Source organism: Treponema sp. Marseille-Q4130 (genome assembly GCF_014334325.1).
Lineage (GTDB): Bacteria > Spirochaetota > Spirochaetia > Treponematales > Treponemataceae > Treponema_D.
This window is the reverse complement of the sequence record NZ_JACSET010000011.1, coordinates 1-57,671: the sequence shown is the minus strand read 5'-3', so window position 1 is coordinate 57,671 and position 57,671 is coordinate 1. Positions and strand designations below refer to the sequence as shown.

Here is a 57,671-nt window from a genome sequence, read left to right as displayed (position 1 = left end):
CACGCGACTAAAAACTTTTTCGGATGTCGAAACATCCTGCAAAAATTTTATGGGAGCAGCGACAGCATGAAAATCACACGCCTTATATTCGACCTCGACAGTACGCTGTATGCTCCAACTGCGGACATCACGGCGGGATTTCTAAATCGTACGACTGCGTTCGTTTCGGATTTTTTTAACATAAGCCGCGAAGAAGCGCGCGAAAAACGCCTTCGCAATCTGCCGAATTTTTCCACGACACTCGAATGGCTGCAAAGCGAAGGTCTCACCGATGTCGAAGGTTATTTGGCGTATATGCATCCCGAAAGCGAAGCGGACGAACTGGAAGCCGATGCAAACCTGCGCCCGCTTCTCGAATCGATCGGCATACCGAAATCGATTTTAACAAATTCGCCGCTCGAACACGCCGAGCGCGTCCTCAAAAAATTAAACGTCGCCGACGAGTTCGAATCGATTTGCGACATACGCGATTGCAATTTCAAAGGCAAACCCTATGAAGCCGCTTACCGCGCCGCCCTTAAAAAATGCGGCGGTACGACGGACGACACGCTCTTTTTCGACGACCAATTCAAATACGTCGACGGATATGCGGCACTCGGAGGAGTCGCCGTCCTCGTCGGTACTCACAACGGCACGCCTCTGGGGGCGGGAGCATCTCCCGCGCTGAGCGCCGTTTCCGCGCCTCCTTTGCACCCCGGACGTGTGCTCCGCATGGCCGATATGTATGCACTGCCTGCCCTCTTGAAACAAATCGTCGATTTATAGTATAATAGTGAAATACGGGGATATAGCTCAGTTGGTAGAGCGATAGGTTCGCAATCTATAGGTCACCGGTTCGATCCCGGCTATCTCCAAAATAATCACAAAAGCACCGCTGTTCTGTTTGACACTCCTCCGAGCCGCCGTTATAATAAAATACAAATGAAAATATTTCTCGGCATTCCGGCAGCTGACGGAATCGGACTCGGAAAAGCGTTCGTCATTCCCGAAGCGACAAAAAAAAACATCCCTCAAAAAACCGTCCGAGAAGAAGAAAAGGATGCAGGCTGGAAGCATTTTTTATCGTCGGTACGCGCCGTCACCGAAAGGCTCGATGCCGAACTTGAACACTTGCCGAAAAACACGGCGAACAAAACGCAGCGCGATTTGCTCGAAGCCTATACGCTCATGCTCGGCGATCCGATTTTCGCCGCCGAACTCAAAGATTCTTATGAAAAATCGAACGTAAATATCGAACACGTCGTCGATGTAAAAGCGTCCGAATATGCCGAAAAACTGCGCAACGCGGGCGACGACTATTTGGCGGAGCGGGCAAGAGACATCACCGACGTATTCGCCCTCGTGCTCGACGATATGCTGTGCGTCCGCGAATTCGATGCAAACGATGTACCTGAAGGAGCGGTCATCGTCGCGTCATCTCTTTCACCGACGAATACGATCGCCCTTGCAAAACGAAATATCACAGCTCTCGCGCTCACCGAAGGCGGTCTTTCGAGCCATGTCGTCATATTGGCGCGTAACTACGGCATTCCCGCCGTCGTCGGCATCAACAATATCACACATCAAATTCAAACGGGAGAAACCGTCGTCGTAAACGGCAAAACGGCGGAAGTCATCGCCTGTCCCGACGACGCAACTCTCTCCGAATATCAAAAAAAAATCGAAGAGGAAAAAGCGCACGAAGAAAAGCTTAAAATATTTTTAACAAAATCCGCCGAAACGAAGGACGGCACGAAATTTCAATTGTACGCAAACATCGGTACGCCGGAAGAAGCGGACTTCGCGGTAAAAGAGGGGGCTGACGGCATCGGTCTCTTCCGTACGGAATTTTTATACATGAGCTGTATGCGCGAAACGGCAAACTACGCGTACCGTCCCTTCGACGAAGAAGTGCAGTTCAACGCGTATAAGCACGCGCTCGGCGCTATGAACGGAAAGCCCGTAACGATCCGCACACTCGACGCGGGCGGCGACAAGCTCATTCATTCGGCGGACATTCCGGCTGCGGAAGAAAAAAATCCGCTCATGGGACTGCGCGCCGTACGCCTTTCTCTCGCCTATCCGCAGCTTTTAAAAACACAGCTGCGCGCTTTATACCGCGCAAGCATCTACGGAAACCTGCGCATCATGCTGCCGCTCATCACGACCGTCGATCAGGTCAAGCAGTGCAAATCGATCGCGAAAACGGTGCAGAGCGAACTGCGCGCCGAAAATATTCCGTTCAACGATAAGGTCCCGATCGGCATCATGGTGGAAACGGCCGCCGCCGCCCTACTTTCCGATTCGCTTGCAAAGCACAGCGATTTTTTTTCGATCGGCACGAACGATTTAACGCAGTACACGCTCGGCATCGACAGGGAAAATCCCGCCGTGTCGGGACTCTACGACGAATTCAATTTGGCCGTCCTGCGCCTTATCGCGATGACGGTCGATGCCGCCGGAAAAGCGGGCATACCCGTTTCCGTGTGCGGCGAAATGGCGGGAAAAAACGACAGCGTTCTCGTGCTTGCAGGCATGGGACTTCGCAGTTTGAGTATGAGCGCAAAATCGATTTCCGGCATCAAAGAGCTTTTATCGCGCTTTACGATCGATGAATTGAATGCGATTTCGGCAAAGCATCTCAATAATTTATATTAATTAATAATTACGGCGAACGGGATTATCGATTATGCAGAAAAAACGCAAACCTGATTTTTCAAAACCGCTCGAAAAAAAGCGCTCGGAATCGCTCGCGCAAAAAGCAACGGATGAAAAGCGCGACAAGCTGTTTGCAAACTGCCCCGTCGTTGTCATCGCAGGACGTCCGAACGTCGGCAAGTCTACGCTCTTCAACCGCTTTATGAAAAAAAATATCGCGATCACCGATCCGACTCCGGGCGTTACTCGCGATCCCGTCGAAGGTACGGCGCTCATCGCCGGAAAACCCGTTCGCCTCATCGACACGGGCGGTTATAAGCTCGAACGAAAAACGGGTACGCAGGAAGCCGCCCTCGACGAACTCGTCGTAAACCGTTCGCTCGATGCGATACGGAAGGCCGATTTGATTTTGCTCGTCTTCGATGCCGAAGAACTTACCGCCGAAGACGAAGAGCTCATCGGAGAAATGCGTCCGTATCGGGACAAAGTCATCGCTGTCGTCAATAAAACGGAAGGCGGACGCAACAGAGAACAGGCTTACGATTACGCAAGATTCGGCTTCGGCGATTTGATTTTCATTTCGGCCGAACACGGCGATCACATTCCCGAACTTTCGGATGCAATCGTTTCGCGCCTCGATTTTTCGTCCGTCGTCGAAACCGACAAAACACCGGTCATACGCATCGCGATCATGGGAAAACCGAACACCGGAAAATCGACGCTCGCAAACCGCTTGACGCATTCCGACGCGTCGATCGTCAGCGATTACGCCGGCACGACGCGCGATGTCGTCGAAGGAGCTTTTTCGTACGGAGGAGCCGATTTTCAAGTGCTCGATACCGCCGGCATCCGAAGAAAGACGAAGGTAAAAGAAAACGTCGAATACTATTCCGTAAACCGCGCGATCAAAACGCTCGACGAATGCGACGTCGTCATATTGATGATCGATGCGCAGGACGGATTGGACGAGCAGGTAAAAAAATTGTGCGCGCTCGCACACGAACGCGGACGCGGCATCGTCTTCGCGCTCAATAAATGGGACACGCAGGAAAAGGGGCGCACGGCTTTTCGCAAAGCGGCGGAAAACATCCGCATCATGTTCGGTCACATGGAATACGCGCCGACCGTCGCGCTTTCCGCCCTCGAAGGCAAGGGCATCAAGGATTTGCTGAATACGGTGCTTGAACTCTACGCTCAGCTTACGCGAAAAGTCGAAACGTCGGTGCTGAACGCGGCGCTCAAAGATTGGCTCTTTCAATACCCGCCGCCCGCAGCGAAAACCGCGCATTTTAAAGTACGTTATATGACGCAGACCGGCGTCAATCCCGTGTCGTTTTTGATCTTTGCGACAAAGCCCGAATCGGTACCGCAGACGTATATCGCCTATCTCAAAAACAGAATCCGCGAAGATTTGGGATTTAATAAAATTCCCGTGCAGCTCGAACTGAAAGCGAGCCGGCAAAAATGGGAAGACCGCGTCAATCAACAACCCCGCCCCAAGCGTCGGGGCACAGTGCTCAGTGTTTCGCACTGTGTGTTCTCATAAGGTGGTTGCAGTCGGATTTAATACCCTTTATTACGACGCAAGCGTCGGGGTATTAAATCCTCCGCACGAATAAAAACTGACGGAGAGACAAGTGGCATCGTATTCGATCGGCGACGTAGAAGAGATCACGGGCGTAAAAGCCCACGTGCTTCGCTATTGGGAAAGCGTGATACCCGGATTCGCCCCGCAAAAAAATATGGCGGGACACCGCGTGTATTCGCAGCGCGAAATCGATATCATCCTTCGGCTGAAATACCTTATCAATATTAAAAAATTTACGATCGAAGGTGCGCGGAGTCAAATCATCGAAGATGCGAATCGCCTCGAAGACGACGCGGATACGCTGCACGCGATCCACGACTTGCGCACCGATTTGACCGACATCTACCTTACGATGAGGAAATACCGAAAGCATGAATCGAACTGACGGCACAAAGCGCTACGGAAAATTTATTAAAAAAAATACCGCGGCAAAAAATGCCGAAACGCGCGCGATGATCGACGGCGCTTCCGCGGTAAAACGGAAAGTTCCGCGGATATATGATGCGCCTGCCCAAGCGAAACCGAAGTCTACTCCCGCGTGGCAAAACTCCGGTATTTCGCAATCGATACAACGCACATCGCCGAAAACCAAAGCGGCGTACCGCACGGCCGGCGCGGCAATTTTGAAACGGCGCAGCATGTTTTCCGCCGATGCGATCCCGCCCGACGCACGAAATGTCATCGACGAATTCGACAAGATATTGCAAAGCGTATTTCCCGCAAACGGCAGGCAGCTCGCCTCTCTTCCGAAACATATAAACGCGCTTTCGCACGCGCTCACCGACGAACGGGGCGAACGGAGAAAAGGCTATATGAATGCGCCCGAAACGCTTTCCGCATACGTTCGCTATTTTTCGTGGTGGAACATAGTCCGCTTTACGCGCCTCTTTGCAAACTTTGAAAAAGACGCGTTCGCGCTTTCTGACGGGGACGCCTGCCTCGATGTCGGAAGCGGCCCGCTCACCGCCGTCATCTCGCTGTGGCTTTCCCGCCCCAAACTGCGGAACAAAAAACTTACGTGGTACTGCATGGACATATCGCAGGCATCCCTCGCGCTCGGAGAAAACCTCTACCTTTCGATCGCAGCCCGCGTCCCTCCTTCCGATAAAAACGCGGCCCCTCATTGGAATATCGTGCGCGTAAAAGGAGAACTCGGAGAACCGCTACGGCAAAAAGCCTCTCTCATCGTCTGTGCCGACATGCTGAACGAACTGCGCGAAACCGATGCGCGGAGCGACGAAATACGCGCAAAACAGTACGCCTCATCGCTCCTCTCCTATGCGGCAAAAAAATGCGCCCTGCTCGTCATCGAACCGGGAGTGCCGTCCGCCGCACGCATTATCAGCTTGATGCGCGATACGCTGCTTAAAAAAAATATGACGATCGTTTCGCCCTGTCCGCACGCGGGCGCATGCCCGATGAACGGATACCGCGCGCATACGGGAAGCGCGTCGAAGTGGTGCAACTTCGCCTTTTCGACGGAGGACGCGCCTCCCTCGCTTTTGAAACTTTCGAAAGACGCAAAGCTTCCGAAAACGAGAGCCGTCGTAAGTTTTCTCTTTGCCCGAAACGCTTTCGAAAAAGGAAATGCAAAAGCGGCAAGCGCCGAATTTCCGATCCGCATCGTAAGCGACACCATCACTCTTCCCGGCCGCGCTTCGGGACACTACGCGTGCAGTCCGCTCGGATTGACGCTCGCAGTTCCCGCATCCGGTATCACCCTTTTTTCGGGCGATCGTATTGCAGCCGGCAAGATCGGCGATCCGGCACGACTTTCGAAAGACGAAAAAACCGGCGCCGCCGTCATCACCGTGTGAGAACCTCACACGAAAATCGATTTTTATCCAAAAGACCGATATCGGATTTTCAAAAAATAATATCGTCTAATAGCAAATAATTAAAAGTGATAAATTCCCCGTACAATCCCGCATCGAAGAGCGGACAAGCAACGCGCGTCCTTTACTCCACTTCGCTCAATTCCGCACCGAAGCGGATGCTCCGCTCGGTTTGCATCGAATCGAACGCGATGCCGTAACAGCCGGCTTTTTTGTTTACCGAAATGACGGTGCCGTCACCGAAGATCGGATGGCGTACGCGTGTGCCTTCTTCGTACGGAGTGCCGATCCGTTTGAGCTGCGCTTCACTGTAATCGATGAGCGTTTTCGTCTGCACGACAAGCGATTCGTCGAGTTCTTTTTCAAGCGTGAGGTTTTCAAGTCCCGCATCGAAAATAAAACGCGACGGCTGTTTAAAAAGGTTGTCGTTCGCCGTCCCTTCCGCATCCGACAAAAAGAGCGTATCTTTCGCACGTGTCATCGCAACATACGCGATCCTCCGTTCCTCTTCCATATCGTCGAGCGAGAGCGTTTTACGCGACGGGAACACGCCTTCATTCAGACCGCAGACAAACACATACGGGAACTCCATGCCCTTTGCCGCGTGGATCGTCATGAGTTTGACGTTGCTTCGATTTTCTTCTCTGTCCAAATCGGTAAAGAGCGCAATGTGCGCGAGAAAGTCTTCCAGGTTCGCGTCGTCGTCCTGTCCCGCTTTTTCCACCGCACGGCGAAATTCGGCAACGTTGTCGAGCCTGTCCTGATCGTTTTGCAGACGCAAGTACGCTTCGTAGCCCGACCTGTCCATAACCGCCTGCAGCAGCGTACCGAGCGGAAGGGCGGTATACGATGCGCGAAGCGTTTCTATCGCTTCGACGTATGCGCGCGCTCCGGTGCCTGCAAAAAGCGGCGTATCGATATTTTTTTTAAGTTCGTCGTAGAACGCCGTACCGTTTTGTTCGGCAAGAGTCCGCAGCGCATCTATTTTCGCTTTGCCGATTTTCCTCGACGGCATATTGACCGTGCGCAAAAACGCGACGTCGTCACCGGACGTGATCATGCGAAGGTAGCACACGATATCTTTGATTTCCCTGCGGCTGTAAAATTCTATACCGCTGTAAAATTTATAGGGTACGCGCTTATCGATAAACGTTTCTTCGATCGCACGGGAAAGATAGTGCGCGCGATATAAGACCGCGATGTCGCCGTAGGCTGCGCCGCGTTTTGCAAGCTCATCGATTTTATTAAAAATCCAAAGCGCTTCTTCGCCTTCGCTCTTGCAATGGCAAAAAATCGGTTTGGTGCCCGCCGCCTTTTCCGCCCTAAGCGTCTTTTGATAACGCACGGTATTTTTTGCGATCAGCGTATCGGCCGTCTTGATGATTTCCGGCGTCGAGCGGTAATTTTTCGAAAGCAAAAACGTTTTCGCATCGGGATAAGTTTTATCGAAATCGAAAAAGAGTTTTACGTGCGAGCCGCGCCACGAATAAATCGTTTGATCGGGATCGCCGACGATGTAGAGGTTTCCGTGCTTTGCGGAAAGTATCTGTGCGATTTTGTACTGCTTTTTGCTCACGTCCTGAAATTCGTCGACCATGACGTACTGCATGCGTGTCTGCCATTTTTCACGCACGGCGGAAAAATGTTCGAGGATATACGTCGTAAAATTTATTAAATCGTTGAAGTCGAGACCGAAGATTTTTTTCTGCTCGTAGATATAGCGTGCAAAAATTTCATCGCGGCGGTCTTTGATAAAATTGAAACGTTCGCGGAGCTGTTCGTTGTTCATGCGGTAGATATCGTCGATATACGTATCGGCGCGCATTTTTTTCGCTTCGAGCACTTCGTCGATCGCACTTTGCACCGTCATCTCCCGCATCGTAATGTGCATATCGGAAAAGATGCGCAGCAGAATATCGCGCTCGTCTTCCGTATCCATGATGACGAAATTTTTCGGGTAGTTTAAAACGCTGATATCCTCTTTGAGCAGCTGAACGCAAAACGCGTGGAACGTGCAGATATATCCCAAATCGATGTCGCCGAGCCGCTTACGCACGCGCTGTTTCATTTCGTTCGCGGCGCGGTTCGTAAAAGTCGCGCACAAAATATTGCCCGGAGCGATGCCCGCTTCGTCGACGAGGTAGCAGTAGCGCGACGTCAGCGCTCTCGTTTTGCCCGTACCCGCTCCCGCGATGACGCGCACGCGCCCTTCCGTCTGCATGACGGATGCCTTCTGTTCGTCGTTGAGCGATAAAAGAATCGATTCCATACTGTCGGTATGCAGTCTAAATCAAAAGCGCTCACGTGACAACAGGATGACCTCGTCTTTCCATAGCAGATGATATTTTCTATAGGCATCAAAGCGTACGGGGCGTTGCGGGGTGTCCCCGCAGAGGGGGCAGCGAACGACCGTATGAACGGAGCAAACGGAAAACGGCGGGTTTTACGTTTGCGGAGAGATACGGGCGGGAGCGAGGGGGAGACTTCCCCCCCTCTTAATAAAAATTTACTCCGGATAATTTCTCCGCAAAGAGCCCTCTCACCCTGCAATCGCGCGCACGTGCGTGACGTTTTCCATTGCGGAAAGTTTTGCAAGCGTATCGTCGCTCACATTGCCTTCGACGTCGATGATATTGTAGGCGATGTTGCCGCTGTTTTGGTTTATCATACCCGCGATGTTGAGTTCGGCTTCACCCAAAATCGTCGAAAACTTCGATACCATGCCGGGAATGTTTTTGTTCGAAATACAAAGTCGCGTACCGCCTGAGGGAATTTCGTTTTCGGTGACGATTTTCGGAAAGTTTACCGAATTGGAGATGGTGCCCCGCTCGAGAAATTCGCGGAGTTCCGCGACTGCCATGACGGCGCAGTTTTCTTCGGCTTCGGGCGTCGATGCGCCGAGGTGCGGAAAACAGATGACTCTCGGATCGGCAAGCAGTTCTTCCGCGGCAAAATCGGTGACGAACATGGAAACCTTTCCGTTTGCAATCGCCTGAAGCATATCGGCATTGTTGACAAGTCCTCCGCGTGCAAAGTTTACGATGCGCACGCCGGTTTTCATCGCGTTCAATCTGTCGGCGTTGATAAAGCCTTTCGTATCGTTTGTCTGCGGCATGTGGATCGTGATGTAGTCCGATTTTGAAAGCAGCGCGTCGAGGGTTTCCGCCTGTCTGATGTGCGTGTCGAGCTGCCACGCGTGTTTGACGGAGATAAACGGATCGTACCCGATAACGGTCATCCCCAAACCGACGGCCGCGTTTGCAACGATGGCTCCGACGGCGCCGAGACCGATGACGCCGAGCGTTTTGCCCTGCAGTTCGGGCCCGACGAATTGGGATTTGCCTTTTTCCGCAAGGTCGGGGATCGCATCGCCTTTGCCTGCAAGACTTTTTACCCACTCGGCGGCGGCGATCGCGGGGCGGTTTGCGATGAGCATACCGAGTATGACGAGTTCTTTTACCGCGTTCGCGTTCGCACCGGGCGTATTGAACACGACGATGCCGCGCTCGGTCAACTCCTGCACGGGAATATTGTTGACGCCCGCTCCCGCTCGTGCGACGGCTTTTACCGTATCGGGAATCGTCATACCGTGCATGTCTTGAGAGCGCACGAGGATGGCGTCGGGATCGTTGATCGAAGATGCGATTTCGTAATCGTCGCGGGGAAATCGTTCAAGCCCCGCAGAGGATATTTTGTTGAGCGTTTGAATTTTAAACATATTGGCTCCCGTAAATTATTAATTATTAATATGGATGCCGTGTTTCGAAAGCCGTATCAAAACGATATGCTTTCGGCGGGCATTCGTCCGCTTAAAAATTTTCAGCGGCAAACTTATCCATAAATTCGATAAGACGTTCGACGCCTTCGAGCGGCATGGCGTTGTATATGGACGCGCGCATACCGCCGACGGTACGGTGCCCCGCAAGGTTTACGAGCCCCGCTTTCGCCGCTTCGGCTGTGAATTTTTTGTTGATCGCGTCGGCCTTCGCTTCGTCTTCCTCTTTTGTCAAAAACGGCACGTTCATGATCGAGCGGCTGTCTTTGTCGGCGGTTGCACGGTAGACGGTGTTCGAATCGAGGTAGTCGTATAGGCGCTCGGCCTTTGCATAATTGCGCGCTTTCATGCCTTCCGCTCCGCCGTTTTTTTCTATCCAATGAAGCACTTTACCGACGACGTAGATCGCATAGCACGGCGGCGTATTGTACAGCGAATCTTCGTCGGTGTGCGTTTTATACGTGAGCATCGTCGGCGTACCTTTTTGCGGAGAATCGGTGATGAGGTCGTCCCTGATGATGACGAGCGTAACGCCCGCAGGCCCGAGATTTTTTTGCGCGCCTGCAAAAACGAGACCGAAAGCGCTCACGTCGAGCGGCTCGGACAGGATGCACGAAGAGATATCGGCGACGAGCGGAATGCTGCCCGTATCGGGAATATAATTCCAGTGCGTGCCCTTGATCGTATTGTTGAGGCAGATATACGCGTAATCGTAATCGCCCGTGATTTTATCGATTTTCGGGATATAGCAAAAATTGCGGTCTTTCGACGACGCGGCGACATCGACTGAAACGTATTTTTTCGCTTCTTTGATCGCTTTACCCGACCACACGCCGGTATCGACGTAGACCGCTTTGCCCGAACGTATGCCGAGGTTCTGCGGCACCATTGCAAACTGAGTCGAACCGCCGCCCTGCAAAAACACGATTTTGTAGTTGTCGGGCACGCGCATGAGTTTTCGCACCATAGCTTCCGCGTCCTCAATGATCGGCTTAAATGCCGACGAACGATGGCTCATCTCCATAACCGACTGCCCCGTGCCTTTGTAATCGAGCATTTCATCGGCACAGTCTTTCAACACTTCTTCCGGCAAACACGAGGGTCCCGCCGAAAAATTGTACACACGTCCCATAGTTGGCTCCCTATAAAAACTTTTGCAGGAAGTTAGAGCCTGCGGCTCGTTCTGCAAAGAACCGATTCTATATGTCCGCTTTCACGGACTTCGAATCAACTTCCGAAAAAGTTCTTAGCCGTGCGCACAAGCGCACACGCTAGATAGTCGAGTTTGCAAAATAGGTATATCAATATTCATATGATTGTTATCGAAACAATACGCATACACGTCTTTTGCAAACATCCAATCAAACTCGAGATAAGAACGCTGCGATTTCGAGCAATGCGCAGAAATCGCGAGTGTCTCACATAAAAGAAAAACGCTTTGCGTTTTTCGGCTTCAGACCTTAGCGACGGCGACATTTCAGACGGCGCTTTTTATCGTACCTCCTATATTTTCGATAATTCGCGTTATTGATCCGCGAACATTGTAAGCAGCTCTGAGAGCCGGTTGCCAACATTATTTTAAACCGCAAACCGGCTCGACCGGTTTGTCGGTAATCTGAAATGCATATTATACGATTCTATAAAATAGATTTTAATTTATTTGATAATAATTCCTTACGCTTAATATAGAACTCATCAAAATTTTTTTGCGTTAAATCAACATCAGGTATTAAATGAGCCTCATAGAATTGTTTTCTATTATTTGTTTGTTTTAATTCTTCCTCGACCCATTTATCTAATGCTTTTTTTCCTTTAGATTCATTTTCATTTGCATCAAGCATTTGCAGATTAACTATTGAATTATACATCCGATAAGGATATTTTTCTTGTAATTCTTGTGATAATTCGTCATATCGGTCATCAGGGTGCATATGGTCTTTATGGAAATTATTATTTTTGTAATCCAAGTTAGGATATAACATTGCAAGAATTGAAAAACAATATTTGTTATCCTTTTGGGTAGACAGAAGCTCATCAATAAAATCATCATCTAGTGTTGTAAGATGACGTTTAATTTTCTCCAATATTTCATCTGCAGGGAATAATGTAATTGTATCTTCAATGAAATTCTCCTCTATATTTTCTGTAAATGCTTTTCTTGCAGAAGATAAAGTTGAATCTGAATGACTACCAAACCCTTGTCTAAGTAAAACTGAAAACAACCATTTTTTTATTATTTTTCGATTATCTTCATACATTTTTGCGGTCGTAAAGTTGCCATAAATATTTTTATGATATGTATAATATAAAATTGGTAATGTAGCATTGTTAGAAGTTAATGTATAGCTATCCAACCCATAGCTACGTAGTAAATCAAACAAAGAATCCACAGAATCTCTTATTCCTTTCCAATTGTCTTCCAATAATTTACAGAAACTTTTTGAAAAACTATTTATTGAAGATTTTATCATTTTATGATAAAGAAATAAGAAAGCTTTTAATACATAATCAATATTAATAGAAAAGCCTTTGTTATTAACTCTATCAACAAGTTCTATAATTTCAGTTCTTGCATCAGTTTTCCAATTTGCAACCATTAAAGAGAACATAATATCAGAAAATGAAAGATAAGTTCCTCCAGAGTTAATTCTGGTAAAGATATTTACCGCTTTATCGGGATTCTGTTCATCTTCTTCATAGTAATTTATATTAAACTCATTAAATATTGATTTTTCTAATACGCGTAACATTTTTTTGCTGTCTTTTGAAATGTTATTATCTTCACAGAAATCATCTAAATCATATTGCCCAAGGTGTAAATCAAGAATCTTTCCTACTCTGAACCATATATTGTTATTTATGTCAACATATAAATCTTTACTTTCAGTGATAGCAACTTTTTCAAAACAAAACAAATATTTCCTGTCAGCTTCTTCATCTGTATTTGTTTTTGTAATACACAGATAAAGTTTTCTTTCAGGAAATGAATTTGGATTATTTTCCCATGATTTATGATATTCATGATAAGCATAACTACCACACAATCCTAGGTATAATGATGTAAGTCTTTGTTGCCCATCAAGAATAGCATAAAAATCTTTAGAAATTTGTTTCTTCAATTCATTATGTGTATTGTAAACTTCTATATATCTATTTAAAAAATTATAGAAATTAAAATCTGTGACAGTATTTCCTTTTACTTTCCAAAAAAGCATGGAATTAATTGGATAACCTTGCATTAAAGAATCAAAAAATCTCTCAATTTGTTCTGTTGTCCAAACAAATTCTCGTTGAAAGGCTGGCAGTAAGTAATCTTTATTTTCAATATTAGTTATTGCCTGATAAATTGTTATGGGAGATTGAAATCCAGCCATTTTTTATTTCCTCCTTTTTTCAGTCTAGGGGCTGTCCGCCTATCATTATTTTAAACCTCAAGCAGTTTGACTGCCTGTCGGCCTTGAAAACTGCGTTATACATTCTTTTGCAAATTTTTTTTCATAATTTTGTAAATACACAAACCTACAAACTTTTTGTGTAATCATAAAGATTTCCAATATCGCCGGTAATTTTTTGTTTTATCAGTTCGAAAGGATAAATTAATTTGCCGTTTTTTACGAGTTGCGGAATTAAATCTTTTGTGAAATTCCATTTATAGTGCTTTTTGTTACATAAAATTTCACCATAAAAACTTCCCAGTTTCATAAGTAAATCATTATCAGCAAGTATATCTTCGGTTCTATATATACCCCTTTTTTTCTCAATATAATCGTCAAGTGTTGTGATAGAATTTAGCGTGCCTAATCTCCACTCTTCACCGGTTTGCATAAACTCAACCATTAATTCGGCAGCTTTATCTAAGGCTTGTTGTCTCGGTTTGGATTTTCCGCTTCGTTTTTTAGCTTTCATAATTTGTCCAAAAATAATCAAATAAAAGAAAATCGCTATAATTGTAAGCGCACTTATTATTATTACGTCATTAAAAAAATCATTCATTTCTTAACCACACAAAATCTATTTAACCGTATTAACAAGCATCGAACGTCGCGTTTCTTTTTACTTCCTCCGCTTCCAGCGCGATTCCCGAACCCCGGGCGGAAAGCGTTCGGAGCAACGTCACGGGCGATGCATTTTCCACCGCAGCCGATACGGTCGATCTCAGCACGGCATCGGTGTAATTGACGATGCCGCGTATGCCGCACGCTACAAGACGCCCAGCCAAAGGGGCGGCGTCTTCGTTTTTCGCCGCGAGAATCGCATATTCGATGCGTTCCGAAGCGACGACCGTTTCGATCCGCGATGCCGGATAGAGCGGAAACGCCGATCGGAGGATTTCCGTCCGGTTTACGTTCGGATCGAAGCCCGCGACGATTTTATAACCCGTGCCGTCGAATATCGCTTCGTCGAGGAGGGCGGCGCCGAGCCTGCCCAAACCGACAATGCAGCACTTCTTTTCGCTCGATGCGGGAGCGATTTCGAAAAAACGCAAAATCGCATCGCAGAGGCGGCGCACGTCGTAGCCGTTTGAAACGCCGCCGCAAAAACCGATCGACGCTATGTCGTGCCTGATGAGCGCCGTGCTCCAATGCGTGAGATAAGCGAGCTCGACCGACGTGATGCGCGCGGTATCCGTGCGCGAAAGCAGTTCGGCCAAGAGCACGAGCCGCCGCTTCGACGGTTCGGAAACGCGCTTTTGCGGCGCGGACAGCATTTCGTTCATCGCAATCCTCCCGATAGTAGCGGATGTACGGTTTTCCGGTCAACGGAAAATTCGGCATTTTCCATCGATTCGAAGCCGAAAAATCGAAAAAAATCGGAAAATCCGCATTTACTGTGAAATTTTTAACAGTAATTAAGAAAAAAGTAAAGGTGAGCGCGGTAGAGGTAAAGGAAGGCGTTTCGGAAACGACAAAATATGTGACGGTGTAAAAGGCAAAAAAGGATAGCGGATATGATGTATGAAAACAAAAAAGCGGGAGCGTACAGAATGCCGCCCCCGCTTTACAGAATATTGTCCGAGCGATGCTTTTTAAGCTTGCGTTTAATTCAGATTGCTGCCTTCAAACTTCAATGTGTAAGATTGAGCCGCGCCGCTGTCTATGCTTATGTCCGCAGTCATCGTACCGCCGAAGGAAACGGTTATATTCGGTATAACAACGGAAATAAAATCTTCTGAACCGGTGAGCGTTATCGGTGTTCCTTCAGCGAATGATCACAGTATTTCGCTTCCAGTGCTTCATCAGCTAAAAGTCGCTTAATGATGCCGTCAGTTGCTTCAATCTCTTGTTTATTCAATTTTTTATAATCGGACTTAAAACTCTTCGTGATCCGTAATTCGTATGTCATTCCGTCATTGCCGCCTTAAACGCTTCAAACGAATCATACGTTTCATACTCTCCCTGCTCAAGTTCCGCAATGGCCGTATCAAGCCCGTTCTTTTGTGATTTGTATTCCAGAAATTCCATAAAGTCGTATAATTCCTGAAAACACGTTTCCGGCAATGTCTTTAATTTTTCTTCCAGCTTTGTTAACGGCATAGCACTGTCTCCTACGTATTAAATCTATCCCGTTTCTTCGTCTTTTTCAAGCAATATCGGCAACTCTATTCCGGTATCAAATGATACCAAAATAGAGTGAATACAAAAGTGTAATCAATAAAAAATGGTATCATTTGATACCGATTTTCAAGCAGCACCAAAGGATATAGCCCGAGATCGTCATGCCGTTTTTCTTCGCAAGCTTTTTAATTTTTTCCCGTTCCGCGACACTGCACGACACGCTGAATATGGCTCTCTGTTCATCGTTGTTAACTCTTTTATCGTTTGCCTTTTTCATATTTTACAGTATACACCTAATTTATAGATAAATCAATAAAATATTGCAAAAATATATAAAAATATATAAATAATAATCCCCTGCAATCTGTTCGTTTTCGCTGTTTTATCCGATATGTAATAATAAGAGTATTGTGAGGAAACAGTATGAAAATAGCATTAACCTAAGGACAAAAGCTAAAAAAACAAATTTATGCAAAGTGTATCGCAAAAAATATGAAAACACTCCAAGCGGCTATCATGCTCGGTGTTACTCAACGGACAGTACAACTAAACATCAATCGGTATAAAGCTCTCGGAGATAAAATCTTCATACACGGCAACACCGGAAAAATTCATCACGATGAGAACATCGAACAGCGGAAAAAGATCGTTACCGATATTTTTTTGAACACGCGGATCGACGGTGAAAACCCGTTTGAAAATATAACCTATCCGCTGTTTACCCGTCTCTTGCATGAAATCTATAACATCGCTTGCAGTAAAGGATGGGTAGGTAAACTTTTACGTGCCATCGGTTATACCTCTCCAAAACTCCGGAAACCGGCAAAAATATGCGAACATCTGTATCGAGAGAGAAAAAAGTATGCCGGTGAACTCGTTCAATATCGTATAATTGCATCTTCATTTTTCTTGTCAAGCTCCATCCTTTTCCGCACAATGCACCCTGTCTTCAAACAGTAGCAAAAATTATTAATCGGTCGAAAGCCGAGTTTGACCTAATTATTAATTTTATTCGTGCGGAGGGTTTAATACCCCGACGCTGGCGTCGTAACAAAGGGTATTAAAGGCGATTGCAACCACCTTATGAGAACACACAGTGCGAAACATTGAGCACTGTGCCCCGACGCTTGCGTCAGGATTGTTGATTTCGAGCGGCGAGACCTGCGGCTTTCGTAAATATTTTTTCCATGTATTGCGCTTCGCCTTCCGAAAGCGCTGCGCGCGACAGTAGCGCCCGCCAGAACTTTTCCATATCGCGCCTGCCCGTCACGCTGAAAAATCCGATTTTTTGCAAATTGTCCGCGATGACCGAAACGGTTTCATCGATGCGTGAAAGCGGTAGCGGCGTATAGCCCGTTATGCCGCTTCTCTTTTCCCGAAACAGGGCATAGCAGATCATCTGAACGGCGTGGGAAAGATTGAGAGAAGCGAAGTGTTCGCTTGACGGTATAGCAACACCGAGCGTGCATTCGGAAAGTTCTTCATCGGTAAGTCCCGTGCGCTCGTTTCCGAACACCGCCGCAACGGTGCCCTGTGCGTCTGAGATATCGGCCGCTTTTACGGCGAATTCTTCCGGCAGTAAAAGTTTACCTTTTCTGTTTTTGCCGCGCCGTCGCGTCGTACCTGCCGAAAGCGTACAATCAGATGTCGCCTCGGTGATCGAATGAAAAAAGCGTGCGCCATCCCAAATATCCGCCGCATGGAGCGCAAGCGTGCGTACCGCCGCATCATCATAATCGCTTTTTTTGCCGACGATGCGGAGATCGGCGATATCGTTGTTTGCCAACGCTCTGCACGCGCTCCCGATATTGCGGCTTTCTTCGGGACGCACAAGAACGATACATATTTTCCGTAAATCCATAAAATATCCTATTTCATATAAAGGCGAAGGACAAGGAAACGCTGTCGGCGAAACCTCAGTCAGCTTCGCGCGTCAGCGTAAACGTGCGGCCTTCGGCCGAATAGCACGCGTCGGGTGCAATCCGCACGGGCGCGAGTTCTAGCGTATGGTAGTCGGTTTGAACTTCGGCGGCACGGCGGGAAGCAGCGGGGATCGTTACGCTTTTAAAACGCATTTCATACGCGCTTGAAAGCAGCGGAGAGTTCAGAGACGATCGAAATTGTACGACGTGTTTGCCCGCGACGGCGCCGGTCACATAGATGCCTTCATCGTATGCATTGTCGCCGGAAACGGTATACGTCGTTTTTCCGAATTTGATAACGAGACCGTTGTCGGTTTTCCATTCGGGCCATTTTGCGAAGATTGTTTCGTATTCGTCTTGCTGCCGGCTTTCGGACGCAAAGGACGCGAACGCCGTCATTTTGCGGTAACTGCCGTCCCACAAATTATTTTCTTTAATAATCATGCGCACGTCGTCGATAATGTGAATACGCACTTCATCGATGCCCGCAAGCGAAATATCGCAGCGGCGCTGCATATTCGTAATCGATTTGTTCGTCGTCGTAATGTAAATACCGCTTCTGCGCAGGTTGCTGTCTTCCCACGCGTACACTTCTTCGGTATCGTCGTAGAGGAAAATCACTTCTTTTTGCGCGTGATCGAAAAAGAGATAGCGTATGCCGTCCTGCGAAGACGACGTCTTGTACCACAGTCCGTCGAGAAAATCGGCAAAGGTTTCAACGGTACCGTCCTGAATGCGCGCGAGTTCGCGTGCGGCGACCCTGCTTCCCGTGACGCGTACTTGCCGCGTTTCGACGTACTTTTGTTCCCTTTCGTTCCAGCGATATTCGGTTTGGATTTGGCTCAAATTCGCATTTTCACCATCGCCGGAATCCTTTGCGGAACTGTATACCCACACCGGAAAGCTCTCTCCGCGCGATTGCGAAAGCTCGTACGACATCGAACGGTCGTCCTGCTGAATAAAAATCGTGCCGTCGGATTCGAAATCACCGATCTGTACGAGTTCGATTTTATTGCGCTCTTTGCGCATCATATAGATCGCCAAAACGCTCGTACCGTCGTCTTTGACGCCTTGATACACGAGAGCGTTTTGATGTTCGCCGAGCATGTCGATACCGGTATAGGAAAAGGTACGCGTGCGGGAAATCTCCGTCGCGATTTCCGCCGTGCGAAGGTATGCGTTCCGTTCGGTATCGTAGATGCCGACAATGAGCACGAGACCGGGTACGCCTTCTTTGCGGACGGCGACGACCTGATCTTCTTTCATATCGTTATTCAAATCGATGGACAAGGTGCTGGTGAGCGTTTCATTGAGCGAAAGCGGTACGAACGAAGTCATAGCTTCGTTGTTGGACGAAACGGCATCGGTCGACGATTGATTTTCGGCTTCACCCGGAGCGACAGGCGTTACGATGCGCGCACGCGGAAGACGCTCGGACGATTCTCCGATAAAGACGCGGGCGACGAAAATCAGCGCAATGACGAAAGCCGCGATCATAAAAATCACGGGGATCGCTTTGTTGAGTTTTCCGTTTTTCGATTTTGTACCGCGTCGGGCGGACGGAGCGGGTTTTGATGCCATAAGGCTACTATACAAAAAAAGGGGTTGTCGCAAAAGTCGGTTACTTTTTCGACAGCCTGTCGAGTTTAAAATTAAGTCTTTATGTTGTAATGACTTAATTTTAAACATCGCATAGTACATTAAAGAAACTGTCCAAAAAACTGAAGTTTTTGGACAGCCCATTCGAAAAAATTTGAAAGCACCGCATCGTTCGCGGCACTTTCATGTTATCAATACATACCGCCCATGTCGGGAGACGGAGCTGCCGGCGGCGCTTTCGGCTCGGGGATATCGGTGATCGCGCATTCGGTCGTCAAAAGCGTACCCGCAATCGACGCCGCATTCGTGAGTGCGGAACAGGTAACCTTTGCCGGATCGATGATGCCCGCTTCGACGAGATTTTTCCATTCGTTTTTCGATGCATCGTAGCCGACGCCTTTCTTTTCGACTTTCGCTTTTTCCGCGACAACCGCACCGTCGACGCCGGCGTTGTCGGCAATTTGGCGGATCGGTTCTTCGCACGAGCGCTTTACGATCTTAAAGCCGACTTTTTCATCTTCGCTGATTTCGGAAGGAATCGCTTCGAGCACTTTCGACGCTTCGAGCAACGCAAGTCCGCCGCCTGCAACGACGCCGCTTTCGAGAGCCGCGCGGGTGGCAGCGATCGTGTCTTCGACGCGGAATTTCTTTTCTTTCATTTCCGTTTCCGTCGTTGCGCCGACGTTGATGACCGCAACTCCGCCGGAAAGTTTTGCGAGGCGTTTTTGCAGCTGTTCTTTATCGTAGCTCGACGTCGTCTTTTCGATCTGCATTTTGATCTCTTCGATGCGTTCGTTGATGGCGCTCTTTTTACCCGCGCCGCCGACGATCGTCGTATTGTCTTTATCGATTTTGACGGTCTTCGCTTTGCCGAGCATATTGATTTCGGCGCTTTCGAGTTTGAGACCGACTTCTTCGGTGATCACTTGTCCGCCGGTCAAAATCGCGATGTCCTGCAGCATATCCTTTCGTCTGTCGCCGAAGCCGGGCGCTTTTACCGCGCAGCATTTGATCGTGCCGCGGATCGTGTTGAGTACGAGCGTCGTGAGCGCTTCTCCGTCGACATCTTCAGCGATGATGATGAGCGCCTTTCCTTCGTTCGCGACTTTTTCGAGGATGGGGAGCAAGTCTTTCATCGTGGAGATTTTTTTGTCGTGGATCAAAACGTATGCATCGTCATAAGAGGCTTCCATGCGTTCGCGGTCGGTGACGAAATACGATGAAATATAACCGCGGTCGAATTCCATACCTTCTACGGTGTCGACCGTCGTGTCCATGTTTTTCGATTCTTCGACGGTGATGACACCGTCTTTGCCGACTTTCGCGATCGCGTCGGCGAGCATTTTACCGATTTCGGTGTCGTTGTTTGCGGAAATCGTCGCGACGTGCGTGATGTCTTCCGCGCCTTTTACCTGCTTTGCATTTTTATTGACTTCATCGACAACGAGCTTAACGGCTTTGTCCATACCGCGCTTTACTTCGATAGGGGTCATGCCGGCCGCAACGGCTTTTACGCCTTCGCGGACCATCGCATAAGCGAGAACGGTCGCCGTCGTCGTACCGTCGCCCGCATCGTCGTTCGTCTTCGATGCGACTTCGCGCACGAACTGAGCGCCCATGTTTTCATAGGGATCCTGCAGTTCGATCTCTTTTGCAACGGTAACGCCGTCTTTCGTGATAACAGGCGAACCGTATTTTTTGTCATACATAACCATACGGCCGCAGGGTCCGAGCGTTACTTTTACCGCTTTCGAAATCTGCTCAACTCCCGCAAGCAATTTTTTGCGGGCATCTTCATTGAATAACAACTGTTTAGCCATTTTAATGCAACTCCTTACTAAATCGTCTTTAATGCATCTTTTTTTCGCAATTAAAGTTTATGCTGACTTATAGTTAAAGATATAAAAAATTTCTCAATATGGCAACAGGTTTTACGAAAAATCGATAAAAAAACCGCGTAAAACGATAAGATTCAGGCGATTTATATAGCGTGAAAAAGATATCGATATTATTCGCCCTTATCCTGCTCGGAGCGGGGATGGCGTCGTGCAAAAATCCGCTCGACAAAACGGAAGAAATTACGTTTTCGCTTCCTTCATGGCCGCCGGACGAGTGCGCCGAATTTCCGCCGCTCGCCTATTGGGAAATACGGTACGCGGGCGGCACACAAGCCGGGCGCGTCATTCGCCTTGAAACGGGAGCGAAAACCGTAATGCTCGAAGCCGCAGCCGACCGTCCGCTCGCAGTGATCGCTCAGCCCGTAAGCCGTCACGGAGAAACGAACGCCTTATTTTTTAAGCCCGCGGGCTGCATCTGGCCGCATGAAAGAAAACTCAGCTGGGAAAGCGGTTTTGCAGCTTTTGTGTGTATGCGGCTCTACTCGCCGAGAGGCCGAACAAGCGGCGGCACGGAATCGGCGAATAACGGAAATACATCGGTAAAGAGCCGTGCAAACGAAACGGGGAACGGCGCATACCTTGCAACATTCAATTGGAAAAAATTGTGTGACGCCCTTGCCGAAAAATCTGCCGACACGGAACGCCCTTACGATCCGTGGAAAGCGGATACGGAAGCCGTCTGCACGGCGATTGCGGAACATTCGTTCGGCGTATCGCTCCTTTCGATGAAAAAAACGGCGCTTATCCCGGTAGCCGAACTCGAACAAAAAGCGAAAGAAATCGGCGCGCCGCAATCAGACGGTACGGAAACATCTCATGCGCTTTTTATTCCGCAGTATATCCCGCTTTACCGCACGCAGCGCAAAACGGGAAAAACGCTTCTCAAAAAAACCGGCGTTACGAGCTACTTGTACACGATCCAAAGTATCGCCGCAGTGCAGTACCGCGCGGACGGCGTTCCGGCACTTGCAATATCGGCCGTACCGCTATACACTGGGGAACAATGAAATGCAGATACATAGCCGTACTGTGCGCCCTCCTCTCGCTCGCTTCGTGCAGCGGAAAAGATCGGCAAGCCCCGCTCTCTTTTTCGGATGCCGCTCCGGAGAAAAAAGCTCACACGTGGTATTGTTTTGACGGCGGAGCAATAAAAGAAATCGACGACGTAAGGCGCGCGCCGATGCAGGCGGAAAAACCGTGGACGGAAGCCGTACGCATTTCATCGGCATCGAGCGCGCTCGGAAACGGAAACGAAATGCCCTGTGCATACGCCGTCGTCAACAGGCTCGGCATGATCGTCTTTACCGGCAGCACCTTCCGCTTGTATACGGACGCCGCAGTCTTTGCCGACAGAACGGCCGGCAATCTCGTATTCCAAAACGATACGCCGATTTTTTCTCTGTATAAAAGCACCTTTTTCAATGCATCGCTTGCAAATAACGCTACAGACGGCGTACACCACTTTCTTGTTCTCTTCGATACGGCGTCGAGCGTCTTTTACCCGCTCATCACGTGCACGGCTCTCGCCCTTCCCGCCGAGTCTGAGATAACTGATTTCGTGTGGGACGGAAACGTTTTTGTATGTTCGGTAAAAAAATCGGAAGACGAAAAAAACGATTTTTCATATCTGTCCGTACAGCCGAAAATCCCGCTCCTTTCGATTTCGCCTGCTTCGGCAAAAAACGATCTCCTCATCTCCCAAACGGACGCCGATGCATACCGATCGCAGGCGACTCCGGTAGATATCGCATTCGCACCGAAACGTTTGCAAGAGCTCGCATCGCTCGTCGATGAAAATACGGCATTTTTCGTAGAATGCCGGACGGCAGGCGGACACTCGCCGAGGCGCTACACGAATCAAAAGCAAAACGACGATGCCTCACCGCTTTCGGCGAACGCGCTCATCGCCGACACTTACGCGTGTCTCATGTTCCGCGACGGTACGACGTACGCAAGCGGCGCGCTTTACGGAAGACATATCGTAAACGGCGGAAAACCCGTCGCATTCAGGCTGCCGAAACTGCCCGAAGGCTATGCATACACGACCTTCGCCGTTTCAGGGGCGACAATGTACGCCGCGTGGGAAGAAAGCTCCTTTTACAAAACGGGCAAAAGCGGTTTTCTCTCCGTCGATTTGGGAACGATCCTCTACGGAAGCGTTTCCGACGCGGCGCGGTAAGAAATTGTGCAGCGTATACATCTCGAATTATATAGCAGCTTATCGTATTTATCCTAAAACGGCTTTGCGTAAAATTGCATTGATGCGGGACTGATATTCCGTACTTTCCGCTTTGAGTGCAGCCAAAATATCGTTATCCAGGGTAATCTGTACAGTAGTCTTTGTATCGTCGAACCATTCGGGATGAACATCGTATGCGGATTTTAAACGTTTAAGCTGCACATCGGTAAGTTCCGGACAATCGGAAAAATCGGTGTTTTTAAAACTATCAATTTCTTTGATGCGTTCTTTCATAAGCGGCGGAAGCTTCTTAATTTCTTCAAAGGTCATCGTTTTTATAGCCATATATTTCTCTTTTGGTTGCTTTGCGCGCAGAGATAATACGCAAAGCGTTTTTTCCGCGTTCCGTAAAAACCACAAACAGCATTTTGTCGGCAAAGCCGACGGCATTCCAGCGGATCTCCGATTCTTCCGAATCCGGTACTATCTTCAAATTCGGATCGGCGAAAACACGGACAGCCTCTTCAAATGCAATTCCGTGCTTGCGTTTATTTTCTCTGTTTTTATGTTCATCCCATTCAAACAGCATTATCCGAACCTTGGTAAAATTATACATCACGCCGCAAGGTAAAGCAAGCAATACTTATATGTTTATATGTTCGCAAATTTGCTGTACGTTGACCTCGCTTTTTTTCGGTGGATTTTTCGCAAAAAAGTTACGATAATAGAAGTATGAGCGATAATCAAACTTTTTTCGGCGCGCTCGAAACGGCGATCGCGGAAAAAACGGAAAACTTAAATACAAAAGTGCTGCCCGGCGTACTTTCGAATTTTCAGCTGCTCCACACCTGCGTCAAAAACATGTATACCATGCTCGTCCAGCGCGCGCTTATCAAGCCGGATCCGTACAAGCTTGAAAAAAAAATCACGGAGATCACACTGCCCGATGAATCGGCTTATATGGAAAACGAGCGCTCCATCGTCATGGGAACGCGCTTTTCCGACTACGAAAGCATGCTCGAATTCGTGTGCACGTATTATAAATTTTCGACCGACCGGCTCGATTTGGCGCAAACGAAACGCCTGCTCGATTTGGCGACCTGCATCGATTGGAGAGCATTTTCGGTCAACAGTTCGAAGGTGAACACGCGCGGGTTGGCGACTCTCGTAAACGAAGCGCACGTCCACGCCCCGCAAATGGTGCTAAGCCTCATAAGCGATTCGCTCAACAAAAGCAGTACGGCCGTTTCGGCGATTTATTCGGGCTTGACCGATTTGGTAAATTTCCAGCGCGAAGCGTATAAGTTTGAAGTCCGCAAAAAGGTACTCGAAAATCCCGCCTTCGATAAAACGACGCTCTCTTCGTTCAGTGCGGAGATTGCGGAAATCAAGCGACTCTTTCCGAAGCTGCTTCCCAAAAAACAATACTACAGCGAACTCATTCAAGAAATCGTCAAGGAAGATTGCGCACAGGAACGCGAACAGCTGAAGATGCAGGCTCTCGCCCGTCTGCGTGTAGCGGAAACCGCCGTCCGCGAAGTAAAGCAAAAAGTCGACACGAGAGCCATGCTGCTCGACACTGTGCTTTCCCTTTCGGCGCTTGCGCCCCAGTACGAACAGGTCGCCGCAAAGGTCGATGCGAATCACGCCGTTCTCAGCTCCGAACACAACGGCTTTTTCGACAAATTAAAACGCGCACTCAGGCAGGCGTTCAATCTCAAAGCCCCTCCGGAAGAATACGAACTCGTTATCGTAAATCAAAAAAATGAAGCGCGCACGACGAAAAAAATCGAATACCATACTTTTTTTGCGCTTCTCGTACGGAAGCAGCAGTTTTTGCAATCCTTCGCCGATACGCAAAGCGACGAGTTCCGAAAAATCGCGGCGGCGCCGGAAGAAACCGTGCTCGGTTTCGTCAATCGGCAGCTCACCGACAACAGGGAAATTCTTTTGCAGCTGAACGCGCTCGACGAATATTTCAAATCGCAAACGTCCTCTGCGAATAAAGACAAAATCAAAGGGATGAAGATAGAACTCGTCACGATGAAAAACACGCTCGTCAAAACGAACCAAAAACGCGCCGAATACGTAGCCGTCGCCGAAGAAAAGATGCAGATGGAAAAATTGGGAATCGATGAAGATGCGCTTTGATTTTAATAATCCGAATATCGCGTCTCGAAAATATCATCAAAATAAAATCGGCTTTGCAAAGAAATGCATCGCTGCGCTTTTTGCCGCAATGCTCTGTACCGCAGCTCTCTTTCCGCAAACCCGCGACGACCCCGACACGAACCTTCCCGAAATCGACGGCGATTTTTTCGAAGCGGAAACGATCGACCCCGCGCTCCAGCATAATTTTACGATCATCGTTCCCGTGCACGAATACGATTTGAACCCGCACACGGCTTCCTACAGTTCCGAATCGCAGATACTCTCATCGCTCTACGAAGGGCTTTTTTCCTACGACCCCGTAACACTCGAACCGAAGAACGCTCTTGCAGTGCATTACCGCATTTCGAGAAGCAAAAAGCGCTGGACTTTTACGCTCCGCAAAAACGCGAAATTCAGCGACGGCTCGCCGATCACTGCGCAGGATGTATGCGATGCATGGCTCGATTTACTTGCGGAACCGCGCGCACCCTATTCGTCTATGTTCGACATCATCGAGGGAGCGGCCGCATATCGAAACGGAAAAGGTAAACGGGATGCGGTCGGCATACGCGCGCTTTCGGACACGACGCTCGTCGTAGAACTCGCCTCCCCTGCAGGATATTTGCCGCGTGTTTTGTGCCACAGCGCGTTCGTCGTCTGCAAAAAAGACAAAAGCGTTTCAAGCGGCGCATTTTCCCTGCAGCGGAACGCGAACGAAGAGATGATTTTAATAAAAAATAATAATCATTGGGACGCCGACCATACGCACATTGAGCGGATTGCAATCGTACAAAGCGACAATGCGGATGAAAACGCATTTTTATTTAACACGGGAAGTGCCGACTGGATAGCGGGAAACGTCACCGTTCAAAAGCTGCTCGACAAAGACAGCGTGCAGATCAACGCGGAGTTCGCAACGGAATATTTATTTTTCAAGGCACGGAAAAAAAGCGTGTGGAACAATCCCGATCTGCGAGCCGCCCTCCTCGAAGCCGTGCCGTGGGATGAGCTGCGCTCGCAAGCCTTCGTCAAAGCACCGACCCTCGTCTATCCGATAAACGGCTATCCGCAGGTTGAGGGCTTTACGTACACCGACCCCGACGAAGCGGCATCGCTTATGGCCGATGCGAAAAAAAAGGCGGGCATTCCGCAGGATAAAAAACTTCCGCTCGTGATCGCGATCCCCGATACCGATTATATGAAAAAGCAGGCGAAGATTTTATCCGGCGCATGGAAAGCGCTCGGTGTCGACGTCGAAGTACAAACTTCTCCGATAAACCGCTATCTTGAAAGCATTCCCTCGTGGAACGCCGACCTCTTTTCATATACGTGGATCGGCGATTTTGCAGACCCGCTCGCATTCCTCGAACTCTTCCGATCGGCATCGACCCTCAACGTCGCCCGGTGGAAAAACGCCGAATACGACAAACTGCTCGGAGAAGCCGCGCTTTATACGGGTGACGAGCGTACAAAACTGCTTGCTCGGGCGGAACAGCTTTTGCTCGATTCGGGTGAAGTTCTCCCCATATCGCATCCGGTGAGCCTCAACGTCATCGATTTGGAAACGACGGGCGGCTGGTCGTCGAATGCGTTCGACATCCACCCGTTTAAGTATCTGTATAAAAAGCGAAAGACAGCTCCGCTCCCGAACATCGTCGCACGGTAAAAATCCGCTCGCTTCGTTCCGCACATCGGGTTTTAAAATATCCTTTGTACGGACGAAACGGTCGGAAGAATCCCGTCTTTCGCGGCTTGCTCACGCGCGGCCGCCTCACTCGCTGCTCTCGCTTCGGCGGCTGCCTTCGGCACCGCTCCACGCGGGCGTAGGCTTTTTCCCTGAGGCTCGCACATCCTGTGCGCTTTTCGCTCCGCGCGACAGCTCCGGTTCAAAACCTGACGTATCGGCGATGTACCGTTTTTTGTTAAATAAAAAACAGCTGTCGGTTTGTGACAGCTGTCCGCCCCCTGCAGGTTTTGAACCTGCGACACATGGATTAACAGTCCATTGCTCTACCAACTGAGCTAAGGGAGCACGTTTTTTCAAACGTAAAAATAATACTAGTGAAAGCGTAAAAAAAAGTCAATATGTGCATCGAATATACGGCACTGAATAAGGATAACGGATAATTGCCGATTTACCCAATCGGTTACCTCTAAAAACTGCCATTTTTAGAGGTAACTTTGAAAATGCGAATTATCCGTTATGACCTGTTACAAATTATTTATAGTGCCTCTTGACAATTGTTCTTGTTTAGTTTATATGGCTTCCAGTTTTTATTTTTGATTACTTGCAGTTCGTCCGGGGTAAAGTCCCTATAGTTTCCCTCGATAATACCATTTCCTTCGGTATAAAGAACGCAATATGCGTTATCGCTGCTATACCTCGTAGGTAAATCGTTAAAGAGTTTTGTAAAAGCATCTCGGTTAAGCTTATTGACGTTGCACCACAGCGTTTTTAAGTTATTTAACCCCTGCACATTCAGGCTTGTAAGCTGATTTTCGGAGCACCCCAGCCAGTTCAAGTTATTTAACCCCTGCACATTCAGGCTTGTAAGCTGATTTTCGGAGCACCCCAGCCAGTTCAAGTTATTCAAGCCCTGCACATCAAGGCTTGTAAGCTGATTGTCGCTGCAGTCCAGCCAGTTCAAGTTATTCAAACCCTGCACATCAAGGCTTGTAAGCTGATTTTCATAGCACCACAGATATTGCAATCTATTCAAACTATGCACATCAAGACTTGTAAGCCTATTTCTGCCGCACTCCAACCATCTCAAGTTGTTCAAATCCTGCACATCAAGGCTTGTAAGCTGATTGGTGTTGCAGTTCAGCTTTTCCAAGTTCCTCAAACCCCACGTATCAAGGCTTGTAAGCTGATTGCTGTTGCAGTCCAGCTCTTCCAACTTCCTCAAACCCCACGTATCAAGGCTTGTAAGCTGATTGCCGTGGCAGTCCAGCCATTTCAACTTATACAAACTCCGCGCATCAAGGTTTGTAAGCCTATTTTTGTGGCACTCCAGCCGCTCCAAGTTATACAAACCATGCATATTCAGGCTTGTAAGCTGATTTTCATAGCAGTACAGCGATTCCAAGTCATTTAAACCCTGTACATAGAGATTTGTAAGCTGATTGCCGTGGCAGTCTAGGATTCTGATATTTCCTTTTAAGATAACCCTATCGCTTGTTGCATTTAAGGTGGTTTCCGTTCCGCTTGTAAGTTCCGTTTGGGTACAGCCTATAACAGTTATATTACCGCTTGAACTTTCGGCTTTAATATAAATGTCTTTTTTATCGGGGCTTGGAATAAGGATCACTACTTCTTCTAACTTTACGGTGCAAGTTGCGGTTTTGCCTCCGTCTTCCGTAGTTGCTGTAATTACAGCGGTACCTTCGGCCTTACCCCTTACATTCCCGTCTTGGTCTACTTCCGCAATTGCAGGCTTGTCCGAAACCCACGTTATTTTTTTGTTGCTTGCATTTGCAGGATCGATTGTTGCAGTCAGCTTATAGCTTTCTCCTATCCCAAGGTCGAGCTCATTTTTATCAAAACTTATACCATCTATGTGTATAAACTTTACCTTTACGGTGCAAGTTGCGGTTTTGCCTCCGTCTTCTGTGGTTACGGTAATTAGGGCAGTACCATCGGCCTTACCCCTTACATTCCCGTTTTGGTCCACTTTTGCAATTCCGGAGTTGTCCGAAGCCCACGTTATTTTTTTGTTGTTTGCATTCGCAGGGGTAATTGCTGCACTTAACTTATAGCTTTCTTCTACCCCGAGATCCAGTTCCGTTTTATCGAGCCTTACACTCTCTACGGAAACTGCTTTGTCCTCAATGTTTTGCGGACAGCCTGTAAACAAACCGGTAAACAGCATAAAGAGTGCCGCTCCCGTTAAAATTTTTCTTGCATAGTTCGATGTTTTCATAAAAACCCCCATTAATTTATTTTAGCTGTGAATATATCTTTTCCGTATTCAAAAAGGCTTATAAATGTACCTATGCCAAAGCCGTTTTGTGCTTGTATGATTTTTAATACACCTAAAGCCATTTCTTTTACATTCTTATTCTTATCAATAAATTGCTTGATCAGTTTTGTGCTTTTTTCATCGCTTTTTACAATGTCAAGAAGTTTTTTATTGTTTAAAAACCCCTTATTTTTGGCAAAGCACAAAAAGCTTGAAAGTTTTACCTTTATAAGCTCATTATTAAAACTTGAATCGGTGTAAAAGCCCTCATCTTTTAAACTTTGAACAAAGTCGGCTTTTATAACAGGGTCTTCTTCAAGGAATACCAAATAATCGCCGTCTATTGAGACCTTAGTGCCGTCTCCCATCTTCTGCAATAATTTAACAAGATTTTTCGCCTTTTCATCCTTACCGTACTTTGCATTTGCATCAAGAATGTAGGATTTTAACCTTGTTTCGTTTATTTGAAGATTTTGAGCCTTTTCTCTGTTGTTTTTTCCTTCTAAAAGGCCGTGCTTTTCAAAAAGAAAAAAGAGCAAACAGTCCAAGTCCCTTTTAGGCATACTGCCGAAAGGATGTTTTTGCAATTCTTCAAATAAGTCCTTAGAAAAGTGTTCAAATGGCTTTTCATCCGACTTTTCGCCGTAATCTGTGTTTAATTTCATATTAAACCTCCTCCGTAAATGCTTAATACATACAAAAAAATGCTTAATGTATACAAAAAACCGTACAGCCGGAATAAATCGACTATGCGGTTTGGATTTGAGATGATGCCGATATAAGAAAAATAATTTTTAAAAAAACTATCTGTTAGAGATATTATAACTAACAGAGAAAATGGGGGGGGTAAGCTATAGCTGACATTTTTATTCCCTTCCTGTCATACAAGTATGGAACATTAAAAAGAATAAATTGTCCGTCAAAAACAGCTTTTTTATTCATGATTTTACTTTAGTCCAAAAAAATAAAAGATGTCAATAGCTTGACACCTACAATATCGGGGACACCTACAACACGCTCTGCAAGCGCATTTACAAAACTCGTCGTTCAAGCTATGATGTACGCATACGTTATGGCAAAAGCAAAATCATCAGGCGGAAATTTCATTCAAAAAATACTCGCGTCCATTTTAGGTTCCGACGATCCTGAATACGAAAAAAAACGGCAGTTGAAAGCGATCGCAAAACGCCTTTCGAAATCGCACTATCGTTTTTATAAAGCGGGAAGCGGCGAAGTGTTGCCCGGCTTTGCAAAGCTCTTGTACGAAATTTATAAAGCCGTATCGCCCGCGCAGCTTTTATTTCAAAACATAAAAAATCAAAATGCGATGAAAGTCGCGATCATCGAATATTTCCTTTCCGACAATCAGCGCAAAATCGAAGAAGAGCTGACGCAGGAAGCGATCGCGGAAAAAAGCAAAACCATGCCGCTCCGGCAATTTACCGAGTACGTCCAGCAACAGCTCCAAACGTTTATCGACGAATTCACCCTTGAGCGAACGACGATGATCGAACAGCGGTACAAAGAGTTGCTGTGCTTTAAAGATTTTTGTTCCTACGATTATTATTTTACCTTAAAAAAATTCAATTCGTCGTTTGCCGAACGCGATTTTTCCGTGACTCCGCAATTCGAAAAGACGGACGGCAAATACATCGCCGACGATATCAAAGATTTTACGACGCTCATGTGGAACATAACGGGAAATATCGATTGGGCGCCCATGATAAAAATGCTCAAAGACATACGCGGAGTCGAACCCGTTCCGATCGGCGTATGGAAAAAGATCGTAACGAAGATGCAGCATATACAGGCGACCGGCGTATTCGATATGACTGTCCAACTCATCACTCAGGATCCGGACTATGCTCCAGTTTTAAATAACGTCACAACGAATATCGTCGAACCCTTTATCAATAAATTCAAACTCGAAACGACGGCTGCTATCAAAAAACTGGAATCGGCTGCGACGAGCGGCAAAGTAAACGAATTGCTTGTAAAGCTTTTCAATACGACATCCGTCTCTTACCTGAAAAATTATATCGCCGAAAACAGCGCTCCGCTCGAAAAGAAAAAACTCAACGGCTATCTCTACTGCGACCCGCTCAATTACGTCAAAGGCTTTCTCATCGAATTTGTTAAAAAAGACGTACGCGAATACTGCGATCTCGTCCTCGTCCGCGGCGCGTGGGTATCCACTCCCGTATCTATGCCCATGTCGAACGCATACAACGATCTGCTCTCCTCATCCGAAGCGATCACGGCTTTCGACGACAGCCTCGCCGAAGACGGAGAAATCGGTATAAAAATCAAAACGCTGCTGCCTCGCACGCAGCATGCCCCCGATTCGGCGGCGATTATCAACCGGCTCGTCAACGAATCGAACGAAGAGGCAAAGACGTACATCATAAAGTCGACGCGCAATCTCATCGCAATCGGCAAAATGATAAAATGGCTCATCGAAGATGAAAAGAAAAAATCGCCGGAAGTGATCACGAACTGGAGAGAAATCGAACGCGCTTCCGACAAGCCGCCGTATGAAATCGGAGCGGCCGTCTATCAAAAAATCTACGTATTTGCGACGCTCATGCAAACCTGCATGGGAGGTGCGGCGCAGTAAGGATCGTCGTTACGCACTCATTCGACCCCACAAACGCGTACCATCCGCCGCTTGAAAAAACTGCCGCACGGCAGCTTTTTGCGAAAGCGTTTTATCGCGTCGCAGCCACTTTATGTGAAAGCGCCGTGCCGAGCATTTGAATCAATTCGACCATCAGCAAAATCACGATGACGGCGATCGCCATGATTTCCGAACGGAAGCGCTGGTAGCCGTAACGGATCGCCAAATCTCCGAGTCCGCCGCCGCCGATAGCGCCCGCCATCGCCGAATAACCGATCACGTTGATGACCGTCAGCGTCACGCCGTCGATGAGAGAAGGCAGCGCTTCGGGGATGAGCACTTTAAAGATGATCTGCATCGTCGTCGAACCCATCGCACGGGCGGCCTGTACGACGCCCTTGTCCACTTCTTTGAGCGCCGACTCGATGATGCGCGCGACGAAGGGAGCGGCCGCGATCGACAGGGGAACGATCGTCGCCTTTGTTCCGATACTCGTCCCGACGATGACGCGCGAGAGCGGAAAGAGAACGATCATCAAAATGATAAACGGAAAGGATCGGAGCGCGTTGACGATCCTCGTTAAAATCTGATACAGCGCCGGACGCGGCCGGATTCCCGACTGCGGATCGCTCGTGCACAAAAGGATGCCGAGCGGAAGGCCGAGCAAAAGACTGAACAACGTCGAAAAGACGACCATGACCACGGTCTGCGCCGCAGCATCGCGCACAAGAATTATTATTTTATCGATATTCATCCGTCATTCTCCTTCGACCGAAACGCCTTCGCTTTTCAAATACGCGATCGCTTTTGCGACCTCATCGGCATCGCCTGCGATATCGGTTATCAAAGTCCCGACGCGGCTCTCCGAAAGTTTTTGTATGCCGCCCGCGCGTATATTGAATTCGACGTTGAATTTTTGCGCCATGCGGCTCAGCACCGGTTCATCGGTAAGCGTGTCGATAAAACGCAAAACGTATTTACCTCCGCATTCCGACCAGCGCACAATGCCGCCGTCGACACCCGCTTCTTTCGTCGGAGTCAAGTTCAGCAAAAAATCCTTCGTCACATCGCTCTTCGGATGCAAAAAAATATCGTTTACCCTGCCCTCTTCGACGACGCTTCCCTTATCGATGACCGCAACATAACTGCACGCGTCGCGCACGACTTCCATCTGATGCGTGATCATCACGACGGTGAGATTCATTTGATTTTGTATTTTTCTTATTAAATTTAAAATCGATTCGGTCGTCTGCGGATCGAGCGCGCTCGTCGCTTCATCGCAAAAGAGGATATCCGGTTTTGCCGCAAGCGCGCGTGCAATCGCAATGCGCTGCTTTTGTCCGCCGGAAAGCGTACTGATCGGAGCGTTTCGGCGGTCGGCCAAATCGACGATGGAAAGCATTTCCTCCACTCGGGAAGCGATTTCCGTTTTCGGCGTGCCGCATATTTCAAGCGGATAGGCGATATTCTGCCCCGCAGTGCGCGAGCTGAATAAATTGAAATTTTGAAATATCATGCCGATCCGCCGGCGCCGTGCAATGAGATCCGAAGTCGAAAGATCGTCCACACGATCCCCGTCGTAAAACACTTCGCCCGAGTCCGGCTTTTCGAGCAGGCTTATCAAGCGCACGAGAGTCGATTTTCCCGCACCGCTTTTTCCGATAATGCCGAAAATCGTATTCGACGGAATCGAAAGGCTTATGTCGCGCACCGCATTGATTTCGGATCCGTGCACACCGCCTTCATAAGTTTTAACAAGATTTTTTAAACGGATATCCATCAGCGCACCGCCTTTTGTTTTCGCGCGTCTCCGTCCGGGTACAAGCCATCGACCATGTATTTTTCGGGGATCTTCGCAGGCTTACCGTTTTTGACGCTCGCCCACGTGACATCGGCTTCAACGCAGACGGTCCCGTCTTTTTTGCGCACGATTTGATGAAAGGTTCCCTGAATGACGCCGAGCTTTACCGGCTCGACATCGACAAACAATTCATCGTCGAGAAAGGCCGACGCTTTATAATAGATGTCGATATGCGTAATGTACAGATAGTATCCGTCCGCAACGAGATTTTTATAATCGAAATCGATTTGATGCAGGTATTCCATTCTTCCGTATTCGAGAAAGTTCAAATAAACCGCATTGTTTACGTGACCGTACGCATCGCATTCATAGGTGCGCACGACAAGGGGTGCCGAATATTTCATGCCGACAGTATAAATAAAAACGACGCGCGCGACAACACATAGCAATACAATTGGTAATTGGTAATGTGTAATCGGTAATTAAGTCGGGCACAGGAGAATTACCCATTATCAATTAATAACGGAATCGACTAAGCGTTTGAACGATTCGTCTTGGGAAACGCCGTCAAGTGCGATATCGGGCGCGATCGAAAATACGCCGTCCTTTCCTTCGATGATGACGTCATCGGAAACGGGCGAGAGGTTTTGTATCTTCGCTTCGTTCGAAGCAAACGATGTAAACGAAAAGGGAACGGCGCTTTTTTCGTTTTCAAACGGCAGAATATCCACCGCATCGGCAGCAGCATCACTGTCGCCCGCCGCATCCGTACGATCTGCCGCGTTTTCCCCGTCGACGAACGACACCTCATGCGGGGTATCGGCTTTCGCCGCAGCGGAATTATATCCCTGCTTTTCTCCGCTTCGATTTTCATCGAGAAATAAAAAGTTCGGCGCGGAAACGACATCAAAATCGATCGGTTTGATTTCTTCATGAGCGACCGTATCGGTTTTCGGCTCGCCCAACTGCAGCGGTTCGGCAAAGATATCGGCATCCGGAGAAGGAACATCGCCCGCCGTTTCCATAAACGAATCGATATCGACCTCTTCCATCTCAAATGAGGGCTTCGCATCGGCTTTTGCAATCACGGCGGAATTTGTACTTTCTGCCGGAGTGTCGGTTTTCGTTTCTGCGCCGTCGCCCATAAAAAAGTCGACATCTTCCGTTTGGTCTTTTTTGTCCGCACCGATTTCGGCGCTTTCATCCCGATGTATATCACGCGCGTTTTCGACGGGAGCAGCCGAAGCTTCACTTTCCGCAGCGATCTCAGGCGCCGTATTTTCGGAAGCCGTATCTTTTTCCGCAGCGGACATATTTTCAAAAAAGACTTCTTCAGCTTCCGTCGCCGCGTTGACGATTTCTATATCCGCATCGGACAAACCGTTCGCGTTTTCTTTCGCCATGGGTATTTCACCGAAGAGATCGATCTTTTGCGCGGTATCGCTGTCGGCGTCTTCCGCAGCAGACATTTGTCCGCCTTCAAAGGGTTCTGCAGAATGACCGGACATATTTTCTGCAGGCGTATTTGCAGGCGATGCATGTACGGAAGACACATCCTTTTCGGCGGACTCGGTCGCGATCATATTATTAAAAAAGGATTCTTCGGCTTCGGTCGCCGCGTTGACCGCATCCGTGTTTGTTTCAAACGTTATGCCTTTTTCCGTGCTTTCCTGCGCAAGCGATATCTCTTTCGGCACCGCTTCCGTTGCAGGCGGTACGGCGCTTTGCACATGTATCGTACCGCTGCGCAAAATCTCTTCGAGCATTCTGCGGATCTCTTTTGAGTCCTGCAATGCGCTCGCAGCGTCCGCATTGGTTTTGACGTTCAGCGCGCCGATGATCTCGTTCCAGCTTTTATCGATGAGCGCATTGGTTTCTTTGCGATGCCGCCTTGCCCGCTTTCCGAGACTCTCTTTGATCGCTTCGGAAACTTCGGTTTTCCGCCCTGCGATTTTTTTGGAAACGTCCGCCCAATTTATATTTTCTTTATTTTCAAAATATTCGTTGATGAGGGCAAGCTGAAAGCGCTTCACTCTGTCACGTATGACGACCATATCGTCGCGGCGCAGATTGAAGAGCATAAAGATCGTGAGAAACAGCGTAATAAAAACGCACGCGAGCAAAAGAAACTGTACGGCTGGCGGCATGAGAAATATCGAATCTCGGTAAACGCCCGCAGCTTTCATAAAGCGGCTGCGGTTGCTTGAAATCAAAATCCAATACGATTCCTTTGCAGAGCCGCCGCTCGCGGGTATCGAAGCTATCTTATCGGGACCTGCGGAATTGTCGCGCCAGCGTGCAATCGTCTCCCGCTCGATATCGTCGTGTCCGACAGACGGCATACCGAACACGAATCCTCCGATCGCTCCGGTGGTATCGGAAATAAGATCGCTCGTATTCGCGACCGTCGTGAGATTCCGTTCGATAAGCGTACGGTTGAAATCCTGCGCGTTTACGTAAAAGATCATCGTACCGCGGTATACGTCGTAGGGATCGTAAAAGGGAAACGCAAGCAATATTCGATTGTCTTCCCCGTCGAATACGATGCGGTACCGCTCTCCTTCTTCGCTATCGGGTACCGACACTTTGAAAAACGCGAATTCGTCGTTGCCGAGCGGCGTGCGCAGTTCATCGTAATTTTTATATATGCGCATATTGTCGGTTTGTTTGAGTAAGTCCGACGAATAGGTACTGAAATGAACGCTGCGACCGTTTGCGTCGATGAAGCGAATGCCGTTCAGTCCGCTCGCTTCGGAAAAAAGAGCGGCTGTCCTGCGTGCGCGCTGCTGCACGTCGCTGTCCGACGGAGAAGTCAATGCATACGAAGAGACGGATCTGTCGGAGAGATATGCATTTTCTCCGCTATCGATTTGTTCGAGGAGCGTATTGATGTACGTATCGCCGTATTCCGCGACCGAATCGAGCTGCTTTCGAATATCGGCTATCTTAGCCGGTTCGTAAAACCGCGCTTCGATTTTGGAAAAAAGCCCCGCAAATGCCGCAACGACAAAGCAGGCAAATATGACGGCTGTCGTTAAAATACTTACGGCAATTTTCTGTCCTGAAGTCACTTCGTCCTGTCTCCTCTTACAGTATCGGCATAAAACGGATAAAAATACAGTGCCGTCCCCCCTCGCACGCAAAGTATCGCTTTTCGATTCGCTTTCAAAACCGACGATTCGATCGGAAGTCAAGGACGGCAACAAGCGATCGTGTTTTGAGACACCGCCCGTTTTCCTCAGATATATGCACGCTTTTAAAATACTTTCAAAACGGCGCGTTTATCCGTATAATGGCGCGATGGAAGAACTGCAAAAAGAAGCGGAGCGGAAAATCCGCTGCGTGCTCGTCGGAGAGCCGGGCAACGATCTTCGAGAACTCAAAAGCCTTATCGACACGCTCGGCATGGAAACCGTTTCGGCGATTACGCTTTCGCGGCTTGAAGTGCAGCCGGCATACGGCATGGGCAAAGGCAAAGCCGAAGAAATCGCAGCGGGTGCGAAAGAGTGCGAAGCGGACTGCATCGTCTTCGACTTTACGCTCGAACCGACGAAGCAGCGCAACTGGGAAAAGCTTTCGGGCTTGCCTTGTTTCGACAGGGAAGAAGTGATTTTGCGCATCTTCGCGTCGCGCGCGCAAACGCATGAAGCGGTTTTGCAAGTCGAACTCGCCCGCCTCGAATATTCGCTGCCGCGTCTCGCGCACATGTACGGCGATTTGGCAAGGCAGAGAGGCGGCAATTACGGTGCAAAGGGTTCGGGAGAAACGCAGCTCGAACTCGATCAGCGCCAAGTGCGCGAAAAAATTTTTCGCGTCAAACAGGAACTCAAAAGCGTCGCCGCAGGGCGCGTTACGCAGCGCAAGCGGAGGAACAAGGTTTCCGTTCCGTCGTGCGCGCTTGTCGGCTACACGAATGCCGGAAAATCAAGCCTCTTGAACGCGCTTACGGGAGCGGACGTATTCGTCGAAAACAAACTGTTTGCAACGCTCGACCCGACGACACGGCGCATGCGGATAAAAGACGGAAGCGCGGTTTTGCTTACCGACACCGTCGGCTTTATCTCAAACCTTCCGCACACGCTCGTCAATGCGTTCAAATCGACGCTCGAAGAAGCGGTGCGCGCCGATCTTTTGCTCATCGTCATAGACGCTTCGGATGCGAATGCGGAAAAGCAATACGAAACCGTATGCCGCGTACTCGGCGAAATAGGAGCGGTCGAAAATGAACGCCTCGTATTATTAAATAAAATCGACGCGCTCAAAAAAGACGGCGGAAGACTTGCCGAACTGCGCGCACAATTTCCCGACTCTCTGTCCGTAAGCGCAAAAGAAAAGACGGGCTTCGACGAACTCGGCGATAAAATTGCGGGCGCACTGTTCGGAAAACGCTGTAAATGCGTACTGCCTCCGGACAAAAGCCCGCTCCTCGCCGACATACGCAAAGGCGGCCGCATCCTAAGCGAACAATGGCTCGAAGACGGCGTACACGTAACGGTATACGCGCGAGGAAAATCACTTGCGCTCATCACGCCGTATCTGGTAGAGTAACGTATGCAATCGATTTTAAATCGCGTGCTCGTCCTCATCGCTTCCTTTTTGGCGGCGGCGATCGTCATCGGAACGCTCGTGTCGTTCGCGTTGAAAAAAGCGCAGCCCGGAAAAAATATCCGCACTCCCGATCCGTCCCCGCTTGCCGTTTCATCGATGAGCACACCCGACAACACAAAGCTCGACGCCTTTACGGGTCTCGGAAGACTGCGCGCGGCGACAAAGCCCGATCCGAAAAAAGCGGCCGGCGGAACTCCCGTCGTCATCACGCCGTGGTTTTCCTATCCCGCAGGCGACAGGGCTTTTTACGAAGAGCTTTCGCAAAAAAGCACGATCATGAGAGCCGTCATCACGGAATATTTTTCAAAGTACACGGAAGACGAACTGCTCTCACGGGGTGAAGAAAAAATCAAAGCCGACTTGCTTACGGCGCTCAACGAACGCCTTTCGCTCAACAAAATTCAAGCGATCTATTTTTCAGACTATCTTTTTATCGAATAGATAAAATAGATGAAACTTTTTTTGCACGACGCACACCTTGCCGACACGAACGAAACACGTAAATCGCGTATCCCGTTCGATGTGCAGTGCAGTGCGCCATGCGCGCGATTTTTCAATACTCCCAAGTATACACGGTACCGCCCGCGACCTCTTTCGGTAAATCGCTTGATGTGAGCGTAAGCGTGTCACCGTCTCTCACGTATGCAATCTTCCACACTTCGTTCATGCTTTCACGCGTTTCCTTTTTTTTGCCGTTCGTCCACGTTTCCGTTTCTTTGCTCTTCACGGTAAACGTGATTTCCGAATCGGTCGCAGTCCAATAGCCTTTCCATTCGACTTCCGATGCAAAACCCTGTTTCCACGTGATTTCCATCGTTCCGTCGCGATCGAATTCCACTTTGACGATTTTATCGGTATCACGGACGATCCAATCGCCCATGACGGAATTTTGCATAGGACCTGCCGCTCTGACGCGCTTCACGGGTTTTTCCCCGTGCATAGGAGAGCGGCCGTCCGCATTCATTTCGCGCTGCGCAAAGTCGCCTCCGTGCGGCGGTTTTTTCGAATTCGATTTGTGCAAATCGGCAAAAACCGAACCTGCCAAAAGCAACGCAGCGATACCCGCCGCAACCGTCTTTTTAATAATTTTTGTTTTCATATCATACTCCTATAAAAAGTTTTGTAGGAAGTTGCAACTTCCGAAAAATTTTTTAGCCGGGCGCGTATCTCGCAACAAGCGCGTCAGCGCGCAGTTTCGAGCGAAGCGCACACGTTTAATAATCGAGTTTGCAAAATACAGTGTATCATATTCATACGATTGTTATCGAAACAACACGCATACACGCCTTCTGCAAACATCCAAGCAAACTCGAGATAAGAACGGTGCGATTTCGAGCAATGTACAGAAATCGCGAGTGTCTCCGATAAAAGAAAAACGCTTCAGCGTTTTTCGGCTCTAGACTCCAGCGACGGCGATATTTCAGACGGCGCTTTTTATCGTACCTCCTAAAAAATGTAGTACGGTGATCGCACCGTCCGACGTAAAATATAGCGCTTTCCGCACCTTGTATCATGAACGGAGCATTGGAAAAAGATTAAAAAATTTTAATCTGAAACGGCGATACAAAACCACGAAAATACCGTATGATGAAACTATGGTCACGGGTAAAAAAATCGCCGGCACGGCGGTGATTATATTTTTTATATGCTGTACGATCGCACTTTCTCAAAATGCACGAGACCCCAAGGGTGCGCGCCCGTACCGCGGTATGCGCATGAGAGCCGTCATGCGCCGAAACGAAGCGCACGAAAGAAGCGGAGGAGGCGCGGGATTGGGACTCGCGATCGTCAAAAGCATTATGAGCGCGCTCGGCGGAACGGTGCGTACCGAAAGCGAAGCGGGAAAGGGATGCACGATCGTACTCGCCGTGCCGGAAGCGGCAAAAGAAACGTAAACGCGCGACAGAGTCCGCGAAAAAATCAAGCGCGTTTTTGGAGATTCTTTTACTTGATTTTAAAATAATTCGCTGTGCGTGCCGACCCGTAAAGCGGTCAAAACTAAAATATCTTCTTCTTTTTTATAAATTAAAACCACATCGGGACGAATATGACAGTCACGGCATCCCTTGTAATTACCAAGCAAGGGATGATCTTGATATTTTGCTTCGAGCGTTTCGCCGTTCAAAAGTTTATCGATAACGATATCGAGTTCGCGGATAATTTTTTGATCGGTAAGTTTACGATAATCTTTTTTAAATTTCGTCGTATACTCAAACCGATATTTCATTCCGCCAGACTTTTCTTTGCTTCCTGCCACGAAGCAAACGGAACCCTGTATCCGTTTTTTATTTCATCGTGTATGACGTCCGCTTCTTTTATCGCCTGCAATGTTTCGTCGTTGCAGGTATCCAAGCGCACGTCGAACGGAAATCCGCCCGCTTGTATGGACTTTCGGAGAAAAACATTGATCGCCGTCGTTAAATTGAGACCGAGAGCATTATACAGAGACTCGCTTTGTTTTTTTATATCGGAGTCCATTTTTATACTGAAAGTAGACGTCATCGACATAGGTTTTATATCTCCCGTACTCGTTTATATATTAACTATACGGCTATCGCCCAGCAATTGCAAGGGCTTTCGTGCAAGAGGCTTTCGAGAAACTAACCGACTTTTGAGACAGCCCCTATCGCAGCAGGCCGATCGGATTTACCGTCTTCCCGCCTTTAAAAACCGTAAAGTGCAAGTGCGGTCCCGTACTCAACCCCGTATTGCCGACACGACCGATACGCGTGTTCATGTCGACGTTTTGTCCGCGCACGACGGTTACCGCGCTCATGTGACCGTAAAGCGTCCGATACCCCGAATGATGAGAGATGATGACATAATTGCCGTAGGTTTCATTGTAGCCGACGGCTGCAACGCGGCCGGGGAGCGCCGCATACACCGATGTGCCGTGAGGAGCCGCCATATCTATGCCCGAATGAAACGAACGGGCACCGGTAAAAGGACTCTTCCGCCATCCGTAATACGACGAAAGCCAATAGCGTCCGTGCAGCGGCCGCCTGAACAAGTCACCGTTGATTTCCTGCTTTGTAACCCAATCGAGCTCCGCATCGGGAACGAAAATCGTAACGCCGGAATCCATCGCCGCAGTTTTGGAAAGTGAATTGACAAGCGCACACTTGTCCGCGCTCACTTCGAATTTCGCAGCGACCGTTTCAGGCGTTTCGCCGTTTTGCTTGACCGTATATAAAATGCCGGGCATCGACGGAATCTTCAAATATTGACCTACCTGCAAAAGGCGCGATTGGCGGATGGCGTTTACGCTGATGATCGTGTCCTGTGTTACGCCGAACGTATCGGCAATGACGCCGATCATATCGCCCGATTTGACGCGGTAAGTAAAATACGTAAGCTCCTTCGCCGCTCCTTCGCCGCCCGGAAGCAGCGCGGCAGCGGAAGCGATATCTTCATCCGAAGCAGAGGAATCGGTAATCGAAAGGACATCTTCTGAAAATTTCGGAACGCCCGGCGTTTCAAGCCCGCCGACGCCGTTTTCGGTACGTATGCCGCCCGCAAGAGCTGCAAGTCCGGCGCACACGGCGGCTCCGAAACAAAATGCCGCAATGCTGCGGAACACGAGCCTGCCGCCCTGCGACGGGATGAGCCTATACAATACATCGCGCAACTTTTTTATCATACTGTCCGCCGCTTTCAAACCGTGTATGAACATACTGTACCTCAAATCGCCGCAAATATCAATCGAGCGTCCGACTCTCCGCCGCATTTCCGGCAGCAAGCCTGCCCCTTGTGCGAAAAACTTCGCGCTCGTTGCAAGTGCCGCGGCAATTCGTCACTTTTTTCCGATACCGACAAGGTAGGTTTCAAACGATTCGGAACGGCACGCGGAGGGCTTAAACCCTTTCGCCGATTCGAACATGGCGCGCATCTTTTGCAGCAGCGCCTGTTGACTGCCGTTTTGAAAAATCTTTACCGCCATATTGCCGCCGGTTTTCAGCATCGACTCGGCATACCATAACGCCATATCGACCAGCTGCTCCGAACGTGCCGTATCGACGATGCGGTTACCCGTCGTAAGCGGGGCGGCATCGCTCACGACGATATCATAAGGCCCGAGCGCACCTATCTTTTCTCTGACCGCCGCATCATTCAAATCGCCCTGAATAAAGGTCAAATTATCGCCCTTGACGTTTTTTGCAAGCTCGTTCAAATCGCACGAAACGATATGCCCTTCCCCGTTAAACTTCCGCAGTAAAAACATCGTCCAGCTGCCCGGAGCCGCACCCAAATCGAGAGCGGTACAATTTTTCGGATTCGGAATAAAATCGAATTTTTCGTCGATCTCCCGCAGCTTGTACACCGACCGCGCGGGGTAGCCCTCGGAAAACGCTTTTTTCGACCAAAAATCCGGCTCCGCATAAGCCTTCGATTGTTTTGCAGACATATCACATTAATTTCGGCAAAAAAAGGATATTTCATGAGAGAGGGGACGGCACGTATCGGAAGATCCCGCCCTCCGTACTTCGGTAACCCTCATCCGCGCTTACGCGCGGACGCTGCGCGGTACTCCGGTCGGGCGTAGGCGTACTGTGAATACATCGCTTATTCGCAAAAAAACGATTTCGCATCGCTCCGCACAGACAGACGGCACAAGCCTTTATCCGCGCCGCAAAAAAATTATATCGCTTCGAGCATTTAATCAACAACCCCGACGCGAGCGTCGGGGTATGTTGTTCTTATAAGGTGGTTGCAGTCGGCTTTAATACCCTTTGTTACGACGCAAGCGTCGGGGTATTAAACCCTCCGCACGAATAATTGTGAAATTTTTAAAAATGTGATATAATACCAATAAGATGCAGAAAACATTCGGTAACAGAGCCGTGCTTCCTGCAAAAGTTTTCAGAGGCGGTTTATGATGAACAAAGTAAAAATACATCCCTTACGTATGTATAGGGGGGGGGCATTCGGCAAAACCCTTTTTAAAAAACTATCCATTGCGGCGGCCTGCGCATTGCTTTTTGCCGCAGCGCCGGTTTTTATGAGCTGTACCAACAGCAGCGATTCCGGCGGCGGTAACTCCGGAGGAGAGACGGGAGGCGGCACAAACACAGCCGAGACATTCACGGTAAGCTTCAGCGTAGAAGGCGAGAACGGCACGCTAAAAGCGCAGTCGGACGGCATAGAGGAAACAGAGCCGAGTTCCATAAACGTCGAAAAAGGTAAAACCGTAACCTTTACCGCAGTACCTGATAAAGACTACCGGGTAAAAGAGTGGAAATTAAACGGGGAAACGGTAGTTGACAATACAACAAACACGTTCAAGCACCCCGTTACCGAAGCGGTAACCGTGCAGGTGAGTTTTGAAAGCACCGCCACTCCGCCTGAGTACACCCCTGTAACCTATGCAAATCTTGCCACCTACCTGCAAGGTCTGCCAAGAGGTTCGACAGTCCATAAAATCGAAATACCCGATCTTAATGCAGCGGACTTAAAAGGAAGCCCCCCTCCCTCTTCTGGTTCTGAAGCGAGCTCGAGCCCGCTCGGAGAAGTGCTGAAAGCCAATTCAGATAAAAAAGTTGCGCTTAAATTACCGGAAACAATAGCAGGTCTTACTGATATGAGCTACTGCTTTTATAAGTGCGAAAACCTCGTAAGCGTGGTTAAAATACCGAACGGCGTTACGAATATGAAGCAGTGCTTTAAAAACTGTACTAAACTTGAGCAAGCTCCGTCGATACCGAACAACGTTACGAATATGGAAGAGTGCTTTTACGGCTGCACAAGCTTACAGACAGCTCCGAACATACCGAACGACGTTAAGAATATGAGCGGCTGTTTTTCCGGCTGCACGAACTTAACCACAGCTCCGGAGATACCGAAGGGCGTTACGGATATAAAGTACTGTTTTTCTGGCTGCACAAACTTAACCACAGTTCCGAACATACCGGACGGCGTTACGGATATGAGGTACTGCTTTAACGCCTGCAAAAACTTAACCACAGCCCCGACGATACCGGGCAGCGTTACGAATATGATGAACTGTTTTTACGGCTGCAAAAACTTACAGACAGTTCCGAACATACCGGACAAAGTTACGAATATGGAGCAGTGCTTTTACGACTGCCAAAACTTACAGACAGTTCCGAACATACCGGACGGCGTTAAGAATATGGATCAGTGCTTTTATAACTGCAAAGAATTAACTACAGCCCCGACGATACCGAACCGTGTTGTGTATATGAGATACTGCTTTAAAAAGTGTACAAATATAACATCTGTTACGCTTAAGTGTAATTATCTTCCCGATAGGTTTAATGAGGCTTTCTCCGGTTGCACCGGACTCGATGCCAACAGCATAAAGGTGCCGGAGCGTTTTTATGACGCCTACACTGCAGATGAAGCGCTTACTGCTATGGCTGTTCCCGGTGCCGATACTACCGAACAAAAAGCAAAGTTTGAAAGTGTGGCGCCACCTAACCCGTAATCCAATCAATAATCGATAATTCGGCTGAATGGAGCATCGATACTGTGTAATCGGTAATGGCTAATCGGTAATCGAATTACAAATTACATATTACCAATTAAAATAAGTGACCGCTCCCAAGTCGGAGAAAGTTCCGGCTTCGGGGCGGTTTTTTATTCGGAACCTCTAAAAACGGCAGTTTTTAGAAGTAACTTTGAAAATGCCCTCGGCCGCTGTCTTGCCGAATTGCGGAAAGACAGCGGGCAAACAGTTTTCACGACTCGATGAGCCTACAAAGCCGAATTAAAAATCAACAACCCCGACGCAAGTGTCGAGGTATTAAACCCTCCGCACAAATAAAAGGTTCAATTTCAAGGTTTCTAAAAACCGAATTTTTTCAATAGCTTCACGCACCGACTGAACGGCTAGTTTCGACCTTTTAGATACATAAGGGCAAAAACTGCGCTCGCTGCAAGTTGCGCGGGGAACTTCGCGCTAACGCGTTCATTGCAAATCACGCAGCCGACCCTAATCGAATCAGACTTGAACATCCGGTACAGTTGCCCTGTCACACGTTCCCTTTTGCCGCATTCCGCTTGGCTGAAAATCTTTTCTAAAAAACTCCGGAATCGCACTATTTCCGCGATTTATATAGTGAATATTTTGCGGAGGTTTTATTATGGCAAAGCATAATCGGCGGTATAAAGATTCGGTATTCGTTGATCTCTTCAGTGAAGACAAAAACGCAAAAGCGAACTTCCTTTTGCTCTACAACGCTTTGCACGGGACAAAGCTCGATGCATCGACCGAGCTTGAACCGCTCCGTCTCGAACAGGTGATGTACATGGCCTTTCGTAACGACGTGGCCTGCCTCGTCGACGGAAAGATCATCGTATTGATCGAACATCAGTCTACGGTAAACGAAAACATGCCGATGCGCTTTTTGCAGTACGCCTCGCGTCTCTACGAGCGCATCCAAAACCCTCGCGACCGCTATCTTCGCAGACTGAAAAAGATACCCTCACCGGAATTTTATGTGTTCTACAACAGCGAAGAAGATTATCCTAAAAGCGCAACGCTCCGTCTTTCCGACGCCTTTATGACGACACCTGAAAAGCCTTGCCTCGAACTTGTTGTCAGCGTGATGAATATCAATTATACTAAGGGAAGTAAAATCTTGCATACGTGTAAACCGTTAAAAGAGTACACTCTGTTCATAGACGCCGTACGGAGACATACGAAACTTGACAGCGAAAACGGCTTCCAGAATGCGATCAAAGAGTGTATACAAAACGACGTCTTACGGGAATACTTACAGCGGAAAAGTCGGGAGGTGATGAATATGCTGATTGCCGAATACGATTACGATGTCGACATCGCCGTGCAGCGAGAAGAAGAAAGAGAAATCGCATTGCAGGAAGGTATTGTGCAGGGTGAAGCGAAAGGTTTTTCAGCGGGCATTTCCGAAGGCTCATACAAAGCAAAGCTCAAAACGGCGAAGATATTAAAACAATTCGGCGATTCCGTACAAAAGATAGTGCAAGCTACCGGCCTCACCGAAGCGAAAGTCGAACGGTCATAGCATCCCCCGCCGAAACGGTTTCAGCTTCTGCCTTTCTTTTTCATCACCGAATCTTTGTCCTTTTCGCGGATTTCGACGCGGCGGATTTTACCGCTGATCGTCTTCGGCAATTCTTTAACAAATTCGATGATGCGCGGGTGCTTGTAGCTCGCCGTCTGATGCTTTACATAATCCTGCAGTTCAAGTTCAAGCGCTTTGCACGGCTCGAAGCCGGCATTGAGTACGATAGTCGCTTTGACGATCTGGCCCCGCCGCTTGTCTTCAACGCCCGTCACCGCGCATTCGAGCACGGACGGGTGCTTCATCAATACGCTTTCGACTTCGAACGGACTGATGCGGTAGCCCGAACTTTTAATAATATCGTCGTTGCGTCCGATAAACCACAGATAGCCGTCGCTGTCATAATAAGCGGTATCACCGGTATGATAGAGTCCGCTGTCGAAGGCCGCCGCCGTCAGAGAAAAATCGCGGTAATAGCCGGAAAACAAACCGAAGGGGCGCTCTTTGTCGACGTGAATGACGATTTCTCCCGCTTCTCCCGCTTCGCACTTCGTACCGTTCGGCGCGATGATATCGACATCGTAGCCCGGCGCAGGCTTTCCCATAGAACCGGGCTTCGGCTCCATGCCGGGAAAATTGCCGATGATGACGGTCGCTTCCGTCTGCCCGTACGCTTCGAACATTTTAATGCCCGTCTGCTCGTAGAATTTATTGTACACTTCCGCGTTGAGCGCTTCACCCGCGGTCACGCAATAGCGCAGATTCGACAGATCGTATTTTTTCAAATCCTGCCGGATAAGATAGCGATACACGGTCGGCGGCGCACAAAAGGTCGTCACTTTATAGTGTGAAATCTTTTGCAGCATCCTGTCCGGTTTAAAGCTTGTCATATCGTACGAAAAGACCGCCGAGCCTGCAAGCCACTGACCGTAGAGTTTTCCCCACACCGCTTTTGCCCAGCCCGTTTCGGCTATCGTCAAATGCAAACCGTTGTCGACGACATTTTGCCAATACTTCGCCGTCACGATATGGCCGAGGGGATATACGAAATTGTGCTGCACCATTTTCGGATAGCCGGACGTACCCGACGTAAAATACAGCAGCATGATATCTTCGTTGCACGTCGCTTTGTCGCCCGTCGGCCGATCAAAATGCGCATCGTATTTTTCGATCTCTTTGTGAAAGTTCACCCAGACGCCGCGCTCCTTTCCGACCGTCACGAGCGTCTTTACCGACGGAGAAGCGGCGAGCGATTTTTCGATCTCTTCCTGCACTTTCGGCTCGTCGAATGAAATGATCATCTTCACTTCGGCGGCTTTGTTGCGGTATTCGATATCTTTTTCGAGCAGCTGATCCGTCGCCGGGATGCCGATCGCACCGATCCGGTGCAGCGCGATGATAAACCACCAAAACTCATACCGGCGGCGCAAAATGAGCATGACGGAATCGCCCTTTCCGATTCCGTGCGCCGTGAGAAAATTTGCCGTGCGTTTCGACATCTCCGAAATATCGGCAAACGTAAATATATGCTCTTCGTCGCAATCGTCGCACCATACAAGCGCCCGCTTTTCGGGATCGTCCGCCGCATAGCGGTCTACGACGTCGTATGCAAAATTAAAATTGTCGGGAATTTTAATTTTAAAATTCTTTTTCAAATCTTCATAGGACAGATAGTCCCTGTCGTTTTCAACAAATTCTTTATACAACACCATGTAACAATCCCTCTTCAACTCAACCCGCACAGTATAATCGATACCCGTAAATAATACTAGGTTTAATTTCGAGTTTTCTAAAACTCGAAATTTTCCAACTGTTTCGTTCACCAACTGAACGGCGAGTTTCGAAAGTGAATAAAATGATGCGGAGGCGAGGTTCCGGCTGCGTGCCGTTTCGAGCGTTAGGCTTGCGGAAGCCTACCCTAAAAGCTCGACCGCGGCATACACGGCGAGTTTGCAGAGCAAACTCGGTAGTGAGCGCAGCGAACGAAGTTCTCGCCGAAAGCATAGCTTTATTTAGAAATACTTTCGAAACTCGACTTTCGACCTACTAGTCGATATATTGTCCGATATTCGACGCTGCAAGAATTTTTCCGGCGTTCTTTTGCAAAATCGATTCCGCCTCCGCATCTTCGATCCCCTTTACTTTCGCGATATCTTGTACGACGCGCTTTATCAAAAGCGGCGACGAATCCTCGCCTCCGAGCCACACTTCTCCCGTCGGATTATCCGTTTCGGAAAGCAAAAACTCAAGAGGCGTCCGATCGAGCAGCGCTTTGATACGATCGGAATAGCGCACTTCGCAGCCGAATGTCTGCATATACCCGCGCGATAAAAAAACATCGTACGCCGAATCCGGTCCGTCATACCAGTGGATGACGGGCTTTGCGTGCGGAAAGTCCGCGAGAATGTCTGCAATGCGCGATTCGGCGCCCTTCGTATGCACGACGCAATATTTTTCCGTACGTTCGCAATGATCGAGTATGCAGCGGAACACGCGCTCCTGCGTTTCGTGAGGTATCTTTTTTTCCCAATAAAAATCGAGCCCGATTTCTCCGACGACCGGCGATGCACACAGGTACGGTTCAAGCAGTGCGGCAAGTTCGCCCTCGTTTTCCGGCAAACCCGCGCAATACGACGGATGAATGCCGAAGGTAGGAATTATTAATTTTCTTTCGGAGTGAAAAACAAGAGATGCAAGCGAAAGCGTTTCATTCCACGTTGCCGTATCGACGGAGGATGCGACCGTGAGGATTGCATTTTGCCGGATGCACTCGAGAGCCGCATCGCGCTCATCTCCGCGCCGGTACGCATGCAAGTGCGTGTGAAAATCGACAAGCATAGACCCTGCTTACACACCGCCGCGTTCGAGTAAATGCTGAACGCATATCTTTATCCCGATTCCGATCAGTATGCAGCCGCCGGCAAGCCGAGCTTTATCGTTGAGCGCATCTCCCGTTTTTTTGCCTATGTATACCGCAGGAAAACAGATGAGCGCCGTCGTTATGCCGATCGTCACCGCAGAGAGCGTGATGTTCGCATTCACGGCGGCAAGACTTATACCGACGGCAAGCGCGTCGATGCTTGTCGCGATCCCCTGCACCAAAAGCAGGGACGGCGATAAACGCCGGCGGCACGAAGCGTTCCGTCGAATATCTTTTTTGTCCGCCGTTTCCGTAAAATTATTAATTTTTTGTACGGCTTTCTGCAGCACCGTATCGCCTTGTTCGGCTGCCTCAGGCGCAGCGGCGAAAGCCGTTTCGCAGTCCGTGTTTTTACGTTCTGCTGCACGCAGTTCCCGCACCGCCTCGAAAATCATTTTGCCGCCGAGAGCGCAAAGCAGTACAAGTACGACCCAGTGATCGATCGCTTCGATGTATGTGTAAAAAAAACTGCCGCCGAAAAATCCTATCAGCGGCATAAGCGCTTGAAATGTACCGAAAGTCAGCGATACGGCGAGCGCATAGCGCAGGGGCACGCTTCCGAGCGTCATGCCGTTTGTCACGCTTACGGTAAACGCGTCCATCGAAAGCGCGACGCCGAGCAGCAGCAATTCGGCAAAACTCATGCGACGGAAAAAAATAACGACGCGTACAAGTTCAGCGTTCCCAAGAGCATAAGGACGTTGCCGGCGGCATGCATGTATTTGATCTTGCGTAAGAGAAAAAAGGCGCAGCCCGAACTGTACAAAAGCCCCGAAACGACAAGATATGCGAAACTTCGCAGCGCATGTTCGAGGTAGAAGCGCCGCATGAGAAAAAGCCCCGCCCAGCCGATGACAAAATAGAATACGGTGTTGACGATTTTCAATTCGCTGCCCCACACCGCATAGAGCACGATGCCGACGACTGCGGTTGTCCACACGAGGCCGAAGAGCACCCAGCCTCCGACACCGCGAGCGAAAATCAGTATGAACGACGTATATGCGCTTCCGAGTACGAGAAAGACGAAACAATGGGCGAGCCGATCGAATACTTCTTTTGCGCTTTCCGGCATGAGTGCGTGATGCAGCGTCGACATGATATACATGACGATCATCAGCCCCGTACTGCATACGAATGTGGAAACATACAACACACGGAGCGCGTCGTTCGCATGGGTTATCGCGCGGTCGGCAAGGACGGCGGTCGCCGCGACCGACACGAGAACACCGAGTCCTTGTACGATCGCGCTGAAGATCTCTTCACCGAGCGAAAGCTGCCGTTCCTTTCCGCGAAGTTCGATACGGCGCTCTTCCTTCGCTATCCTGCGTTCGGCTCGACGCTTCGCGCGTTCGCTTTTCGCGTAATCGTCGGCAGCGTATTTTGCACGCAAGCGTTCGGGATCCTTTGCGTATTTGATATTTATTTCGCGGATATCCGAATCGTAATTCGCTTTTATCTGTCTGATACGCTCTTTCTTTTTTGCGTTGATCGATTTTAGCGTCGAACGGCGTACGGCGCGCAACGCAGCATTGTCTTCCCGTGTCATGGCGTCATTATAGCAGAGGACGCAGCGGTACGCAATGACGATGAACCGACGGTCACGCCGAAACGAAAGCGTACCCGATCCCTGCGTCAGCGGCCGGAAGGACGCCGAAGGCGTTTGGCGGCGGGCAAAGCCCGCCGTCAAATGAAGCGAAAGCGGAATCCTGGAGGACGCGACCTGCCGGACGGCAGGGGACGCCCAAATTAATAATTATTAAAACAAGTCACGCCCGTTACGGCAATATACGACGGTGATATATCGGCGAACGCGCGGTTCAGTTTCGTTTGTATTTGTTTTCATTTGCGTTGCGCGATTGACCTTTTCGGTATATAATACTCTGTTACTCATTGTATGTTTTATTCTTTTATAATACAATAAATTGCAAACAAGAGTAGCCAGAATGAAGCCAAAACAAGGGGTATTTTATGGGTCGTTATAAAAAAGCGTTTTCGCTTTATAAGCGCGGAGACTATTGGTATTATCGCACGTACGATTTCAACGGGATTCGGACTTCGGCAAAAACAACAGGCTGCACCTCTAAGGGTGCGGCGCAAATCTATTGTGAGCGACTATTTAAAGAGGGCTTATTGTGGACAGGTACATCAAAATTATTATCCGAATATGCAAAAAACTTTTTCAACGATGATTCAGATTTTGTAAAAGATAAACAAGCGCAAGGCCAATATTCGATAAACACGATCAAAGCGTATCGTATGGCATTAAATACATATATCATACCTTTAGCAGGCAGAGTAAGAATTGCGGACGTGAATTATTCGTTTTTAATATCTATGCGTCAAAAACTTATTGCACAAGGGCTTGCAAATCGTACCATCAATTTAATTATGGCGACACTGAAAATCATAACCGTAAATGCACAACGAGACGGTTTACTCGCAAAAAATCCATTTGAGAATTTCGCGCCTCTGCCGTCAGGTACAAGCCGCGATTCATTTTCTTTTGATGAGATATGTTTGCTAGTGCGATCAATTTCAGACATTTACGAACGTGAACTTATTATTTTACTTGCGCTTACAGGTATGCGCATTAAAGAATGTGCGGGCATAGTATCATCTGATATTATTAAACAAAATGAATTTTATTTTATTAATTTGACTAAACAATTAATAGGCAAAAAATACCTACCACTTAAAACTAAAACATCACGGCACATTCCGATTATATCGGAACTTATATCGTTAATACACGAAACGCCGCACTCCATAAAATACATTTATCAAAATATAAACCCTATTATTAAACAAATCGAAAATGCCGAAGCTCGAAAATTAACAATTCATTCGTTGCGTCATTTCTTTATAACTGACGCGAAATCTTCTGGCGTTAATCCACTAAAAGTGGAAAGCATTGCGGGGCATTCGCTTCGCGGTATTGCAGACGTATATACCTCATTTAAGCCGGAAGATTTAACGGAAATACTTGAATGGCAACGCGAGCGATTTTTACTCTTAAATAAATAACTAATTTAGTCAAATAGTTTTAAGCTGGTCGCGCGGAGATGATGCCCGAAGTATATACGGCGCAGGAGAAATTATTAAAGGGAATTATAACATAAAGATAATTATTGATTTCACTTTTTAGGAGGCTTTTTTAATTTATCTTTTTTATTAAACGCCTTATTCGTCTTTTTTAAGTCGCTTTTTATTTGTTTTATATCCTGACTAGGGGGCAACTGTTCGGGCAGTGTCGATCCGTTTTCTTTTAATACATTCCGCACCATACGACCGACGTTATATGCTGCGTCCTCTAATCCTTTTTGTCCCGTAATATTTTCACGCTTGATTTTTGCTTCGGTCTGTGTTATTCGAAAAATATTGGCGCCCAATTCCTCGCGTCCCATAAAATCAAATGGTGTACGATTTTCGGGAATACCTTTTATTTGTTTAATCTTCCACAAGGGCATATTGTAGAGCCCCATATATCCTTGATTTTGGAAAAAGCCATACTTTTGAACACCGGATTTTTTAGCCGTCGATGCAAGTGCTTTTTCGTGTTCCGATATTTGTCCTCGCAAATCGATACGCTCTATATCCGCCTGCTCGATAAAATATTCCTGTACGGCATTCGTTAAAGCCGCAAAATACACCTGTGCTTTTGCGACATTCGGTTTCTTTATATCGGCATTCATTACAACAAGGTAACAGGCAAAACGGGTAAGCTTCATATCACGAATATGCTTTCCGTCTTTTTCGTTGTCGCATGGTATGAAGTGATCCATGTAATTTATACCCGCATTCGTACAGACTTGCGATGCTTTTAAAATCGGCTGCGCATTTATTTTAAACTCATCATATCCCAATGCTTGCATAAGCGTAGAGGCATACCAATAGAGATTACCGTTTTGATGAGATAATTTTTCAAAATCGGGATCGTTACCCTCAAAGAGTGTTAATTCATTAGCCATTTTCGCACCTCTTTTTTTATATTATACGGTATTTTTTTATTAGACGCAAATGTTTTAGCCCCATAAAACGATTATATGACTATATAGGTATGGGCGATTTACTCAAAAAACTTATTATATGTTTTATAGCCGTAATTATGATTATCGTGCATATCGCAATAAGCATAGGAATTATTGTAATCGCGCTGTATTTTGTACTGAAGCTGTTTTGCGGATAAATATATTCTTGTTTTTTGAAAAATTACTGCGCCCCCCTTTCATAAACAAAAAGGTAATTATTTATATTATTTTTCCATAAATATTCTATTTTTATTTTCATAATTAACTGTTGATATTCAGATGAATGATATAATTTTTCATCAAAAACAGTTACATAAAATTTATTTTCGTCTTTATTATAAAAAATAAATATTTTCAATAACGGAAATTGTTTATTTATTATTTTCTTTAAGTTATTCGTTATCAATAGATCTGTATTTAGGCTATTCATACCCAGTGTTGCTCCTCTATTTCCTTATCTAAATATACGTCAAAAATAGCGGGTTGCATAGCCTTACGTTTATAATTATTTTTTGCCTCTCTACCAATTTACCAAAATGACTATATACGTAGAGGTAAAATATGGCAACGACAACGATACAAGAGATATACAATAAAGCTCCTGCGGCTTCGGCGAGCGACGATGACATTTTATTAGTTGCACAAAACGAAGCAACAAAAGGCGTAAAACTAAAAGATGTAACGGCGGGGAAATCTGTAAACGCGGAATACGCGGCACATCTCGGAACAAAAGCCGCTCCGCTGAAAGTAGGAACGCGAGGGGTCCCGATATACATCGATAAAAACGGAGTGCCGCAACCATGCGATAACATACAAGCAACGGTCGCAAAAGACACAATCGCACAATCAAGTGATATAGGTGCTATTGAATTTGACAGAGTTGTTATTATCTCCGCAACAAACGAAATCGTATTAACACTCGGCGATGGATCGTATGCAGGTATCGAAGTAAAAATTATTAATACGACAGATAAAACACATATCATACGCGGCACTACAGCACGCGACGGCGATTCGACGTTGCAAGTAAAACAAATACAAACGATTATCTGGAACGGTAGCAAATGGGAAGGGTTATCATGTCCACGCATCGGAGAGATATACGTGCAATACCCGCAGCAGGAAGCGCCGGAAGATTTGTTTATTTGTACAAAGTGGGCGCTGCAAGAGCAGTATGCAGGAGCGTTCTTCCGCGCGACAGGCGGTAATGCGGCGGCGTTTATAAATAAATCGGACGAATTAATTAAACAGAAAGACGCAACTGCTAAGAACGGTTTGTGGCTGAATAGTAGGTCTGATGGTACAGGTATGGCAAACACCACTGCTGGACATAATCATAAAGTGGATTTAGCCCATTCAAGTTGGGGTGGTTCTTCGAAGGACACAAATCGTCTTGATGCTTCTCAAGAAAACAAAGTGTCTTACGGCGATCGAATACCATTAAAGACCGCTCAAGACAACATTTATTTGGGAAGCAATGATAATGAAACCCGACCTACTAACTTTACACATCAACTATGGTTGCGTATTGCTTAGGCGGTACGAAGCCAGAGATTGACAGTATAGTTAGTGGGTCTTGTTTCAGTATCTCCGGACAATGAATGATAATGATTTCCTGCATATCCTGATAAAACAGAATGTTGTGTGGAATAATAGCCTCTTGGAAATGCCCCAGAGCCATTCTCACTAGATCCTATATTATGAGCATGTTCTCCAGCTACAAGAACCTTTAATCCATTTACTGCCGTCGCTTGACCTTGTTTAATTAAATTGTCCGTTTTTTCTATAAAGGCAGCAGCATTCGAAAACCCTTGCATTTTTGCGCAATCGCTGTATACTAAACGTATGCGAAAACTCATGTTATTTTTCATACCCGTTTTTATTTTCACTTCGTGCGATTCGGTTATCTCTACGGTACGAGAGAGAGATATTATCAACAATTCCTCGCATACGGCGCAATTTACGCTTACGTCGTACGGCGATAAAGTTTTCACCCTTGCGGCGGCGGAGCGGATGACACTGAAACTGCCGAGTTTTCCGGCGGGAAAAATTATCTCCGACGTACCGGTTGTTTTTAAAACTCATGCGGAAAACGCAACGATTGAAGATATGCCGACCTATGAATTAAATATCAACAATACATTTACACATCAAATAACGGTAAAAATAAAAAACGATAGATTTGCTGTACCGCAGTCGATAACAATTACCCCGTCGGCATCGCACATTATTCACACTCGAATTACGCCTACCGATGTACAATTTGATTTTACTTGCGATGTCGGCGGTTATCGCTATGAAAATTATTTTAATGAAAGCGATAAAAAATATTATTTGAAGATTTATTAAAGCTATTCAATAATAATAACCTTACCATATCTCTTTATTACGAAAGGAACATCCGTCGGTGTTACAACTGATAAAAGGGGTTGTTCAGTATAAATATTGACATTCTGTTCCTCTGCATGAGCCGTTAACGTAAGTGTTCCGCCGTATGTGTCGGTTAATAAATTATTCGCTTCTTTCAGTGTTATATTGGAATTTGAATTATTTTTTATCTTAAACTTATATACGGGCATATCGACAAAATCTATTTTTAATTTATCGCCGTTTGCATAATCATAATATTTATTAGCCAGCGCTCTCGGATTGTTTAATAATTCGACAACGTCTGTCCATCTCGTTTGTATCGTAATACTGTTACTGACGCCACTAGGTACACTATAAGTAATTCCGTCCGTTTTAAAATCAATCGGTGTTATCGAAGATTTGTTCGTTACTGTTGCATTTTCTATCCTATTCGGTTCGGTAATATTGCAAGCACTTAAAGAAATCAATATAAAAACGGAAGTAATAAATATAATTTTTCTCATAACTATTAATACCTCTATTACATAATATACCCTATTTTAATATAAATCAAGTTACGATTTTTAGCGTACCGTTATCATTCCAAATAGCATTTCGAGTAGTTGGTTTTAGTGTTGGAAGATTTCGCAAAAGGAAAGTATATGAATTATAGTCTTCTTGTGTTAAATAAAAATTATTTTTTAAGTAATATTTATCTGGTTGATCGGTATATCTTGTGACAACAGCCACATCTTTTTCTTTCAAACCATAAGCATCTGCAACCCAGATTCTTAAAAAATCCCCATCATAATCCATCCACCGAAAGTAACCAATATGGATATTGTCATAATTGCTTAATATTTTATTTAAAGCATATCCATTATTAAATGCAAAACCCGCCGCAATAAAAGCAGCTCTTACCTGATAATAAGTCATACCTTTTGTTAATCGTACAGTTAAAGCATTTGTATGTTCTTTCGACAAATAAAGCGGACCCGAATTTATTGCACCTTCAAATATAGAATTTCCGCTTATCTGTACATCTTTAAGTAATGTATTTCCGTCTATTATGGTATTGCCGCCTATATGTGTATTGCCTCTGAAATCTGCGTCGCCCGCCTGCGCGTCTATCAAAAACCCGCTGCCTGTCGGGTTCCCTTGTTTGTCGTAATAATTACTCGACGCGATTTTATTTTGTGCGATGATATTTTTCGCAAACAATTCGTTTATAAGCGCCGTACCCGCGACGAGGTTTTTTACCCATGCGTTTACGACGGCGAGAAACTGTATATTCGGCGCGTGTTCGGCAACGGAGAGCATATCGTTCATCGCCTGCTTGTATCGGAAATCGCTGTAATCGGTGATTTTTATCCACGCATTATACGTCGCGCTGTACTCGTAAATATAGCCGTCGTTTACGTCGAGGTAATAATCGCCGTATACCGCTTCGTCCGGTTTTTTCGTACCCCAATAAGATGAGCCGCGTTGCCCTTTATCGCCTTTCGCACCGTCGTACAGCACCGGTACAGTTTCACTTTGAATAAGTACATTTTCGGGTGTACGGTAGCGGAAAATCAACTGCTTCGCGCCGTATGGGATTTTTACGCCGTTTGCCGCATAGTCGGCATCGTCAAACAATATAAATCTTCCCGCGTCATCTCCGAGCAATCCATTGTCCGTTTCGATATACACAAACACATCGCCCGTTTTTACCGGCTGGTCTTTTCCACCGTCGATCGACACGGTTATATTGCCGTAGTCAGTATCGATATAATCCGCGCCCGATTTTATTAATTTTTGCGCGGCGATTTTTGCGGGGATAATTTCTTTATCTTCGCTTACCCGTACCGCGTTTTCACTCAAACGCATAATGTATACAAACGGCGTATCGCCTGCGTACAATTTATTTACCGTAGCGATCGCCGTCCGTGTCCTATTCTCACTGTCGCTTACGGTAATAAAAACGCGGAGCGTATTTGACGTAAGCAATGATACGGGAAGCGTCAAAATGTTGTCGTCCCATGTTCCGACGATCATTCCGTCCTCAAGCGCCGCCGAACGGTTTACGCCTTTGTCCGTATCGTCTATGCCGAAATACAGCTTTGCGACGATTTCAACCGTCGCCGTGTTGTCAAACAATGTTCCGTCGGCTTTGCACGGCACGCTTTGTATTTCGGGCGATACGTCGAGTACATAAAACGACGGGCTTATGATGGTGCGCTGTACGCGCGCCAAATCTTC

The 57,671-nt window shown here is 47.6% G+C and carries 54 protein-coding genes and 2 tRNA genes; 21 read left to right on the top strand and 35 right to left on the bottom strand.

Annotated features, from left to right (window positions below):
* The first annotated feature begins 66 nt into the window (after positions 1–66).
* From H9I36_RS11050 to H9I36_RS11025, 6 genes are all read left to right on the top strand, one after another.
* Positions 67–765: an HAD-IA family hydrolase gene (locus tag H9I36_RS11050; protein WP_187385410.1), complete on the top strand. Its 699-nt coding sequence runs from the start codon at positions 67–69 to the stop codon at positions 763–765.
* A gap of 16 nt (positions 766–781) precedes the next feature.
* A tRNA-Ala gene (locus H9I36_RS11045) sits at positions 782–854 on the top strand.
* A 67-nt stretch (positions 855–921) separates the two neighbouring features.
* Positions 922–2,637, top strand: a complete 1,716-nt coding sequence (ptsP, locus tag H9I36_RS11040; protein WP_187385409.1) for a phosphoenolpyruvate--protein phosphotransferase — start codon at positions 922–924, stop codon at positions 2,635–2,637.
* A 31-nt stretch (positions 2,638–2,668) separates the two neighbouring features.
* Positions 2,669–4,183: a ribosome biogenesis GTPase Der gene (gene der, locus H9I36_RS11035; protein ID WP_187385408.1), complete on the top strand. Its 1,515-nt coding sequence runs from the start codon at positions 2,669–2,671 to the stop codon at positions 4,181–4,183.
* A 91-nt stretch (positions 4,184–4,274) separates the two neighbouring features.
* Entirely contained in the window at positions 4,275–4,610 is a 336-nt protein-coding gene (locus H9I36_RS11030; protein ID WP_016521687.1) for a MerR family transcriptional regulator, read from the top strand.
* Entirely contained in the window at positions 4,597–6,042 is a 1,446-nt protein-coding gene (locus tag H9I36_RS11025) for a small ribosomal subunit Rsm22 family protein (protein ID WP_255422739.1), read from the top strand. The genes H9I36_RS11030 and H9I36_RS11025 overlap by 14 nt, the downstream gene beginning before the upstream one ends.
* 142 nt (positions 6,043–6,184) lie before the next feature.
* On the opposite strand, the gene H9I36_RS11020 is transcribed toward H9I36_RS11025, so the two are convergent.
* From H9I36_RS11020 to H9I36_RS10995, 6 genes are all read right to left on the bottom strand, one after another.
* A complete protein-coding gene (locus H9I36_RS11020; protein ID WP_187385407.1) occupies positions 6,185–8,329 on the bottom strand; it encodes an ATP-dependent helicase in 2,145 nt (714 codons plus the stop codon).
* Positions 8,330–8,599: 270 nt separating this feature from the next.
* Positions 8,600–9,778, bottom strand: a complete 1,179-nt coding sequence (locus tag H9I36_RS11015) for a phosphoglycerate dehydrogenase (protein ID WP_187385406.1) — start codon at positions 9,776–9,778, stop codon at positions 8,600–8,602.
* A 91-nt stretch (positions 9,779–9,869) separates the two neighbouring features.
* Entirely contained in the window at positions 9,870–10,967 is a 1,098-nt protein-coding gene (gene serC, locus H9I36_RS11010; protein ID WP_187385405.1) for a 3-phosphoserine/phosphohydroxythreonine transaminase, read from the bottom strand.
* 505 nt (positions 10,968–11,472) lie between these two features.
* Entirely contained in the window at positions 11,473–13,209 is a 1,737-nt protein-coding gene (locus tag H9I36_RS11005) for a DUF262 domain-containing protein (protein ID WP_187385404.1), read from the bottom strand.
* Between the two features lie 145 nt (positions 13,210–13,354).
* Complete coding sequence (locus tag H9I36_RS11000; protein WP_187385403.1) at positions 13,355–13,828, bottom strand: hypothetical protein; 474 nt, start codon at positions 13,826–13,828, stop codon at positions 13,355–13,357.
* 31 nt (positions 13,829–13,859) lie between these two features.
* Positions 13,860–14,552, bottom strand: coding sequence for a CoA-binding protein (locus H9I36_RS10995; RefSeq protein ID WP_187385402.1), 693 nt, complete (start codon positions 14,550–14,552; stop codon positions 13,860–13,862).
* Positions 14,553–14,575: 23 nt separating this feature from the next.
* Here H9I36_RS10995 and H9I36_RS10990 point away from each other — a divergent pair, with 23 nt between their 5' ends.
* Positions 14,576–14,761: a hypothetical protein gene (locus tag H9I36_RS10990; RefSeq protein ID WP_187385401.1), complete on the top strand. Its 186-nt coding sequence runs from the start codon at positions 14,576–14,578 to the stop codon at positions 14,759–14,761.
* Positions 14,762–15,019: 258 nt separating this feature from the next.
* On the opposite strand, the gene H9I36_RS13075 is transcribed toward H9I36_RS10990, so the two are convergent.
* The 3 genes from H9I36_RS13075 to H9I36_RS10975 all read right to left on the bottom strand — a co-directional run bounded on the left by H9I36_RS13075 (position 15,020) and on the right by H9I36_RS10975 (position 15,667).
* A complete protein-coding gene (locus tag H9I36_RS13075; RefSeq protein WP_187385400.1) occupies positions 15,020–15,178 on the bottom strand; it encodes a type II toxin-antitoxin system YafQ family toxin in 159 nt (52 codons plus the stop codon).
* Positions 15,175–15,369, bottom strand: a complete 195-nt coding sequence (locus H9I36_RS10980) for a DUF2281 domain-containing protein (protein WP_187385399.1) — start codon at positions 15,367–15,369, stop codon at positions 15,175–15,177. Before H9I36_RS10980 ends, H9I36_RS13075 begins: the two co-directional genes overlap by 4 nt.
* Positions 15,370–15,499: 130 nt before the next feature.
* A complete protein-coding gene (locus tag H9I36_RS10975; RefSeq protein ID WP_187385398.1) occupies positions 15,500–15,667 on the bottom strand; it encodes a plasmid mobilization protein in 168 nt (55 codons plus the stop codon).
* A gap of 215 nt (positions 15,668–15,882) precedes the next feature.
* Between H9I36_RS10975 and H9I36_RS10970 the strand changes: the two genes are divergently transcribed.
* On the top strand, positions 15,883–16,350 hold the full coding sequence (locus tag H9I36_RS10970) for a hypothetical protein (RefSeq protein ID WP_187385397.1): 468 nt from the start codon (positions 15,883–15,885) through the stop codon (positions 16,348–16,350).
* Between the two features lie 172 nt (positions 16,351–16,522).
* Here H9I36_RS10970 and H9I36_RS10965 read toward each other — a convergent pair whose 3' ends face one another.
* From H9I36_RS10965 to groL, 3 genes are all read right to left on the bottom strand, one after another.
* Positions 16,523–17,251, bottom strand: a complete 729-nt coding sequence (locus H9I36_RS10965) for an RNA methyltransferase (RefSeq protein ID WP_187385396.1) — start codon at positions 17,249–17,251, stop codon at positions 16,523–16,525.
* Positions 17,252–17,306: 55 nt separating this feature from the next.
* Entirely contained in the window at positions 17,307–18,893 is a 1,587-nt protein-coding gene (locus H9I36_RS10960; RefSeq protein ID WP_187385395.1) for a pallilysin-related adhesin, read from the bottom strand.
* 209 nt (positions 18,894–19,102) lie between these two features.
* Positions 19,103–20,731 carry a chaperonin GroEL gene (gene groL, locus H9I36_RS10955; protein ID WP_187385394.1) on the bottom strand — a complete coding sequence of 543 codons (1,629 nt, stop codon included), beginning with the start codon at positions 20,729–20,731 and terminating at the stop codon, positions 19,103–19,105.
* 170 nt (positions 20,732–20,901) lie between these two features.
* On the opposite strand from groL, the gene H9I36_RS10950 reads away from it, so the two are divergent.
* Complete coding sequence (locus H9I36_RS10950) at positions 20,902–21,816, top strand: hypothetical protein (protein WP_187385393.1); 915 nt, start codon at positions 20,902–20,904, stop codon at positions 21,814–21,816.
* Positions 21,813–22,988 carry a DUF8086 family protein gene (locus H9I36_RS10945; RefSeq protein WP_187385392.1) on the top strand — a complete coding sequence of 392 codons (1,176 nt, stop codon included), beginning with the start codon at positions 21,813–21,815 and terminating at the stop codon, positions 22,986–22,988. Before H9I36_RS10950 ends, H9I36_RS10945 begins: the two co-directional genes overlap by 4 nt.
* Positions 22,989–23,036: 48 nt before the next feature.
* Here the strand turns inward: H9I36_RS10945 and H9I36_RS10940 are convergent, their stop codons facing one another.
* Complete coding sequence (locus H9I36_RS10940) at positions 23,037–23,333, bottom strand: BrnA antitoxin family protein (protein ID WP_187385391.1); 297 nt, start codon at positions 23,331–23,333, stop codon at positions 23,037–23,039.
* Positions 23,308–23,604: a BrnT family toxin gene (locus H9I36_RS10935; RefSeq protein ID WP_370586971.1), complete on the bottom strand. Its 297-nt coding sequence runs from the start codon at positions 23,602–23,604 to the stop codon at positions 23,308–23,310. The genes H9I36_RS10940 and H9I36_RS10935 overlap by 26 nt, the downstream gene beginning before the upstream one ends.
* A gap of 116 nt (positions 23,605–23,720) precedes the next feature.
* Between H9I36_RS10935 and H9I36_RS10930 the strand changes: the two genes are divergently transcribed.
* Complete coding sequence (locus tag H9I36_RS10930; protein ID WP_187385390.1) at positions 23,721–25,139, top strand: TP0584 family protein; 1,419 nt, start codon at positions 23,721–23,723, stop codon at positions 25,137–25,139.
* The gene (locus tag H9I36_RS10925; protein WP_255422738.1) at positions 25,123–26,805 is read left to right on the top strand and encodes a peptide ABC transporter substrate-binding protein; all 1,683 of its coding nucleotides are present in this window, start codon (positions 25,123–25,125) and stop codon (positions 26,803–26,805) included. The genes H9I36_RS10930 and H9I36_RS10925 overlap by 17 nt, the downstream gene beginning before the upstream one ends.
* Positions 26,806–27,098: 293 nt before the next feature.
* Here H9I36_RS10925 and H9I36_RS10920 read toward each other — a convergent pair.
* From H9I36_RS10920 to H9I36_RS10910, 3 genes are all read right to left on the bottom strand, one after another.
* A tRNA-Asn gene (locus tag H9I36_RS10920) sits at positions 27,099–27,171 on the bottom strand.
* A 190-nt stretch (positions 27,172–27,361) separates the two neighbouring features.
* Positions 27,362–29,062, bottom strand: a complete 1,701-nt coding sequence (locus tag H9I36_RS10915) for an Ig-like domain-containing protein (protein ID WP_187385389.1) — start codon at positions 29,060–29,062, stop codon at positions 27,362–27,364.
* A gap of 11 nt (positions 29,063–29,073) precedes the next feature.
* Positions 29,074–29,766: a hypothetical protein gene (locus H9I36_RS10910; protein WP_187385388.1), complete on the bottom strand. Its 693-nt coding sequence runs from the start codon at positions 29,764–29,766 to the stop codon at positions 29,074–29,076.
* Between the two features lie 407 nt (positions 29,767–30,173).
* On the opposite strand from H9I36_RS10910, the gene H9I36_RS10905 reads away from it, so the two are divergent.
* On the top strand, positions 30,174–31,718 hold the full coding sequence (locus tag H9I36_RS10905) for a DUF5312 family protein (protein ID WP_187385387.1): 1,545 nt from the start codon (positions 30,174–30,176) through the stop codon (positions 31,716–31,718).
* Between the two features lie 91 nt (positions 31,719–31,809).
* Here H9I36_RS10905 and H9I36_RS10900 read toward each other — a convergent pair whose 3' ends face one another.
* From H9I36_RS10900 to H9I36_RS10885, 4 genes are all read right to left on the bottom strand, one after another.
* Positions 31,810–32,472: a methionine ABC transporter permease gene (locus tag H9I36_RS10900; protein ID WP_187385386.1), complete on the bottom strand. Its 663-nt coding sequence runs from the start codon at positions 32,470–32,472 to the stop codon at positions 31,810–31,812.
* A 3-nt stretch (positions 32,473–32,475) separates the two neighbouring features.
* Positions 32,476–33,498, bottom strand: coding sequence for a methionine ABC transporter ATP-binding protein (locus tag H9I36_RS10895; RefSeq protein ID WP_187385385.1), 1,023 nt, complete (start codon positions 33,496–33,498; stop codon positions 32,476–32,478).
* Positions 33,498–33,923 (bottom strand): acyl-CoA thioesterase, encoded by a 426-nt coding sequence (locus tag H9I36_RS10890; RefSeq protein ID WP_187385384.1) that lies wholly within the window; start codon positions 33,921–33,923, stop codon positions 33,498–33,500. The genes H9I36_RS10895 and H9I36_RS10890 overlap by 1 nt, the downstream gene beginning before the upstream one ends.
* A gap of 108 nt (positions 33,924–34,031) precedes the next feature.
* On the bottom strand, positions 34,032–36,590 hold the full coding sequence (locus H9I36_RS10885; RefSeq protein WP_187385383.1) for a cache domain-containing protein: 2,559 nt from the start codon (positions 36,588–36,590) through the stop codon (positions 34,032–34,034).
* A gap of 229 nt (positions 36,591–36,819) precedes the next feature.
* On the opposite strand from H9I36_RS10885, the gene hflX reads away from it, so the two are divergent.
* Both hflX and H9I36_RS10875 read left to right on the top strand, forming a co-directional pair.
* Positions 36,820–38,067, top strand: coding sequence for a GTPase HflX (gene hflX / locus H9I36_RS10880; RefSeq protein WP_187385382.1), 1,248 nt, complete (start codon positions 36,820–36,822; stop codon positions 38,065–38,067).
* Positions 38,068–38,070: 3 nt separating this feature from the next.
* Positions 38,071–38,568: a flagellar basal body-associated FliL family protein gene (locus H9I36_RS10875; protein ID WP_187385381.1), complete on the top strand. Its 498-nt coding sequence runs from the start codon at positions 38,071–38,073 to the stop codon at positions 38,566–38,568.
* Positions 38,569–38,680: 112 nt separating this feature from the next.
* On the opposite strand, the gene H9I36_RS10870 is transcribed toward H9I36_RS10875, so the two are convergent.
* A complete protein-coding gene (locus H9I36_RS10870) occupies positions 38,681–39,226 on the bottom strand; it encodes a hypothetical protein (protein ID WP_187385380.1) in 546 nt (181 codons plus the stop codon).
* 496 nt (positions 39,227–39,722) lie between these two features.
* Here H9I36_RS10870 and H9I36_RS12960 point away from each other — a divergent pair, with 496 nt between their 5' ends.
* Positions 39,723–40,022: an ATP-binding protein gene (locus H9I36_RS12960; protein ID WP_255422737.1), complete on the top strand. Its 300-nt coding sequence runs from the start codon at positions 39,723–39,725 to the stop codon at positions 40,020–40,022.
* A 59-nt stretch (positions 40,023–40,081) separates the two neighbouring features.
* Here H9I36_RS12960 and H9I36_RS10860 read toward each other — a convergent pair whose 3' ends face one another.
* The 4 genes from H9I36_RS10860 to H9I36_RS10845 all read right to left on the bottom strand — a co-directional run bounded on the left by H9I36_RS10860 (position 40,082) and on the right by H9I36_RS10845 (position 42,532).
* On the bottom strand, positions 40,082–40,384 hold the full coding sequence (locus tag H9I36_RS10860) for a type II toxin-antitoxin system YafQ family toxin (protein ID WP_370586970.1): 303 nt from the start codon (positions 40,382–40,384) through the stop codon (positions 40,082–40,084).
* Complete coding sequence (locus H9I36_RS10855; protein ID WP_255422740.1) at positions 40,351–40,629, bottom strand: type II toxin-antitoxin system RelB/DinJ family antitoxin; 279 nt, start codon at positions 40,627–40,629, stop codon at positions 40,351–40,353. Before H9I36_RS10855 ends, H9I36_RS10860 begins: the two co-directional genes overlap by 34 nt.
* A gap of 121 nt (positions 40,630–40,750) precedes the next feature.
* Positions 40,751–41,767, bottom strand: a complete 1,017-nt coding sequence (locus tag H9I36_RS10850) for a peptidoglycan DD-metalloendopeptidase family protein (RefSeq protein ID WP_255422736.1) — start codon at positions 41,765–41,767, stop codon at positions 40,751–40,753.
* Positions 41,768–41,920: 153 nt separating this feature from the next.
* Positions 41,921–42,532 (bottom strand): SAM-dependent methyltransferase, encoded by a 612-nt coding sequence (locus H9I36_RS10845; RefSeq protein ID WP_187385377.1) that lies wholly within the window; start codon positions 42,530–42,532, stop codon positions 41,921–41,923.
* A 594-nt stretch (positions 42,533–43,126) separates the two neighbouring features.
* Here H9I36_RS10845 and H9I36_RS10840 point away from each other — a divergent pair.
* Together H9I36_RS10840 and H9I36_RS10835 are read left to right on the top strand one after the other, a co-directional pair.
* Positions 43,127–44,572 carry a leucine-rich repeat protein gene (locus H9I36_RS10840; protein ID WP_187385376.1) on the top strand — a complete coding sequence of 482 codons (1,446 nt, stop codon included), beginning with the start codon at positions 43,127–43,129 and terminating at the stop codon, positions 44,570–44,572.
* 658 nt (positions 44,573–45,230) lie between these two features.
* Complete coding sequence (locus H9I36_RS10835) at positions 45,231–46,133, top strand: Rpn family recombination-promoting nuclease/putative transposase (protein ID WP_187385375.1); 903 nt, start codon at positions 45,231–45,233, stop codon at positions 46,131–46,133.
* A gap of 20 nt (positions 46,134–46,153) precedes the next feature.
* Here the strand turns inward: H9I36_RS10835 and H9I36_RS10830 are convergent, their stop codons facing one another.
* The 4 genes from H9I36_RS10830 to trhA form a co-directional block, all read right to left on the bottom strand.
* On the bottom strand, positions 46,154–47,845 hold the full coding sequence (locus tag H9I36_RS10830) for an AMP-binding protein (protein WP_187385374.1): 1,692 nt from the start codon (positions 47,843–47,845) through the stop codon (positions 46,154–46,156).
* Positions 47,846–48,179: 334 nt separating this feature from the next.
* Complete coding sequence (locus H9I36_RS10825) at positions 48,180–48,971, bottom strand: TatD family hydrolase (protein WP_187385373.1); 792 nt, start codon at positions 48,969–48,971, stop codon at positions 48,180–48,182.
* Positions 48,972–48,980: 9 nt separating this feature from the next.
* Entirely contained in the window at positions 48,981–49,697 is a 717-nt protein-coding gene (locus H9I36_RS10820; RefSeq protein ID WP_187385372.1) for a manganese efflux pump MntP, read from the bottom strand.
* A complete protein-coding gene (gene trhA, locus H9I36_RS10815; RefSeq protein WP_187385371.1) occupies positions 49,694–50,599 on the bottom strand; it encodes a PAQR family membrane homeostasis protein TrhA in 906 nt (301 codons plus the stop codon). Before trhA ends, H9I36_RS10820 begins: the two co-directional genes overlap by 4 nt.
* Before the next feature lie 422 nt (positions 50,600–51,021).
* On the opposite strand from trhA, the gene H9I36_RS10810 reads away from it, so the two are divergent.
* Positions 51,022–52,077: a tyrosine-type recombinase/integrase gene (locus H9I36_RS10810; protein WP_187385370.1), complete on the top strand. Its 1,056-nt coding sequence runs from the start codon at positions 51,022–51,024 to the stop codon at positions 52,075–52,077.
* Positions 52,078–52,187: 110 nt separating this feature from the next.
* On the opposite strand, the gene H9I36_RS10805 is transcribed toward H9I36_RS10810, so the two are convergent.
* Together H9I36_RS10805 and H9I36_RS10800 are read right to left on the bottom strand one after the other, a co-directional pair.
* Positions 52,188–53,021, bottom strand: coding sequence for a BRO family protein (locus tag H9I36_RS10805; protein ID WP_187385369.1), 834 nt, complete (start codon positions 53,019–53,021; stop codon positions 52,188–52,190).
* Positions 53,022–53,262: 241 nt separating this feature from the next.
* Complete coding sequence (locus H9I36_RS10800; protein ID WP_187385368.1) at positions 53,263–53,511, bottom strand: hypothetical protein; 249 nt, start codon at positions 53,509–53,511, stop codon at positions 53,263–53,265.
* A gap of 131 nt (positions 53,512–53,642) precedes the next feature.
* On the opposite strand from H9I36_RS10800, the gene H9I36_RS10795 reads away from it, so the two are divergent.
* Entirely contained in the window at positions 53,643–54,617 is a 975-nt protein-coding gene (locus tag H9I36_RS10795) for a hypothetical protein (protein ID WP_187385367.1), read from the top strand.
* Here H9I36_RS10795 and H9I36_RS10790 read toward each other — a convergent pair.
* Positions 54,614–54,952 (bottom strand): hypothetical protein, encoded by a 339-nt coding sequence (locus H9I36_RS10790; RefSeq protein WP_187385366.1) that lies wholly within the window; start codon positions 54,950–54,952, stop codon positions 54,614–54,616. The genes H9I36_RS10795 and H9I36_RS10790 overlap by 4 nt on opposite strands.
* On the opposite strand from H9I36_RS10790, the gene H9I36_RS10785 reads away from it, so the two are divergent.
* The gene (locus H9I36_RS10785; RefSeq protein ID WP_187385365.1) at positions 54,927–55,430 is read left to right on the top strand and encodes a hypothetical protein; all 504 of its coding nucleotides are present in this window, start codon (positions 54,927–54,929) and stop codon (positions 55,428–55,430) included. The genes H9I36_RS10790 and H9I36_RS10785 overlap by 26 nt on opposite strands.
* A gap of 2 nt (positions 55,431–55,432) precedes the next feature.
* Here H9I36_RS10785 and H9I36_RS10780 read toward each other — a convergent pair whose 3' ends face one another.
* Positions 55,433–55,954: a hypothetical protein gene (locus H9I36_RS10780; protein WP_187385364.1), complete on the bottom strand. Its 522-nt coding sequence runs from the start codon at positions 55,952–55,954 to the stop codon at positions 55,433–55,435.
* A 46-nt stretch (positions 55,955–56,000) separates the two neighbouring features.
* On the bottom strand, positions 56,001–57,671 hold a 1,671-nt coding region (locus H9I36_RS10775; protein WP_222864695.1), incomplete at its 5' end, for an RNA-binding protein.

Excerpts from the sequence above, each read along its gene's own strand:
- serC (WP_187385405.1), bottom strand. The coding sequence starts at position 10,967 with ATGGGACGTGTGTACAATTTTTCGGCGGGACCCTCGTGTTTGCCGGAA.
- H9I36_RS10915 (WP_187385389.1), bottom strand. The coding sequence starts at position 29,062 with ATGAAAACATCGAACTATGCAAGAAAAATTTTAACGGGAGCGGCACTC.
- H9I36_RS10980 (WP_187385399.1), bottom strand. The coding sequence starts at position 15,369 with ATGCCGTTAACAAAGCTGGAAGAAAAATTAAAGACATTGCCGGAAACG.
- H9I36_RS11015 (WP_187385406.1), bottom strand. The coding sequence starts at position 9,778 with ATGTTTAAAATTCAAACGCTCAACAAAATATCCTCTGCGGGGCTTGAA.
- H9I36_RS10850 (WP_255422736.1), bottom strand. The coding sequence starts at position 41,767 with ATGATAAAAAAGTTGCGCGATGTATTGTATAGGCTCATCCCGTCGCAG.
- H9I36_RS11020 (WP_187385407.1), bottom strand. The coding sequence starts at position 8,329 with ATGGAATCGATTCTTTTATCGCTCAACGACGAACAGAAGGCATCCGTC.
- H9I36_RS10975 (WP_187385398.1), bottom strand. The coding sequence starts at position 15,667 with ATGAAAAAGGCAAACGATAAAAGAGTTAACAACGATGAACAGAGAGCC.
- H9I36_RS10790 (WP_187385366.1), bottom strand. The coding sequence starts at position 54,952 with ATGAAAAATAACATGAGTTTTCGCATACGTTTAGTATACAGCGATTGC.
- H9I36_RS10895 (WP_187385385.1), bottom strand. The coding sequence starts at position 33,498 with ATGGATATCCGTTTAAAAAATCTTGTTAAAACTTATGAAGGCGGTGTG.
- H9I36_RS10905 (WP_187385387.1), top strand. The coding sequence starts at position 30,174 with ATGGCAAAAGCAAAATCATCAGGCGGAAATTTCATTCAAAAAATACTC.
- H9I36_RS10970 (WP_187385397.1), top strand. The coding sequence starts at position 15,883 with ATGAAAACACTCCAAGCGGCTATCATGCTCGGTGTTACTCAACGGACA.
- H9I36_RS10900 (WP_187385386.1), bottom strand. The coding sequence starts at position 32,472 with ATGAATATCGATAAAATAATAATTCTTGTGCGCGATGCTGCGGCGCAG.
- H9I36_RS10875 (WP_187385381.1), top strand. The coding sequence starts at position 38,071 with ATGCAATCGATTTTAAATCGCGTGCTCGTCCTCATCGCTTCCTTTTTG.
- H9I36_RS10910 (WP_187385388.1), bottom strand. The coding sequence starts at position 29,766 with ATGAAATTAAACACAGATTACGGCGAAAAGTCGGATGAAAAGCCATTT.
- H9I36_RS10935 (WP_370586971.1), bottom strand. The coding sequence starts at position 23,604 with ATGTATAATTTTACCAAGGTTCGGATAATGCTGTTTGAATGGGATGAA.
- H9I36_RS10840 (WP_187385376.1), top strand. The coding sequence starts at position 43,127 with ATGAGCTGTACCAACAGCAGCGATTCCGGCGGCGGTAACTCCGGAGGA.
- H9I36_RS10785 (WP_187385365.1), top strand. The coding sequence starts at position 54,927 with ATGCGAAAACTCATGTTATTTTTCATACCCGTTTTTATTTTCACTTCG.
- H9I36_RS10930 (WP_187385390.1), top strand. The coding sequence starts at position 23,721 with ATGAGCGATAATCAAACTTTTTTCGGCGCGCTCGAAACGGCGATCGCG.
- H9I36_RS13075 (WP_187385400.1), bottom strand. The coding sequence starts at position 15,178 with ATGACATACGAATTACGGATCACGAAGAGTTTTAAGTCCGATTATAAA.
- H9I36_RS10890 (WP_187385384.1), bottom strand. The coding sequence starts at position 33,923 with ATGAAATATTCGGCACCCCTTGTCGTGCGCACCTATGAATGCGATGCG.
- H9I36_RS10855 (WP_255422740.1), bottom strand. The coding sequence starts at position 40,629 with ATGACGTCTACTTTCAGTATAAAAATGGACTCCGATATAAAAAAACAA.
- H9I36_RS10870 (WP_187385380.1), bottom strand. The coding sequence starts at position 39,226 with ATGAAAACAAAAATTATTAAAAAGACGGTTGCGGCGGGTATCGCTGCG.
- H9I36_RS10990 (WP_187385401.1), top strand. The coding sequence starts at position 14,576 with ATGTACGGTTTTCCGGTCAACGGAAAATTCGGCATTTTCCATCGATTC.
- H9I36_RS10960 (WP_187385395.1), bottom strand. The coding sequence starts at position 18,893 with ATGGCATCAAAACCCGCTCCGTCCGCCCGACGCGGTACAAAATCGAAA.
- H9I36_RS10795 (WP_187385367.1), top strand. The coding sequence starts at position 53,643 with ATGGCAACGACAACGATACAAGAGATATACAATAAAGCTCCTGCGGCT.
- ptsP (WP_187385409.1), top strand. The coding sequence starts at position 922 with ATGAAAATATTTCTCGGCATTCCGGCAGCTGACGGAATCGGACTCGGA.
- der (WP_187385408.1), top strand. The coding sequence starts at position 2,669 with ATGCAGAAAAAACGCAAACCTGATTTTTCAAAACCGCTCGAAAAAAAG.
- H9I36_RS10800 (WP_187385368.1), bottom strand. The coding sequence starts at position 53,511 with ATGAATAGCCTAAATACAGATCTATTGATAACGAATAACTTAAAGAAA.
- H9I36_RS12960 (WP_255422737.1), top strand. The coding sequence starts at position 39,723 with ATGGTCACGGGTAAAAAAATCGCCGGCACGGCGGTGATTATATTTTTT.
- H9I36_RS11000 (WP_187385403.1), bottom strand. The coding sequence starts at position 13,828 with ATGAATGATTTTTTTAATGACGTAATAATAATAAGTGCGCTTACAATT.
- H9I36_RS10940 (WP_187385391.1), bottom strand. The coding sequence starts at position 23,333 with ATGGCTATAAAAACGATGACCTTTGAAGAAATTAAGAAGCTTCCGCCG.
- H9I36_RS10825 (WP_187385373.1), bottom strand. The coding sequence starts at position 48,971 with ATGCTTGTCGATTTTCACACGCACTTGCATGCGTACCGGCGCGGAGAT.
- H9I36_RS10810 (WP_187385370.1), top strand. The coding sequence starts at position 51,022 with ATGGGTCGTTATAAAAAAGCGTTTTCGCTTTATAAGCGCGGAGACTAT.
- H9I36_RS11050 (WP_187385410.1), top strand. The coding sequence starts at position 67 with ATGAAAATCACACGCCTTATATTCGACCTCGACAGTACGCTGTATGCT.
- H9I36_RS10925 (WP_255422738.1), top strand. The coding sequence starts at position 25,123 with ATGAAGATGCGCTTTGATTTTAATAATCCGAATATCGCGTCTCGAAAA.
- H9I36_RS10995 (WP_187385402.1), bottom strand. The coding sequence starts at position 14,552 with ATGAACGAAATGCTGTCCGCGCCGCAAAAGCGCGTTTCCGAACCGTCG.
- H9I36_RS10780 (WP_187385364.1), bottom strand. The coding sequence starts at position 55,954 with ATGAGAAAAATTATATTTATTACTTCCGTTTTTATATTGATTTCTTTA.
- H9I36_RS10965 (WP_187385396.1), bottom strand. The coding sequence starts at position 17,251 with ATGGATTTACGGAAAATATGTATCGTTCTTGTGCGTCCCGAAGAAAGC.
- H9I36_RS10845 (WP_187385377.1), bottom strand. The coding sequence starts at position 42,532 with ATGTCTGCAAAACAATCGAAGGCTTATGCGGAGCCGGATTTTTGGTCG.
- H9I36_RS10830 (WP_187385374.1), bottom strand. The coding sequence starts at position 47,845 with ATGGTGTTGTATAAAGAATTTGTTGAAAACGACAGGGACTATCTGTCC.
- H9I36_RS10945 (WP_187385392.1), top strand. The coding sequence starts at position 21,813 with ATGAAATGCAGATACATAGCCGTACTGTGCGCCCTCCTCTCGCTCGCT.
- H9I36_RS11025 (WP_255422739.1), top strand. The coding sequence starts at position 4,597 with ATGAATCGAACTGACGGCACAAAGCGCTACGGAAAATTTATTAAAAAA.
- H9I36_RS10805 (WP_187385369.1), bottom strand. The coding sequence starts at position 53,021 with ATGGCTAATGAATTAACACTCTTTGAGGGTAACGATCCCGATTTTGAA.
- H9I36_RS10835 (WP_187385375.1), top strand. The coding sequence starts at position 45,231 with ATGGCAAAGCATAATCGGCGGTATAAAGATTCGGTATTCGTTGATCTC.
- groL (WP_187385394.1), bottom strand. The coding sequence starts at position 20,731 with ATGGCTAAACAGTTGTTATTCAATGAAGATGCCCGCAAAAAATTGCTT.
- trhA (WP_187385371.1), bottom strand. The coding sequence starts at position 50,599 with ATGACACGGGAAGACAATGCTGCGTTGCGCGCCGTACGCCGTTCGACG.
- hflX (WP_187385382.1), top strand. The coding sequence starts at position 36,820 with ATGGAAGAACTGCAAAAAGAAGCGGAGCGGAAAATCCGCTGCGTGCTC.
- H9I36_RS11005 (WP_187385404.1), bottom strand. The coding sequence starts at position 13,209 with ATGGCTGGATTTCAATCTCCCATAACAATTTATCAGGCAATAACTAAT.
- H9I36_RS10820 (WP_187385372.1), bottom strand. The coding sequence starts at position 49,697 with ATGAGTTTTGCCGAATTGCTGCTGCTCGGCGTCGCGCTTTCGATGGAC.